Source organism: Aureimonas altamirensis, assembly GCF_023702225.1.
Taxonomy (GTDB): Bacteria; Pseudomonadota; Alphaproteobacteria; order Rhizobiales; family Rhizobiaceae; genus Aureimonas; species Aureimonas altamirensis_B.
Window position 1 is genome coordinate 504,718 of the sequence record NZ_JAMQCO010000001.1, and the last position, 45,557, is coordinate 550,274.

Genomic DNA, 45,557 nt, shown 5'->3' on the forward strand with positions numbered 1-45,557 from the left:
CATGGCCTGTCGGACGACGAGCGGCGCGCGGCCTATGCCTGCGACATCACCTACGCCACGAACAACGAGCTCGGCTTCGACTACCTGCGCGACAACATGAAATACGACCGCGCGCAGATGGTGCAGCGCGGCCATCACTTCGCGATCATCGACGAGGTCGATTCGATCCTCATCGACGAGGCGCGCACGCCGCTCATCATCTCCGGCCCGCTGGACGACCGGTCCGACCTCTACAAGACCATCGACGCCTTCATCCCGCTGCTGAATTCCGAGGATTACGAGCTCGACGAAAAGCAGCGCCAGGTCTCCTTCACCGAGGAAGGCACCGAAAAGCTGGAAGGCATGCTCCGCGATGCGGGGCACCTTCAGGGCGAGTCCCTCTATGATATCGAGAACGTGGCCATCGTCCACCACGTCAACAACGCGCTCAAGGCGCATACGCTGTTCCAGCGCGACAAGGACTACATCGTCCGCAACGACGAAATCGTCATCATCGACGAGTTCACCGGCCGCATGATGCCGGGCCGCCGCTTTTCCGAAGGGCTGCACCAGGCCCTGGAAGCGAAGGAAGGCGTGACCATCCAGCCGGAAAACCAGACGCTGGCCTCGATCACCTTCCAGAACTATTTCCGCATGTACAAGCGGCTGGCCGGCATGACGGGCACCGCCTCGACCGAGGCGAGCGAGTTTGCCGATATCTACGGGCTGGACGTCATCGAGATCCCGACGAACCTGCCGGTGCAGCGCATCGACGAGGATGACGAGGTCTACCGGACGGCGGAAGAGAAATACGCGGCCATCGTCGAGGAGATCAAGGCAGCGGCCGAGCGGCGCCAACCGATCCTGGTGGGGACCACCTCCATCGAGAAATCCGAATATCTCGCCGACCGCCTGCGCAAGAGCGGCCTCAAGGACTTCCAGGTCCTCAACGCCCGCTACCACGAGCAGGAGGCCTATATCGTGGCGCAGGCCGGCGTGCCGGGCGCCGTGACCATCGCCACCAACATGGCCGGGCGCGGAACGGACATCCAGCTTGGCGGCAACGCCGAGATGCGGATCGACGCCGAGTTGAAGGATGTGCCGGAAGGTCCGGAGCGGGAGGCCCGCGCCGCCGAGATCGTCGCCGACATCAAGAGGCTCAAGCAGCAGGCGCTGGAATCCGGTGGCCTCTACGTGCTGGCCACGGAGCGGCACGAAAGCCGGCGTATCGACAACCAGTTGCGCGGCCGCTCCGGCCGCCAGGGCGACCCGGGCCGTTCGAAGTTCTACCTGTCGCTGCAGGACGATCTGATGCGCATCTTCGGGTCCGAACGCATGGACACGATGCTGACGCGCCTGGGCCTCAAGGAGGGCGAGGCCATCGTCCACCCCTGGATCAACAAGGCGCTGGAGAAGGCTCAGAAAAAGGTCGAGGCGCGCAACTTCGACATCCGCAAGAACCTTCTGAAATACGACGATGTCATGAACGACCAGCGCCGGGTCATCTTCGACCAGCGGTTGGAACTGATGGACGCCGCCGGGCTGACCGAGACGGTCGACGACATGCGCGGCGAAACCATCGACATGCTGATCTCCAAGCATATTCCCGAGCGCGCCTATCCCGAGCAGTGGGAAAGCCGGCAACTTGCCGAGGATATCCGCGAGATCGTCAATCTCGACCTGCCCATCGAGGAATGGGCAGCCGAGGAAGGGATCGACGACAGCGACATCCGCAAGCGCGTGCACGAGGCGGCCGATGCGGCCGCGGCGGAAAAGACGGAGCGCTTCGGTCCGGAAGTCACGGCCTACGTGCAGCGCTCCATCGTGTTGCAGACCATCGACGGCCTGTGGCGCGAGCATCTTGTCAACCTCGATCATCTGCGCTCGGTCGTCGGCTTCCGCGGCTATGCGCAGCGCGACCCGCTGAACGAGTACAAATCCGAAGCATTCGAGCTCTTCCAGTCGATGCTGGACAATCTGCGCGAGCGCGTGACGCAGCAATTGTCGCGCGTGGAGATCCAGCAGCGCCCTCCGGAGCCCGAACCGCAGGATCTGCCGCCGATGCAGGCGCACCACGTCGACCCCACCACGGGCGAAGACGAGGTGGACAATTCGGGACGCGATCCGTCCAACCCGTCGACATGGGGGCATGTTGCACGGAACGAACCCTGCCCATGCGGATCGGGCAAGAAGTTCAAGCACTGCCACGGCGTCTTCGCCTGACCGCCGCCACCCGGGGAATGCGGCAATCCGCCGCATGCCGGCACAACTTCTGAATTCTTGAGCGCATAGCTGCGCGGCACTCATCCTCTATCCGGAAAGCCCGGGCTCTGCAGCCCGGCATCAGGGATGGAAAGTCGATCATGCCCGTGCGCCTGCCTGCGATCGTCTTAGCTGCGTGCACGCTCGCACCGACACTTGCGGCTGCGGCGCCCTTCGGCCTGCATGCGGGCGATCGGCCCCCATCGTTCACGATCATGCGGGACAACGGCGACGGTACGGTCGTGGTCGCCAACCCACCCGCGGCCTATCCCGGCCTCGTCCAGTTCTTTGCGCGGTACGACGAAGCGAACGGCCTTTGCTCGATTGCCGGCGTGACGGCGCCATTCGACGGCGATGTCGAAGGGGTAGCCGCGCGATCCTACTTCAGCACGCTGGTTTCCCACCTGTCCCGTCGATACGGTGATGCGCGGCTCTATTCCTTCGCCGTTCCGCCGGGCCTCGATGCGGGCGGCTGGTCTGCACAGATCGCGGCGGGCAGCCGCTATCATTATGCCTTCTGGCATGGCGGGCCGGACGAAGAGGCGCGCTCCATCGCACTCAGCGTAGGAGCGGATGGCGATGGCCGTCCATTCGTCTTGTTGACCTACGATTTCTCTAACTTCGATCGATGCACAGAAGTACGCGCCCACGCAGGCGCGCCGGCGCTCTGATCGCTACGGCAGCAGCGGGCGGTGTTGACGCAGCCTGGGCGGCTGTCGGCTGAGCCATGGCTGCGTGGCGGCGTCCGGCGAGGCGGGCTTGCGGGAGGCGGCGTACATCGTCACGGCCCAGTCGTCGTTGGACATGTCTACCGGTTGCCGAATGTTGTCCGCAACCGGCGCGATGAGATCGGCGGATAGATACGACATGACCAGTTTCCTCCCGAAGATGGCGGCTTTGAACAACCGCGCTCTTCCACCTCAATCATGGAAAGGGGGAGTCCGTTCCCGGGATATGGCGTGGAAACGGGCACGATGCCTTGAATGTGAACAGGAAAGAAAAAAGCCCGCACCGGGGGAGGACCGGGCGGGCTTTGAAAAAGGCGGGCTATTTGGGAGGAGGAAGCCCGCTAAGTATTTTTATATCGATTTAAGTGGCGGCATACCAGCGCTGTTGCCGCATGGCAGCCATGCGCTTCTGCATGGCTGCCTTACCTGTTGAGCAGAGAGCCGAACATCGAAGTGCGGGCCGGCGCGGTGCGGTTACCGAGGCGGTCGTACCCTTCGCGACGGTTCTGCTCCCGCGCATAGGCTTCCGCCGTGATGGGATCGCCCGTGCGATAGGTGAAGGTGGACTGGATCGCAAAATCGCTCGGGTTCATCTTGGCGACCAGCGAAGCGATTTCGGCATCGTCCGAAATGCGGCGCGCGGCGATCGCCGGATCCTCCTGGACGGTGGGGCACGCGCCGGCCGGGTCCAACTGCGCGCCCTCGGGAAGCGCGGCGTTGAACAAGTAGCGCCTTTCGCAGACATCGACCTTCACCGGCCGCTTCGTCACCTCGAAGCTGTCGAACCCATCCTTGAGCATGGACCAGAATGCATAGTGATCGGAATTCTTGTGGCGCGCCATATTCTTCGGCGTCATCCGGAACGGGAATGCCTGAAACTGGAAGTTGCGCTGCCCACCGTTGAAGGACTCCCGGGCGAGGGCGTAGATTTCCTCGATCTGCTCGTTATCCATCGCGTAGCAGCCCGACGAGTTGCACGAGCCGTGCACCATCAGGTGCTGTCCGGTAAAGCCGTTGGACGCATCGTACCGGTTGGGGTAGCCGATATTGATGGACAAGTGATGCTGCGAACGCGGATTCAGCGAGCCGCGCGTGATGTTGTAGAATCCTTCGGGGGCCTGCCGGTCGCCTTCCGCCCTCTTCGGCCCGAGTTTCCCGGACCAGGCGCAGATGGGATACGTCTTCAGGAGGGCGTAGGCGCCGCTGTCGGTCTGCTTCCAGACCTCGAGTTCGGATTCTTCCTTGAACAGGCGCACCAGCATGGGTGACTGCTGCCCCATGCCCTTGGTACGCATGTCCTTGACGAGCGCTGCCGGCAAAGGCGCTTCGGAGCCCATGAGGTCGTCGATGCTTCCCGGCTGGCAGGCCGCAAGCACCATCATTCCGGCTCCCATCAGGGCGGCAGTAGCAAGGCGTCTGGCGAACATTCCCCGTTCCCCTCTGCGGCCGGACGTCTCGCCACGTCCCTGGCCGTATCGATCCAACTTTCTCGCCGAATTATGACTCCGTCAACCTTGCAGGTGGGTTAACGAAACGAAAAGCATTCTAGCAAAGGGCTCAGACCTTGAGTTCACGCCCCATGGCCAGGAATTTCTGCCGGCGCTCGCGGCGCAGATCCTCTCCGTCGAGGCCCGCAAGAGAAGCGAAGGCCCTGCGTATGGCCTCCCCGGCGCGATGGATCGTGGCGTCCTTGTCGCGGTGGGCCCCGCCGACGGGTTCCTCGACGATCTCGTCGATGATGCCGAAGCCCTTGAGGTCCTGCGCGGTGATCTTCATCGCCTGTGCAACATCCTTGGCGCGGGTCGCATCGCGCCAGAGGATGGATGCCCCCGCCTCCGGAGAGATGACGCTGTAAATTGCATGCTCCAGCATCAGCACGCGGTTGGCCGCCGCGATGGCGATGGCTCCGCCGGAGCCCCCCTCGCCGATGACGAGCGACACGAGCGGCACTTTCAGGTTCAGGCAGGTTTCCGTCGATCGGGCGATCGCCTCGGCCTGTCCGCGCTCTTCCGCGCCGATGCCGGGATAGGCGCCGGCCGTATCCACCAGCGTCAGCACCGGCACGCCAAAGCGCTCCGCCAGGTTCATCAGCCGCACGGCCTTGCGGTAGCCCTCGGGACGCGCCATGCCGAAATTGTGCTTCAATCGCGTCTGGGTATCCGAACCCTTTTCTTGCCCGATGACGGCAACGGACTTGCCGTCGAAACGGCCGAAACCGGAAATGACCGCGAGATCCTCGGCGAAATAACGGTCGCCCGCAAGCGGCGTGAAATCGGTTATCAGCGCCTCGACATAGTCGAGGCAATGCGGCCTGTCGGGATGGCGCGCAACCTGCGTCTTCTGCCACGGCGACAGCTTGCGATACAGATCCAGGAGCGCATCCTGCGAACGCTTTTCAAGCCGCGCGATGTCGTCGCCGACATCGAGGCTGCCTTCGTCATTGCTGATCCGCTTCAACTCGAGGATCTGGCTGTCGAGATCGGCGACCGGTTTTTCGAAGTCGAGGTAGTTGTGCATCCGTCAGCGGCGGGGCCGTCCTTTTGCCAGCCGGACTTCCGAGAAACACGGAACAGGCCGGGAGGCCGGTGATTTTGCGCGCAAACTGACGACAAGCCCCTGCCTTGTCAAGGAAGCCTCCCGTTGTGTCCGGCCTTCGCGTTTCAACCGTCCTCAAAGGCCTCCGACAGGGGATGATGCGCGGCCACGAGATCCACCAGCCGGTTTTCCAGGACATGGGTATAGATTTCTGTGGTCGAGATATCGGCATGGCCGAGAAGCTCCTGGACGACGCGCAGATCCGCGCCGTTCTGCAGGAGGTGGCTGGCAAAGGCATGCCGCAGCACATGCGGCGACACGATGGACGGGGGCAGTCCGGCGCGCGCCGCCAGCCCCTTCAACTCGCGCGCCACGGCCTGCCGGGTCACGTGGCCGCTGGCGGACAGTGCGGGAAACAACCATTGGCCGCCACCCTTCGCCTCCACGGCCGACGACGAGAATGCGGCAAGCGCCCCGGCGGCCCGCTCGCCAAGCGGAACCAGCCTGTCCTTGCCGCCCTTGCCGCGCACCAGGATGGCCGCCCCGCCGGCACGCAGAACGGCGCGCGGCAGGCCGATCAACTCCGATATGCGCATGCCCGATGCATAGAGCGTTTCGGCAAAGGCATGGAGCCGCAAGGCCCGCAGCCGCCTGGCGGGGGACAGCGTCATGTCCGCAGCCTCGGCCTCGGCACGGTCCAGCAGGCGCCCGGCCTGGTCTTCCGACAGGGATTTCGGCAAGGCCCTCGCCTTGCGGGGCGCGTCGAGCGGCCCGGTCGGATCGTCCGGCCGCCGGCCCTCCGTATAGAGAAAGCGGAAGAACTGGCGCATCGCGGCCATGCGGCGCCGGCGCGTGGCCGGGGTAAGCCCGGCTTGCGCAAGTTCGTGCATCACGGCCGACAGGTCCTCGGTGCCTGCGGCTTCCAGCCGGACGGTCAGCCGCTCCGCAATGTCGGTCAGGTCGCGACGATAGGCGGCGAGGGTGTTGGTCGAGGCGCCGCGCTCGACCGCCAGCGCCTCGACGAAGTCTTCGACGGCGCGGCTCATGGCTGGGCGGGCGCGGGCCGTTCGACCTGTTCCGCCCCGGTCTGCGCGCCCTGTCCCAGGCTGCGAAGCGGCACCGTCTGCGTGACTTCGCGCTGGTTCGGCTCGACATACAGCACCAGGAGCGCCATGGAAGCGATGACCAGCGCGGCGATGACGATCAGGGCGGACAGGAGTCGAACGAGTGTAGGCATGTCGCTTTCGGGCTTCGGACCGTTCAGAGCCGCGATTGTCCTCGCCAAGGGTTAACACTTCCGTTGCCCCCGCGCCAAGCTTGACGCGGACGGTGCTTTCCTGTTTTCGAGGCGGATCGCAATGAAGGGCACAACCCCCGCATGACGTCCACCGCCGACAAGACACGGCCCAGGGCCGCGCCGCTGGAGCTGCATGGCCGCTCCATCGCGCTTGTCGGGCTGATGGGCGCCGGCAAGACGACCATCGGACGCAAGCTGGCACAGATTCTCGGCCTGCCCTTCGTCGATTCCGACGCGGAGATCGAGCGCGTGTCGCGCATGACGGTATCGGAACTCTTCGCCGCCTATGGCGAGCCCGAGTTCCGGGCGCTGGAGGCCCGCGTCGTCGCCCGCATCGCCGAAGAAGGGCCCCGCGTGATCGGCACGGGCGGTGGCGCCTACATGAACGAGGCGACACGGGCGCTGCTGCGAGAGCGCGCCTACACCGTCTGGCTGAAAGCCGACCTGGACCTTCTGATGGAGCGCGTCTCGAAGCGACCGACGCGTCCGTTGCTGCAGGCGGCGGACCCGCGCACCGTCATGCGCGAACTGATGGACCGACGCTATCCGGTGTACGCACAGGCCGACCTGACGGTGCAGAGCCGCAACGCGCGGCGCGAGACGATCGCGGCGGAGATCGTCTCGGCGCTGCGCCGCAAGATCGAAAAGGACGGGCAAGGGCGATGATCGGTTCCGATGCAGGCGCGGATACGCGCAAGGTGCATGTCGACCTCGGCGCGCGATCCTACGATATCCTTGTCGGCGGCGGGCTCGTGGCCCGCGCCGGACAGGAGATCGCGGCGCGGCTGCCGGGCATCCGCGCCGCCATCGTAACCGACGAACATGTCGCGGCCCTGCATCTCGACCGCCTGTCCGCGGCCCTGGACGAGGCGGGAATCGACCACGTGTCCATCGTTCTCCCGGCCGGCGAAACCACCAAGAGCTTCGACCATCTGATGCAGCTCGTCGACGCGCTTCTCGGCGCCCGGCTGGAGCGCGGCGATGCCGTCGTCGCGCTCGGCGGCGGCGTCATCGGCGATCTGTCCGGCTTTGCCGCCGGCATCGTGCGGCGCGGCATGCGCTTCGTCCAGGTGCCGACCAGCCTGCTGGCACAGGTGGACTCCTCCGTCGGCGGCAAGACGGGCATCAACTCCCCGCGCGGAAAGAACCTCATCGGCGTCTTCCACCAGCCTGCGCTGGTACTGGCCGATACGGACATCCTCTCTACCCTCCCGGTGCGGGAATTCGCGGCCGGCTATGCGGAGGTGGTCAAGTACGGCCTCATCGACCGGCCGGATTTCTTCGAATGGCTGGAGACCAATCATGCGGCGATCTTCGCGGGAGGGTCGGCGCGCATCGAGGCCGTGGCACGGTGCTGCGAAGCCAAGGCCGCCGTCGTCGCCGACGACGAGCGCGAGGACGGCAACCGCGCGCTGCTCAACCTCGGCCACACATTCGGGCACGCACTGGAATCGGCCGTCCGCTACGACCCGCAGCGCCTGGTGCACGGCGAGGGCGTAGCCATCGGCATGGCGCTGGCGCACCGGTTCTCGCACCGGCTGGGCCTGATCGGCGGGCAGGACGTCGTACGGGTGGAGCGCCACCTGCAGGCGGTCGGCCTGCCGACACGCATCGACGCCATACCGGGGCCCGCCCTGGACGTCGATACGCTGATCGACAGGATCGCCCAGGACAAGAAGGTCGTCCGGGGCCGGCTCACCTTCATCCTGACGCGCGGCATCGGCCAATCCTTCATCGCCAGGGACGTGCTGCCGGACGACGTCCGCGCCTTTCTCAACGCGGAGACGGCTGCGGCCGCCTGACGCGCTGCGGCGATACGTAGCTGCGCCGCCAGCGATCCGGGATAACCAATGTCGCCACGCCGAGAGCCAGGCTGAACGCGGCGGGCGCCGCAAGGCTCGTCTCCGGCATCGTCCGGTAGGCCAGCGCGCCGGCCGTCGCGCCGGCGAGCATGCCGACGAAGGGTACGATCTGCAGCGGCCATCCGCCGCCCGGCTCCCCCATGAGCCGCCGGCCGATCCCGCGTCCGAAGCGCGACAGCGCCCCCGTCACGAAGGTGATGCCGAAGGCCTGCCCTTCCACCTGCTCTATGCCGGAATTCAGCATGCCCATGGCAAGCACCACCGCCAGCAGGGGCCAGGTCGGGCCCGGAAGCGCCATCGGCATCGCGATCAGCGCCGCCGTCACGAACAGCAGCGGCACATGATTGCGCCGTGTCAGGCGGATGAACACCTCTCCCAGTGCGTTGCCCGCCACGAAGACGAGAAGGATCGCCGCCAGCATGGCCGCGTGCTGGAACTGCCCGCGCACCAGCGCGGCGGCGAACTCCGTCGTGTTGCCGCTCATGAACGAGACGTAGCTTCCGATCATCATCAGGCCGATCGCATCCGTCATGCCGGCAAGCGCCGACAGGCAGACCGTCAGGAACAGGCCGGCGCCCAGCCGTCCGCGCCGCAGCCTGCGATGCCGCCGCCTATGCGGCGTCGTCACCGGCGTGCGGCCTCTTGGGGTGCGCGCGCCTCGATGGCCAGGGCGTGGACGCCGCCTGCAAGCTCGCCCGCCAGCGCCGCGTTCACCGCACGGTGCCGCTCGAGCCGGCTCATCGGCGCGAAGGCGTCGGCCACGATGCGGACACGGAAATGGGTTTCCCCCGTTCCGTCGAAGGGCGCGTGATGGCTCGTATCGTGATGATGGCCTGCATGAAGGTGGCTTTCGTTCACGACCTCGAGGCTGTCCGGCCTGAAGGCGGCGGAGAGCTTTTCTTCGATGGCGGACTGGATGCTCATGGCGTGCCCCGGATTCGCTGCGGCGTAAAGTTTCCGTTTCGCGCGGCTTTTCGCGTCTGTCAATTCTTGTTAGCGCACCTGCTGGAACCCATAATTGATCCGTGATGAAGCTCGATTCCAAATATTTCGACCGTATCCGCGTCAGGGCGGGTGCCAAGCCGGAGCCGCTGACTCCGGAATGCGCCTGGGAAGGCTGCTGCGAACCCGGCACGCACCGGGCGCCGCGCGGCCGCGACCAGGAGGGCCAGTATTATTTCTTCTGCTTCGAGCATGTCCGCCAGTACAACAAGAGCTACAATTATTTTTCCGGCCTCGCCGACAACGACATCCAGGCCTTCCTGAAGGATTCCATGACCGGGCATCGGCCCACCTGGAAGATGGGCTCCAACTCCAGCGGCGGCGCCCAGGCCCAAGGCGAGGCCGCTTCCGGCAAGCGGTGGAGCCGCCATACCCACGCCTACAACCTGTTCCGCGACGGCGAATTGCCGCGGCGCGAGGGCCCTAGGCGGCGGGCCCGGCCGCTGGAGATCAAGGCGATGGCCACGCTGGGCGTGCGGCAGGATGCCGATGGCGAAACGATCCGCCTGCGCTACAAGGCACTGGTCAAGCAGTACCATCCGGACGCCAATGGCGGGGACCGCGGCAACGAGGACAGGCTGCGCGAGGTCATCCAGGCCTACAAGTTGCTCAAGCAGGCCGGTTTCTGCTGAACCGGCTTCAAAAGGCGGCTGAAAGGTTCTACAGCTTCGGGCGCAAGAAAACGATCGATCGGCGCGTCTGGCGATGCCGATCCATGGAGGTGTGATGAGTGCAGCGGAACTGGAAGTGGCCGGGTTGCCCGACGCCATCGTCTCCGTCCGCGAAACCTTCGGTTTCGACAGCGATCTGAAAGTCCCGGCCTATTCCGTGGCCGACCCGCATGTGCCGGAGATCGACCCGGATTACCTCTTCGACAGGCAGACCACGCTGGCCATCCTGGCCGGCTTCGCGAAAAATCGTCGCGTGATGGTCTCCGGTTTCCACGGCACCGGCAAGTCCACCCATATCGAGCAGGTGGCGGCTCGGCTGAACTGGCCTTGCGTGCGCGTCAATCTCGACAGCCATGTCAGCCGCATCGACCTCGTCGGCAAGGATGCGATCACCCTGCGCGAAGGCCAGCAGGTGACCGAATTCCGCGACGGCATCCTGCCCTGGGCCTACCAGAACAATGTCGCGCTCGTCTTCGACGAGTACGACGCCGGCCGTCCGGACGTGATGTTCGTCATCCAGCGCGTGCTGGAATCGAGCGGCCGCCTGACGCTTCTGGACCAGAGCCGCGTCATCCGCCCGCATCCGGCCTTCCGTTTGTTCGCCACCGCCAACACGGTCGGCCTCGGCGATACGACGGGCCTCTATCACGGTACGCAGCAGATCAACCAGGCGCAGATGGACCGCTGGTCCATCGTCACCGTGCTGAACTACCTGCCGCACGACAACGAGGTCGGCATCGTGATGGCCAAGGCGCGCCATTTCGACAACAAGGAAGGGCGCCAGACCGTATCGCGCATGGTACGCGTGGCCGACCTGACGCGCTCGGCCTTCGTCAACGGCGACCTGTCGACCGTGATGAGCCCGCGCACCGTCATCACCTGGGCCGAGAATGCCGAGATCTTCGGCGATGTCGGCTTCGCCTTCCGGCTGACCTTCCTCAACAAATGCGACGAGCTGGAGCGGCCACTGGTCGCCGAGTTCTACCAGCGCGCCTTCGGCGAGGAACTGCCGGAATCCGCATCCAACCTCGTTCTCGACTGAGCGGCCCATGGCGCGTCCGGGCGACAATTCCAGGCCGGGCAAACTGCCCGCATTCGACCGGGAGCCGTTCCGGCGCGCGATCACGGGCTGCATGCGCGCCATCGCCGGCGAAGGAGAGCTGGACGTCACCTTCGGCAACGAGCGGCCCGGACTTTCCGGCTCCAAGGCGCGGCTGCCCGACCTGCCGAAGCGGCCCGCCGCCTCCGACATCGCGGTCACGCGCGGGCTGGCCGATGCCATGGCGCTGCGCCGCGCCCGGCACGATACGAAGGTCCATGCCAACCTGTCGCCCGAAGGGCGCAACGCCCGCGCCGTCTTCGACGCGGCCGAGCAGGCCCGGTGCGAAGCCATCGGCGCAAACGCCATGCAGGGGGTGGGCGACAACCTGACGGCCATGCTGGAGGACAAGTACCAGCGCTCCAACCTGTCCGCCGTGACCGACAAGGCGGAGGCGCCGCTGGAAGACGCCGTGGCCCTGATGATCCGCGAGCAGCTGACGGGCCGGCCGGCGCCCGACAGCGCCCGGGCCGTCGTCGACGTCTGGCGCGACTGGATCACCGAGCGGACCGGGGAACGGTTCGGCCGCCTGAACGAGCTGATCGAGGATCAGCGCGCCTTTTCGCGCGCCATGCGGGACGTTCTCGTGGCCATGGAGATGGCGGAGGAACTGGCCAACGAAGAGCCGGAGGAAAGCGGCGACGACGATGAGGCCGGCGACAACCAGGCGCGCGACTCCGAGGAATCCGGTGCCGAAAAGGAGGCCGGGCAGGACGATGCCCAGCCACAGGAAACCGATGTCGAGGGAGAGACCGACGAGGCCGCCGAGGCCGAGGCCTCCGACGCTTCCGCCGACGACCCTTCGGAGGATGACTCGGCCGATACCGAGACGCCGGGCGATACGCGCCGCCCCAACCAGCCCCTGACGCTGCAGGCGGGCGACAGCGACTACAGGATCTTCTCCACGCAGTTCGACGAAATCGTCGGCGCCGAGGAGCTGTGCGACGAAGAGGAGCTGGACCGCCTGCGTTCCTTCCTCGACAAGCAGCTCGCAGCCCTGCAGGGAGTCGTCGGGCGGCTTGCCAACAGGCTGCAACGCCGGCTGATGGCGCAGCAGAACCGATCCTGGGACTTCGATCTCGAAGAGGGCTATCTCGACACGGCGCGGCTGATCCGCCTGGTGACCGATCCCATGCAGCCGCTATCCTACAAGATGGAGCGGGATACCGAATTCCGCGATACGATCGTAACGCTGCTCATCGACAATTCCGGCTCCATGCGCGGGCGCCCCATCACCGTCGCGGCCACCTGCGCCGATATCCTGGCCCGAACGCTCGAGCGTTGCGGCGTGAAGGTGGAAGTCCTCGGGTTCACCACCCGCGCATGGAAGGGCGGCCAGTCCCAGGAGCAATGGCGCAAGGAAGGCAAGCCGCCCCGCCCCGGCCGGCTGAACGACATCCGCCACATCGTCTACAAGTCGGCCGACGCGCCGTGGCGACGCGCCAAGCGCAATCTCGGCCTGATGATGCGCGAAGGCCTGTTGAAGGAGAATATCGACGGAGAGGCGCTGATCTGGGCGCATAATCGCCTTCTGGCGCGCTCGGAGCAGCGGCGCATCCTGATGGTCATCTCCGACGGGGCGCCGGTGGACGACTCCACCTCGTCCGCAAACCCCGGCAATTACCTCGAGCGACACCTGCGGTCCGTCATCGACGAGATCGAGCAGCGCTCGCCCGTGGAGTTGCTGGCCATCGGCATCGGCCACGACGTGACACGCTATTACCGGCGGGCCGTCACCATCGTCGATGCCGAAGAGCTGGCCGGCGCCATGACGGAACAGTTGGCCGCCCTGTTCGACCTGGAAGGCGAAGGCGGAGGAAGCCGACGTCGGACGGCCGCCCGTCGTTGAAGCTCGCAAGGCGAATTTATTGCCGGCTTGTCTGTTGCTGGCTCGTGCTAGCCTTTGCCACGGCCGCGCAGGCGCAAACGCCCGTCACTCTGACCCCCATCGCCATCGAATCCTTCCAGCCCGGCAAGGCGACGACGCGCTTCGGTGCGCTTAAGTATCGCGGCGGCTTCAGCTTCCGCCCTTCCGAGCGGCGCCTGCAGGGTATTTCGGGCTGGCGGTTCACCGACGCTGCCGGCGGACGCTTCCTTGCCGTGACCGATACGGGCCTGTGGTTTTCCGGAACCATCCTTCGGGACCGGTCGGGCGCGCCCATCGGCATCGCCGACGGGCGGATCGCCCCCATCCTCGACGGCAGCGGCAGGCCGCAGCCACGCAAGGGCGATGCCGATGCCGAAGGGTTGACGATCACAGAGGGCCGGGTGCTCATATCCTTCGAGCGGGATCATCGCGTCGTCGCCTACGACGCCGCCGGCCCGTTGCGGGGCGCGGCACTGGCCGAGCTCGATTTCCATATCCCCCGGCGCGAGCTTCGTCGCAACCAGGGGCTGGAGGCCATCGCCACGGCGCCGGACGGCCGAACCATCGTCGTCAGCGAGCAATCCATCGATGCACGCGGCAATCTCTACGCCGCGGTGCTCGGCCCCGCCGGCGGTGTCTTCACGGTCGCAAGAAACCCGCCATGGCATGTCACCGATGCGGCTTTCCTGCCAGGGGGCGATCTCGTGCTGCTGGAACGCCGCTATGAAGGCTTCGGACGCATCGGCATGCGGCTCCGCTGGATCGATGGCGGCTCCATCGCCCCCGGCGCCCTGGTGGACGGCGACATCCTGATGGAGGCCGACGGCAGCTTCGAAATCGACAACATGGAAGCCCTGGACATCTTCCGCGACCCGCAGGGCGATATCGTCTTCGCCATCGCGTCCGACGACAACGGCTCGTTCTTCCAGCGAAATCTCTACCTTGAGTTTCGCCTTCTCGGCGACGGTCAGATGCGCGCGCCCGGGGCTTCCCGGTAGGGCAGAACCATGTTGATCACCACCCGGTAGGGCACCAGGCCGAACACCGCCACCGCCAGCTTGACCGCGAAATCCCCCAATGCCCAGGACATCCATCGCGGCGCCTCGGTGCCGTTGAATATCCCCAAAAGCGGCGCTCCTTCCAGCGCAAAGGCGTCGTTCGGGCCGAGGGCCACGAAGACCGGCGCGAAGGCGATGGAAAAGAAAAGCAGCGTATCGATGATGGTGCCGGCGATGCCGGAGGCCATGGGCGCCTTCCACCAGCTCTTGCGGCGCAGGCGATTGAACACGAGGATATCCACCAGCTGCGCCGCCAGGAAGGCAAGGCCGCTGGCAAGCGCGATCCGCACCAGGCGTCCCGCTTCCAGCCCGAAGGGGACAAGCCCAAGTTGGAACAGCAGCGGCGGCAGCACGATCGACGCGGCGATGGCCGTCGCGAACCCGCCATAGACGACCCGGCGCGCCATCATCGGCCCGTAGAGACGATTGTTGATGTCGGTGACGATGAAGGCGAAGGGGTAGACGAAGGCACCCCAGGTCAGGATGTCGCCCAGCGACAACGCTCCGACCGTGCCCTGCACCGGGAACTGGACCGCGATGTTGGAGGCCAGGACGATCAGCGTCATGGCCAGTACGGGAAGGACGTAATGACGGGGCAGCGACATGCGCGTGTTCCATTTTTTTAGGCTGGGGTATGGCACCAGCGTTTCAGGGAATATCCGCACGCGAAAAGGCCCCGCCGCCGGCGAGGCCCATTGGTTCAGAACGTCGGCAGGCCCGACGTGAGGCCGATTCAGGCGGTGGCTTGCGCCGACGCGACCTTCTTGGCGACCTGACGCTTCAGCAGCCGGGCGCGCTGCGACAGATCGTCCTCGGAAGCCTTGAGCAGGAAGGCATCGAGGCCGCCGCGATGCTCGACCGAACGCAGCGCGTTGGCGCTGATGCGGAGGCGGTAACGCTGGCCGAGCGAGTCGGAAATCAGCGTGACGCTGCACAGGTTCGGCAGGAAGCGGCGACGCGTCTTGTTGTTCGCGTGGCTGACATTGTTGCCGGACTGGACGGCCTTGCCAGTCAGTTCGCAAGCGCGCGACATAGGATCACCTTTCAAAAGTCCAAGAGCCCCGGCCGGTCGCGCCACCGCGACAGGCGCGGCGCGATCATCAGCCGTTGGGCATGATCGGGATTGGCGGTTCCTATAGTCGGCTTGGCGGGCAAGGTCAAGAACCGGAGGACGATAGCGCCCACGGCGCAAAATCCGCCTCTCCGCCAAGATTGATCCCGTATGCGCGAGCGGTCTGGTATACAGGCTCTCGTACCGCACTCCGTCCAGGTCTTCCGTTCCGATGCCGTTCAAGCGAATCGCCGCCACACTTCTTCTCTGCCTCCTTGCGCTGGCGGGCGGGCCGGCCCGCGCCGAGACGCTGCAGACACGCTACAGCATTTCGATTCTCGGCGTCACGGTCGGCCGGGCCGACTTCACGACCGAATTCGCCGGCAGCCGCTATTCGGTTTCCGGCAATCTCAGATCCGCCGGCCTCGGCGCCCTCGTCTCCAGCACGCAGGGAACCAGCTCGTCCGATGGACAGGTGCGCGCCGACAGGGTGCAGTCCAACCGCTACGCGCTGAACTACACCAGCGACGGCAAGAGCTGGTCGAGCACGGTGCGGATGCGCGGCGGCCGCGTCGTCGGTACCGAGGTATCGCCGCCGCAGCGCAAGACGCATCCGTCCGACTACGTCCCCGTGACGCCCGGCCAGCTCGCCAACGTCGTGGACCCGCTCGCCAGCATGATGATCAAGGCGCGGGCCGACCGCGTCTGCAACCGGACCTTGCCCATCTTCGACGGCTGGTCGCGTCTCGACCTGAAGCTGTCGCCCGGCGGCACCGCCGAATTCGAGGCCGACGGTTTTTCCGGCAAGGCCATGGTATGCAACGCGCGCATCGAGCCCGTCGGCGGATTTCGCCGCAGCTCGTCCGGCCTGCAGTACCTAATGGGCCAGACGATCAGAATCTGGTTCGCGCCCATCGGCGACAGCGGCATCCACGCGCCGGTCTATGTTCGCATCCCCACCAAGATCGGTCCCCTGACGCTGAACGCGTCCACCTTCGCCCGGTCCTGACGCGGAAGGGCGTCAGAACGCATCCTTGCGGCTGCGCAGCGCCGCGAAGACGCTTTCAGGCGGCTGGCCCGAAAGGCCGAGCTCGTCGGCAAGGGCCGCATCGTCGGCGCGCAGGAACGGATTGGTCTTCTTCTCGCGTCCGAGCGGCACGGGCAAGGTGGGCTCTCCGGCGACCCGAAGATGCTCGACCTGCGTTGCGCGCTCGTGCAGCAGAAGGTTCTGCGGATCGACCGACAGGGCAAAGCGCGCGTTGGCGCCCGTATATTCGTGGCCGCAATACAGCATCGTTTCGTCCGGCAAGGCGCGTAGCCGCTTGAGCGACTCCCACAGCATTGGGGCCGTACCCTCCAGCAGCCGGCCACAGCCGAGGGAAAATAACGCGTCTCCGGCGAAGACGGCCGATATTCCGGGCATATGGTAGGAGACGCTCCCCAGCGTATGTCCCGGCGTGTCCAGCACCTCCACAGCGATTGCCCCGATGGCGAAAGTCTCGCCGCCCTCGACCTGCCGGTCGATGCCCGGAATGCGTTCGGCCTCTGCCGCCGGGCCGACGATGGTCGCGCCGAAGCGCGCCTTCAGCGCATCGTTGGCGGCGACATGATCGCCGTGATGGTGCGTCGTCAGGATGTGCGTCAGCGTCCAGCCTTCTTCATCCAGCACCTTCAGGATCGGCGCCTCCTCCGGAGCATCGATGGAAATGGTGGCCCCGCTGTCGGCATCATGCAGCAGCACGCCGAAATTATCGGTGCGGCAGATGAACTGCCTGATTTCAACCGTGCCCATAAAGATTTCCTTCTTGCATGTCGTCCCTGCCAAGCTGAGATAGAATGGAACGACGCCTTGCAAGAGGCGAACGTCCTTTCGGAGGGATGCGCCATCAGCATCACGCAGCAGATGAACGCCGATATCGTGGACCTGCGCGATTTCTATGCCAGCCGGCTGGGCCAGGCGACGGCCCGGGCGATCGGCATGGCAATGGCTCCGCTATGGCAGTCCATTTCGCAGGAGCGCCTGCTCGGCCTCGGCTATACCCTGCCCTATCTCGACCGGCTCTCGGCCGACGCCGACCGCACGCTTGCCTTCATGCCGGCCGCACAGGGCGCCATACGCTGGCCGGCGGCCGGCTCGTCCACCAGCGCCATGGTGGACGAATCCTGCCTGCCGCTGGGCGACGCCTCGGTGGACCGCGTCCTGATGGTGCATGCCCTGGAATTTGCCGAGAACCCGTCGCAACTGCTGTGCGAGGTATGGCGCACCCTGGCGCCCGGCGGGCGGCTGGTGATCGTCATCCCCAATCGCGCCGGGGTCTGGGCCCGTTTCGACCGTACGCCCTTCGGCTCGGGACGCCCCTGGTCGCGGGGGCAGGCACAGCGCCTGCTGCACGGCGCCATGTTCTCGCCCTCCGGCGTCAACCAGGCGCTCTTCTTCCCGCCCTTTCGCCGCGCCGGCTTCGTCAACCTCGCCAATCCGCTCGAGCGGGCCGGCCGCAGGGCATGGCCGCTGTTTGCCGGCGTCTTCATCATCGAGGCGACGAAGCTCGTCTATCGCGGCATCCCCGTAACCCGCAACGAGCGGGCGCGGCTGCGCCTCGTCAAGCCCGTACTGGTGCCCCAGGGCGCCTCGGCACGCCAGGACGGCGCACCGAAAAGCGCGGGCGCCCTGCCCCGCGCATCTTAAACTCGAGCCTGCCGCTCCCCACATTGCGGCTCCCGACGCTGCAACTGGACTTGGGGGACAAGACGATGCAACAGCGCAAACTGGGACCGGACCTTGCCGTTTCGGCCATGGGCCTCGGATGCATGGGCATGTCGGAGTTCTACGGAACGTCCGACGATGCGCAGTCCGTCTCGACCATCCATCGCGCACTCGACCTCGGCGTCACCTTTCTCGACACGGCCGACATGTACGGCGTAGGCCGCAACGAGGAGCTGGTCGGCCGAGCGCTCCGCGGCCGGCGGCACGAGGTGGTGCTGGCGACGAAGTTCGGCAATGTGCGCGGCCCGGCCGGCGAGCGGCTCGGCATCGACGGCCAGCCCGACTATGTCATGGCCGCCTGCGACGCAAGCCTGAAGCGGCTGGGCGTCGAGGTGATCGACCTTTATTACCAGCACCGCGTGGACCCGACCGTTCCCATAGAGGAAACGGTGGGCGCTATGGGCCGGCTGGTGGAGCAAGGCAAGGTCCGCTACCTCGGCCTGTCCGAAGCCGCGCCGCAGACCATCCGCCGCGCCCACGCCGAGCACCCGATCGCCGCCCTGCAGACCGAATACTCCCTCTGGAGCCGCGAGCCGGAACAGGAGATCCTGCCGCTGCTGCGCGAGCTCGGCATCGGTTTCGTGCCCTACTCGCCGCTCGGACGCGGTTTTCTGACAGGCCGTTTCCGCAGCGCGGCCGACCTGCCCGAGGACGACTACCGGCGCAACGCGCCGCGCTTCTCGCCCGAGAATTTCGACCGCAATCTCAAGCTGGTGGATGCGGTGGAGGGCATCGCGCGCCGCAAGGGGGTCAAGGCCTCGCAGATCGCACTGGCATGGGTCATGGCGCAGGGCGAGGACGTCGTGCCGATACCCGGCACGCGCCGCATCCCCTATCTGGAAGAGAATGTCGATGCGGCATCCATCGTGCTCACGCGCGAGGAGATGGAGGAGATCGACGACATCTTCCCCGCCGACGCCGCTTCCGGAGCGCGCTATGCCGACGCCGGCATGAAGACGGTCAACCTCTGAAGGCGGAAGACCCTGCGGCCTACTTGCCCCGGCGCTTCAGCAGGAACACCGCCTGCTGGCCGAACAGGTTCCAGAAGGCCCATGGCAGGCGCATGCCCATGCGCTGCCCGGTGGAGTCGAGGGCTATGGCCGACTCCACCTCCGCATCCACCTCGCGCGTCAGATCGACGAAGTCGCGGATGGTGCAGAAATGAATGTTCGGGGTGTCGTACCAGCTATAGGCGAGGTTGCGCGTCACCGGCATGCGCCCCTTGGTCAACAGCGACATGCGCACCGACCAATGGCCGAAATTGGGAAAGGACACGATGGCGCGCCGACCGACCCTGAGAAGTTCGGTCAGCACCGCCTTCGGGTTCTGCGTCGCCTGGATCGTCTGCGACAGGATCACGTAGTCGAAGGCATCGTCCGGATAGTGGACGAGGTCGCGGTCGGCGTCACCCTGGATGACCGAAAGCCCCCGCGCCACCGCCTCGTTGACGCCCTGCTGGCTGATCTCCATGCCGCGCGCGTCCACGCCGCGCTGGCGCTCCAGCAACGCCAGCAGGCTGCCGTCGCCGCAGCCGACATCCAGCACGCGGCCGCCGCGCTGCACGAGGTCCGCGATCAGCGCGAGGTCGACGCGGACATTGGCGTCGGCCGCAACGATCTGGCTCGTCGCCTGGGGTGCTTCCGGCCCGCTCATGACTTTTCCCCGCGCAGGCCCCTGGCCCGCGCGGCGGACGACAGGAACCCGTCGACCGCGGCGTAGAACACGGGCTCGTCCAGAAGGAAGGCGTCGTGGCCCTTGTCCGTCTCCACCTCGACGAAGGAGACCGAGGCGGCGGCGGCGTTCAGGGCGTGCACGACGGCCCGGCTTTCCTCGGTCGGGAAGAGCCAGTCGGACGAGAAGGAAACGAGGCAGAAGCGGGTGCGCGTACGGGCGAAGGCATCGGCCAGCCGGCCGCCATAATCTGCTGCGATGTCGAAATAATCCATGGCGCGGGTCAGGTAGAGATAGGCATTGGCATCGAACCGGTCGACGAAGCTGGTGCCCTGATGGCGCAGATAGCTTTCGATCTGGAAGTCCGCCTCGAAGCCGAAGCCGAGCGACTCCCTGTCCTGCAGGTTGCGACCGAACTTGCGCTGCAGCGCCGCTTCGGAAAGGTAGGTCACATGCGCAGCCATGCGCGCCACGGCCAGCCCCTTGTGCGGCCGTACGCCCCCCTCGATATAGCGCCCGCTTTGCCAGTCCGGATCGGCCATCACGGCCTGCCGCCCGACCTCGTGGAAGGCGATGTTCTGCGAAGAATGGCGTGCGCCCGTGGCGATGGGCAGCGCACAGAAGACCCGCTCCGGGTAGGCCACCGTCCATTGCAGGCATTGCATGCCGCCCATGGAGCCGCCGATGACGGCGAAAAGCTGGTCGATGCCCAGCCGGTCGATCAGCATCGCCTGGGCGCGCACCATGTCGGCGATGGTCAGCACGGGCAGGTCGAGCGCATAGGGCAGGCCCGTGGCCGGGTCGATGCTGGCAGGCCCGGTGGAGCCCATGCAGGAGCCGATGACGTTGGAACAGACGACGAAGTAGCGGTCCGTGTCGATGGGCTTGCCGGGCCCGATCAGCGAAGACCACCATCCCGGCTTTCCGGTCACCGGGTTGCGGCTCGCGGCGTACTGGTCGCCCGTCAGCGCGTGGCAGACATAGATGGCGTTCGACTTGTCGGCGTTGAGCTGCCCCCACGTCTCGTAGGCGACGTCGAAGGGCGACAGCACCTGCCCGGCATCGAGCGCCAGCGGCTGGTCGGCCCCGAAATGCGCGATCTTGCTGGAGGGCTGGCGCGCTTCCCGCAGGCTGAGGCCGGCCACCTCTGTCGTGGAGGGAGCGTTCATTGCATGTCGTACCCGACTGATTCAGGCCTCTCTGCTACCGACATGGCCCCGATAGATCAACGCTTCTTTGCAACCGCTGCGGCAGCTGTGTAGGACTTTCGCGACACCAAAGGCGACTGGCGGGGGTACGGCAGACATGACGAACGGGCAGGCCGGCGACGCGACGAGGCTTTCGGAACTGAGGGCCAAGATCGACGCCATAGACGAATCGATCCACCATCTCCTGATGCAGCGGGCAACCGTGATCGACGAGCTGATCGCCGCCAAGGGCACGCAGCGAAACGGCGCGGCCTTCCGCCCCGGCCGCGAGGCGGACATGATGCGCCGCCTGGTGGCCCGGCATCGCGGCCATTTGCCGATCACCGCAGTCGAGCATCTCTGGCGCGAGATCATCTCCACCTTCACGGCGCTGCAGGCGCCCTTCGAGGTTGCCGTATCGACGGCCGGCGACGTCGCCGCCGCCGTCGATACGGCACGCTTCACCTGCGGGTTCTCGGTGCCCATGCATCTCGTGGACGATGCGGACGCCGTCATAGACCGCGTCGAGAAGGGCGACGACTGGCTCGGCATCGTCATGCTCAAGGAGGCTTCCGGCCCTTGGTGGCGCCGGCTCGGCCGCGCATCCATCGTCGCGCGCCTTCCCTTCATCGGGCAGGACGGCCGGCCCGCCGGCGAACCCGCCCTCGTGCTGGCGCCGCCGCTGGCCGACCCGGTCCCCTTCGAGGTCGAGTGTCATGTGATCGACGGCGAGGACATCGAACTGGCGGAGGGTTTCACCGTTCTGGCCCGTGCCGAAGGCAGTCGCCTTGTGGCCGGTCCGCGCGGAGTGCCGCCGGTTTCCGGCGAGCGCCCGGAAACGCTCGACATTCGGCCGGTCGGGGGCTATGCCGCTCCCTTGCGGGCGTAGCGTACGCGGCGATGTGAGGATAAGACGATGCAGGGCCTGACGAAGGCGCCGGCGCCACGGCCGGGAGTGTTGGACATCGAAGCCTATGTGCCCGGCAAGAGCCACGCGCCGGCCGGTGTCCGCCTGCACAAGCTGTCGTCCAACGAAACGCCGCTCGGCCCCTCCCCCGACGTCGCCGCCGCGATCGCCGAGGCAAGCCGCCACCTGGAATTGTACCCGGATCCGCAGGCCGGCGCATTGAAGGCGGCGCTCGCCGAGCGCTATGGCCTGAACCCGCAGCGCATCGTCTGCGGCAACGGCTCGGACGAGGTGCTGAGCCTTCTCGCGCAGACCTATCTGCACGATGGGGACGAAGGCATATACACCGAGCATGGCTTCCTTCTGCACCGGACGGCCATCATGGCCACCGGGGCAACGGCCGTCATGGCCCCCGAGCGCGATGCCCATGTCGACGTGGATGCGATCCTCGAACGCGTCACGTCCAGGACGCGCATGGTCTACATCGCCAATCCCGGCAACCCGACGGGCACCTATGTGCCCTTCGACGAGATTCGCCGCCTGCATGCCGGCCTGCCGGCCGACTGCGTGCTGGTGCTGGACGCGGCCTATGCCGAGTATGTCCGCCGCAACGACTACGAGGCCGGGATCGAGCTGGTGTCGAGCGCCGACAATGTGGTGATGACGCGCACCTTCTCGAAGATCCATGGCCTCGCCTCGCTGCGCGTCGGCTGGATGTACGTGCCCGAGGGCATTGCCGATGCCGTCGAGCGCATTCGCGGCCCCTTCAACCTCAACGCGCTCGGCATCGCCGCCGCCGCCGCGGCCATCCGCGACCGCGCCCATGTCGAGCGTACGGTTGCGCACAATAACGGCTGGATCGTGCGGCTGACGGAAGCCTTGGAAGCGCTCGGCCTTCGCGTCAGCCCCAGCGTGACCAACTTCGTGCTGATCCACTTTCCGCAAGCGCCGGGAAAGGGCGCGGCGGAGGCGGACGCCTTCCTGACCCAGCGCGGCTATATCCTGCGCCGTGTCGGGGGATACGGGTTTCCCAATGCGCTTCGCATGACGATCGGCAGTGATGAGGCCAATGATGGCGTCGTGGCGGCGTTGAGCGAGTTTCTGGGACGATGAGCGAACCTCTGTTCGAGCGCGTCGCGCTGATCGGCATCGGGCTGATCGGCTCTTCCATCGCCATCAACGCCCGGAAGCGCGGGCTGGCGCGGCATGTGGCCATCGCCACGCGCCGTCCGGAAACGCTGGCGCGCGCCGAGCAGCTCGCCCTCGGCGACAGCTACCATGCCGACTTCGCCGAAGCGGTGTCGGGTGCGGACCTGGTCATTCTCTGCGTACCGGTCGGCGCTTGCGGAGCGGTGTCCGCGCTCATCGCGCCGAGCCTTGCCAAGGGCGCCATCGTCAGCGATGTCGGCTCCGTGAAGGGCTCGGTCGTGGAAGCGATGCGCCCCAACCTGCCGTCGCATGTGCATTTCGTACCGGGGCATCCGATCGCGGGGACGGAGCAGTCCGGCCCGGATGCCGGCTTCCTCGAACTGTTCGAGAATCGCTGGACGATCCTGACCCCGGTCGATGGCGCGGACGATGCGGCGGTGCAGCGGCTGCGCGCCTTCTGGGAAGGCATGGGCTCCATGGTGGAGACCATGACGCCCGAGCATCACGACCTGGTGCTCGCCATCGTCAGTCACGTACCCCACCTGATCGCGTTCAACATCGTCGGCACGGCGGCGGACCTGGAAACGGTGACGCAATCCGAAGTCATCAAGTTCTCGGCCTCCGGCTTCCGCGATTTCACCCGCATCGCGGCTTCGGACCCGACGATGTGGCGCGACGTCTTCCTGACCAACCGCGACGCGGTGCTGGAGATGCTGGCGCGGTTTTCAGAAGATCTCGCAACCCTGCAGCGCGCCATCCGCTGGGGAGACGGCGACGCCCTCTTCGATCTCTTCACCCGCACGCGCGCCATCCGGCGATCGATCATCGCGGCCGGACAGGATACGGCCGACGCCGATTTCGGCCGCCAGCCGCACCGGCGCGACAGCTGGAACGAGGCTGCGGAGGCGGATAAGAAGATTCGCTGACCGGCGTGCGGTCGGCGGGGAGGAAGCAATGACGACGACAGCCGGAATCAAGGGCACTACGCAGACATTACCCATCATCGTGGCGGTCAGCCTCTGCCACATGCTCAACGACATCATGCAATCGCTGCTCCCGGCGATCTATCCGCTGCTGAAGGTCGAGTTCGACCTGACCTTCGCGCAGATCGGCTTTTTGACGCTCGCCTTCCAGATCACCGCCTCGCTGCTGCAGCCGGCCGTCGGCATCATCACCGACAAGCGCCCGATGCCATACTCCCTGCCCTTCGGCATGGCATCGACGCTGATCGGCCTGATCCTGCTGTCGCAGGCGCACAGCTATCCGATGCTGGTGTTCGGCGCCTGCCTGATCGGCTTCGGCTCGGCCATCTTCCATCCCGAGGCTTCGCGCGTCGCGCGCCTGGCCTCGGGCGGGCGGTTCGGCTTTGCGCAGTCCTTCTTCCAGGTCGGCGGCAATGCCGGCTCTGCGGCCGGCCCGCTGCTTGCCGCCTTCATCGTGGTGCCGAACGGCCAGAAGAGCGTCGCGCTGTTCGCCATCGTGGCGCTGCTGGGCATGCTGATCCTGTCATGGACGGCGCGCTGGTACGCCGCGCAGCAAAGGGCCATGCGCGGCCGCCCTGCCGTATCCCAGGCGCTGCCGCTGCCGCGCGGCACGGTGGTGATGGCCATCGTCATCCTGGTCGCGCTGACGCTGGTCAAGAATGTCTACATGGCAAGCTTCTCCAGCTATTTCACCTTCTACGTCATCGACCGCTTCGGCCTCGGTATCCAGAGCGCGCAGTTGATGCTGTTCCTGTTCCTGGCTTCGGCGGCGGTGGGCACGCTGGTCGGCGGTCCCTTCGGCGACCGGTTCGGCGCGCGCTTCGTGATCTGGTTCTCGATCCTCGGCGTCATCCCCTTCGCGCTGCTGCTGCCCTATGCCAACCTGTTCTTCACGGGGGTCCTGGCCGCCATCATCGGCCTCGTGCTGGCCTCGGCGTTCCCGGCCATCGTGGTCTTTGCGCAGGAGTTGTTGCCCGGCCGCATCGGCTTCGTGGCCGGGCTGTTCTTCGGCTTCGCCTTCGGCGCAGGCGGGCTGGGTGCGGCCCTGCTCGGCGGGCTGGCGGACAGCCGGGGCATCGACACGGTCTATGCCCTGACGTCCTACCTGCCGCTGCTGGGCCTCATCACCATCCTGCTGCCGAATGTGGATCGGCCGGCGGACTGACCGTCAATAGCCGGTTCGCGCCAGGGCCTCCAGCCGGTCGCGATCCAGCGCCGCGAAGTCCAGCGCCGGCAGCAGGTCGTTGTCGGCGGTCAGGTCGCGCCCGGCCGCTGCCGAAAAGATGGCGATCCCGGCTTCATGCAGCGTCGCCGGCCGTCCGACCACGCGGCCGAGGAGTGCGGTCGGATACAGGCCGAAAGGCACATCTTCATAGATGTAGCGGCTATCCATAGTGGAGGGGCCGGGCGTCACATGGCCGTTGCGGAACATCTCCTGATTCATGGTCGAAACGTCGTTTTCCGGCACATGGAACGACAGGGAGAAATGCTGCCGCACGGTGCGCACCGACAGGCCGAAGCTTTCGGCGATGGCCAGCCGCTCCGCATCGAGCGCCTCGATGAAGCGGCCGACCGCCGGCGTGACATGCTCTGCCTGCCCCCAGGTTTCGCCCTTTTCCATGCGCGTCAGGTTGAGCAGCGCGATGCCCAGGTGATTCTGCGGGTTCAGGTTGGACAGTGCGATGGCCATCAACCCGTCACGCGGCACGAAGCGGTCGCCGAACAACGCCGTCAGGAACCGGATCGCCGAATCACCATTCCAGGCGCCGAGCGTCGCGTAGTCGATCTTCTTGCGCAGCGTCGAGACATTCACCGCCTCGTCGCCTGCCATCCGGCCGGTCGTCAATGTCGTGCCCCAGACGATCATCGGCGCCGATGCGCCACGCGCGGCAAGGAGCCGCGACAGATACAGCGCGCCGAACGAGGCATGCGAACTGAAGATGATGGGTTGGCCGTGGTCGAGATGGGGCGCCACGGCATCCAGAACCATGCGATGGCCATTGGCCGGCAACGCAACCAGTACAGCGTCCTTTCCGGATACGGCCTCTGCGACATCCGACGCCACGGATACCGAAAATGTGCCCTCCACGCCGCCCTTCGCGGTCAACGGGGCGCCTTCGCCCAATCGGCCCAGGCGCCGGCCCGAGGGCGACCAGATGGTGGGCTCGTGGCCGTTCTGCGCAAGATAGGCCGCCGTCCCGCTGGCGATCGCGCCCGCACCCAGAATTCCGATCTTCATGATTAACCCTTAATGGCGTTTTTGACATGGCTGCCCATTGCTGGGTGCACATTGTGCAACTAAAGGTTTGTGCATAATCTGAGCAACAGGATTTCGATCAGGAGAGATATTGAGATGATTTTCGAGCGGCCGAGCAGGCGCACCACGCTGAAGCTTCTGGGCGGCGCCGCAGGCGTGCTGGCCGCCCCCTACGTGATCCGCCCCCGTCCGTCCTGGGCCCAGTCGAACACGCTGAACATCACCACCTACGACAAGTTCATCCCGCAGGATTTCCTGGACCGGTTCCAGAGCGAAACCGGAATCAACGTGCAGATCCGCCTGACCGACGACCAAGGCAAGCAGTACAATCTGCTGGCGGCAGAGGGCGCCAACCCGACGACCGACATCGTCACCGTTGTCGGCCATCGCTATTCGCAATTCCTGAACAGCAACCTCCTGGCGCCCATCGACACGGGCCGCATCGCGAGCTGGCAGAACCTGATCCCGTCCTATCAGGACGCACCGTGGCTGCGCATCGACGGCTCGATCTGGGGCCTGCCGATCCTCGCCGGCTTCGAGTGCCTTGCGCGCAATACCGACTATGTCGAGGACGTCGACAGCTGGAGCGTGATGTTCGACGAGGAGAACAAGCAGGCGACCTCCTACATCGTCAGCGACTTCCTCTCCATCACCATGAAATATCTGGGCGACGACGGCGATTACGTCACCTATGTCGACAAGCCCGAAGAGGCCCTGGCGGCCACGAACAAGGCGCGCGACTTCCTGATCCAGAACAAGGACAAGGTGCGCCGCTACTACGACGCCGGCTCCGAAGTGCAGCAGATGTTCATCAACGAGGACATCTATGTCGCGCAGGCGTGGTCCGGCCCGATCTCCAAGCTGATCATGGACGGCCATCCGATCGCCCAGTCCGTGCCCAAGGAAGGCACCTACGGCTTCGTCTACACCTTCAACGTGGTGAACAACGCCGCCAATGCCGACAACGCCTACAAATTCCTGGAGGCGATCGCCGCCTCGCCGGAGGTGGGCGCCGCGATGACCCGCCAGTCGGGCTTCACGTCCACTTTCGCCGGCGTCGACACGATCCTCGACGAAAGGGAGCGGGCCGCTTCCGTGCTGCCGCCCGAGCAGGTCGAGCGGATCACCTTCTTCTCGACCGTCAATCGCGACATGAAGAACCAGATGCTCGACCGCGCCGTGGCCGAGATCAAGGCGGCCTGACATCGTGAGCTTGCAGGACAAAGCGCAGGCGGCCCCGCCTTCCGGGGTCGCGGCACCGGCTAAGCCGCGCTATGCAACGGGCTGGGGCCGGCTGATCGCCTCTCCCCTCTATCGCGCCACCCTCGGCGGCTTGAGCGACAGCCGCGCGGGGCGGTTGCTGCTTCTCTGTGCCGTGCCGCTGGTGTGGCTGGTCGTCTTCGACCTAGGACCCGTGTTCCAGCTCGTGCGCATCAGCCTCATGAGCCAGTACCCGATCGTGCACGACGGCGGCTCGGCCTTTACGCTGGACAATTTCCGCGTCTTCTTCGCGGAGCCGCTCTATTTCACGCCGCTGATCCGGTCCGTGATCTTCGCATTCGCGGTGACCGCCGTGACGTTGGTGGTGGTCTATCCGGTCGCCTACTATATCGCCAAGATCGTGAAGCCGGAGAACAGGACGCGCGCCCTGCTCCTGCTGCTGATCCCCTTCTGGGCGGGCGAGATCATCCGCACCTACGCGGTGATCATGCTGCTCGCCAATCGCGGCGCGATCAACTTCGCGCTGCGCGAGATGGACCTGATCACGCGTCCCATCCCGATGCTCTACAACTACTATTCGCTGTCCTTCGGCGTGATCTACCTGGTCTGCCTCTACATGCTGCTGCCGCTCTACTCGGCGCTCGAGAAGATCCCGACGCCGCTGCTGCACGCCGCGGCGGATCTCGGGGCCGGGCCCTTCACGCGGTTTCGGCGCATCATCCTGCCGCTGTCGAAGGACGGTATCGTCTCCGGGTGCTCTCTGGTCTTCCTGACGACGATCGGCGTCTTCGCGACGCCCATCCTGCTGGGCGGCCCTTCCACCGGCCTGTTCCCCGAAACGATCGCCGCCTTCTTCCACGGCGCCAGCGACCGCTGGCCGGTGGGCGCGGCGATGTCGGTGGTGATGCTGGTCCTGTCTCTCGGCATCGCGGGCCTGTTCATGCGCATCGTCGGGCGCCGCACGGTGAGGTTCAGCTGATGGGACGCCTTGCAGACGGGCCCCGCCTGGCCCTTTCCGCCGCCTACTGGCTGTTCGTGCTCTATCTTCTCGGCCCGCTGCTGATCATGACGGCGCTGAGCTTCAAGGATGCGAACTTCATCGCCTTTCCCATCGGCGACATGACGCTGGGCTGGTATATGCAGGTGGTGCAGGACCAGCAATTCCTGTCGGCGCTCTGGTACTCCATCCTCATCGCGGTCGCGGTGACGCTGTTGTCCACGGTCGTCGGCGTCTGGATCGCCATGCTGATAACCGCCGAAGGCATCTGGTTCCGCACGCTCATCTTCGCGCTGGCCTGCCTGCCCGCCGTGGTGCCCGGGATGATCTCGGCCATCTCGATCCGCATCTTCGTCGCGACCCTGGACATTCCCACCGGCACGGGCGCCATCATCCTCGGCCACAGCATCCACGCCGTGCCCTTCGTGATGATCATGGCGCTGACCCGTCTGCGCACCATGCCGCCCAACCTGGTGGACGCGGCGCGCGACCTGGGGGCCGACAGTTTCGTCGCCTTCTGGCGCATCACGCTGCCCTACCTCAAACCCGCGATCTACGGCGGCATGATCTTCGCCGCGCTGCTGTCGATCGACGATTTCGTGCGCACCTTCTTCCTGGGAGGGTATCGCACCACCATCCCGATGCTCATGTTCGCCAAGCTCCAGAGCGGCCTGAGCCCGGATATCAACGCCATGGCGACGCTTATCCTGATCGCGACCGCGGTCGTCGGCCTCTATGCCGAATATGCGACACGCCGGGCAAGGAGCCGCTGAATGAGCAAGGTCGCCGAATTCGTCGACGTCACCAAACTGTATGGCGGCGTCAAGGCCGTCGACGGGTTGAACCTGTCGATCGGGGAAGCCCAGTTCGTCACGCTGCTCGGCCCGTCCGGCTGCGGCAAATCCACCACGCTGCGCATGCTGGGCGGTTTCGAGACGCCGGAGCAGGGACGCATCCTCCTTTCGGGCAAGGACGTGACCCGCGTGCCGCCCAATCGGCGCAACGTCAACATCGTCTTCCAGGACTACGCGCTGTTCCCGCACATGAACGTGCGGCAGAACATCGCCTTCGGGCTGGAGCTGAAGGGCGTCGAGTCGGCCGCCATAGACCGCCGCGTGCGCGAATTGCTCGACATGGTGGAACTCGGCCCCTTCGCCGAGCGCATGCCGACGGAATTGTCCGGCGGCCAGCGCCAGCGCGTGGCGCTGATCCGCGCCCTTGCCCCGGATCCCGACGTGCTGCTGCTGGACGAGCCCCTGTCGGCCCTGGACGCGAAGCTGCGCCACCAGATGCAGGTGGAGTTGAAGAGCATCCAGAAGCGGACCGGAAAGTCCTTCCTGTTCGTCACCCACGACCAGGAAGAGGCGCTGACCATGTCGGACCTCGTCGTGGTGATGAACAAGGGCCGTATCGAGCAGATGGGCGGTCCGGAAGACCTGTATCGCAACCCGCAATCGCGCTTCGTGGCCAATTTCATCGGCGACACCAACCTGATCTCCGGCCGGGTCGGCAGCCGGGCCGATGGCAGGATATCGCTGGATTGGGGCCCCCGCCGCCTTCTGGCGCGGGCCGGCGCCAGGCCGCCGGCCGAGGGCGCCGAGGCCGAGGTGGCGGTGCGGCCGGAAGCGATCAGCCTGTCGACGACCGCGCCGGCCCTCGACAACTCGTTCCGTGCCAGCGTTCGCGAGCGCATCTTCAAGGGCAGTCATCTTTTGGTGTCCGTGGCGCTGGATGACGGCGCCACGCTGGAGGTGATGGCAGACCCGGCCAGCGCCGGAAGGCTGGACGACGGCCCCATATGGGTCGGCTGGGCCGCAGAGGATGCCGTCGTGTTGCCCGGGGCAGCGGAGGCATGATGCCGGCGCCGGACGAAGAAGACCTCCTCCCCGATGCGGCGGCCCGGCTGCAGCGGTTGCAGGAGCGCATCGCGGAAGACCTGTCGCTGCTGAACTATCCGATCGCCAATTGGGTGCCGCCACGACCATCCCCCGATGGCCGCCCGGTTTGCGACGTGGTGGTGATCGGCGCGGGCATGTGCGGCCTCGTGGCCGGCTTCGGCCTCCTGCGCGCGGGCATCACCAACATCCGGATCGTCGATCGCGCGCCCGCCGGGCGCGAAGGCCCATGGGTCACCTATGCGCGGATGGAGACGCTGCGCTCTCCCAAGCAGCTTCTGGGGCCGGCCTACGGCATGGCGTCGCTGACCTTCCAGGCCTGGTACAGGGCAACCCGAGGCGATGCCGCGTGGGACGCCCTCTTCCGCATCCCCCGCCCGATGTGGATGGACTACCTGGCATGGTATCGCAAGGTCCTGGCCCTGCCGGTGGAAAGCGGCATCGACGTGACGCGCATCGCACCGCGTGCGGACGGGCTGTTCGAGCTGGAGGTCGCCGGGGGCGCGGGCGAGCCCATCCTGACTCGCCGCGTGGTCATGGCCGGCGGCCGCGAGGGCCTCGGCCGGCCAACCGTTCCGGGATTCGTCGACGGCCTGCCGCGCGACCGTTGGGCCCATTCGTCCGAGACGATCGATTTCGCCGCCCTTGCCGGCAAGCGCGTCGTCGTCATCGGCGTCGGCGCTTCGGCGGTGGACAATGCCGCGACGGCGCTCGAGGCCGGCGCGCAGGAGGTGCGCCTTCTGGCACGCCGGCCGGCAATGCCCACAGTGAACAAGCTGATGGGCGTCGGCTCCTATGGGCTGACCGCGGGCTTCCCGACGCTGTCGCCGGAATGGCGCTGGCGCATCATGGCCTATTCCAACCGCCAGCAGACACCCGCTCCCAGCAATTCGACGCGCCGCGTCAGCCGGCACGCCAACGCCTTCTTCCACTTTTCCGCCGGCATCGCCGGCGCGGAAGAGGTGGATGGACAGGTCGTGCTGACGACGGTCACGGGCCGACGCTTCGCCACCGATTTCGTCATCCTCGGCACGGGCTTCACCGTGGATGTACGGTCCCGGCCGGAGATCGCGCAGTTCGCCGATGCCATCGCCACCTGGGAAGACAGGTTCACCCCGCCGCCCGAGGATGCCGACGCATCGCTGGCCGCGTTTCCCTGGCTTGCCGAGGATTTCTCCTTCACCGAGAAGTCGCCCGGCACGGCCCCTTTCCTCAAGCGGCTGCACTGCTTCAATTTCAGCGCATCCCTTAGCCTCGGCAAGGTTTCGGGCGACATACCCGCCATCAGCGAAGGGGCGCAATGGCTGGCGCGCGGCATTTCCGCAGCGCTGTTCGACGACGATATCGACGTCCATTGGCAGGCGCTTCTGGCCTACGAGAAGCCGGAGCTCGTCGGCGACGAATGGAGCGATGCGGACGCCGAGCCGGCGCCGGCGGCGCGCTCGGCCTGAGGCCGGGTCGCGGAAACAGGGACAAGGAAGAACGACAATGGAAGACGCCATCGACAGGATCGCCTCCATCGCGGAGGGGTCGGACCTGTTCGACCTGCGTGGCGAGCGGGAGACGATCCTGCGCCTCAGCCAGACGAGTTTCGTCGCCAGCCTGACGCCGGAGGACGAGGGCGACCTGCCCAAGGCCGTGCGTGCGGCGCTTGCGGCACGCATGGCGCGGATGCTGCGGGACGACGCGGCGGCCGCGCTCTATGACGCGATGATCGGCGATGCCGACGCGGAGATACGCGCGCTGGCCGACCCTGCCCATAGGCCGCAGGACGCCCGGTTCGCCGTCATGGCCGCGCGCACCGACACGCTGACGCTGAAGCCCGAAACCGCGACGCGCAGCGACGTGACGGCGCTCGAGGACGCCGGCCTGTCGACACGGACGATCGTCTCGCTGACGGGGTTGATCGCCTTCGTCAACTACCAGCTGCGCGTGGCCGCCGGCCTGCGCGCCTTCAGGGGACACTGACATGAGCCGGAGCCTTGACGATTTTACGCTGGACCCGGTCGGCTGGCGGCCCTACGTGCAGCCCGTCTCTCTGGATGCGGCCACCGACGCGCAGAAGGATGCGCTCAAGGTCACGCCGTCCAACCGCAAGGTTTCGGACTACGTGCTGGTGCTGGCCCACGATCCCGAGATGCTCGCCGAGCGCACCCCGCTCTTCAACGACATCATGTATGCTCCGGGCGGCCTGTCGCGCGGCGAGCGGGAGCTGGGCTCGCTTGCGGCCTCCGTTCTGAACCACTGCATCTACTGCGCTTATGTGCACGCCACGCGCTATATCGGCGAGACCGGCAAGCGCGATGTGGTCGAGGCCATCTATGCCGACAAGGATAAGGCCGCGCTTCCCGCGCGCGAGCAGGCGATCCTGGATTATTCCGTCAAGCTGACGCGCGCGCCGCACGATCTTTCGGAGGCCGACACGCAATCGCTGCGCGACGTCGGCCTTTCGGAGCTCGAGATCCTGGACCTGATCCATGCCGTGGCGATCTTCGGATGGGCCAACCGGCTGATGCACACCCTGGGCGAAGCGATCGAGGGGTGACCGCCGACCTGCCCGACCGCAGCGGCGAGGGCGTGGCGGGCATGGCCGCGCCGCGCCCGTTCGCCGTCACGCACCGCTCCGTCCTGGCGATCGCCCTGCCGATGATGCTGACGCATCTGTCGACGCCGCTCGTCGGGCTCGTGTCGACCGGCGTCATCGGGCAACTCGGCAATGCGGCGCTGGTGGGCGGCGTCGCCCTGGCCGCCGTGGTCTTCGACGTCGTCTTCGTCTCGTGCAACTTCCTGCGCGGAGCCACGACGGGGTTCACCGCGCAGGCCGTCGGCGCCGGCGACAGGACCGAAGAGCAGACGATGCTGGCGGGCGGCATCCTGATCGCACTCGCCATCGGCCTCGCCCTGCTGGTGCTGCATGCGCCCATCGGGCGGTTGGGCCTGTCTCTGCTCGGCGCGCAAGGCGCCGTTGCGGACGCGGCGCAAACCTATTTTGCCATCCGCATCTGGTCCGCCCCTTTCGTTCTGTTCAACTACGTCGTCTTCGGGTGGATTCTCGGGCGCGGAGAAGCCTTCCTTGCCCTGGCCCTGCAGACGCTGCTCAACGGCCTGGGCATCGGCCTCGCACTCTGGCTGGTGCTGGCCCAGGGGCATGGCGTGGCCGGTGCGGCGTGGGCGACACTGGTGGCCGAGGCGGTTACCGCGCTGGCCGGCGCCGTGATCGTCTTCTTCAGGACCGACCGGCGGCACTGGCATCTGGCTTTGCTCCGCGACGGTTTCCGGGTTCGCAGGCTGTTCGGCGTCAATGCCGACATGATGGTGCGCTCCATCGCTCTGCTTCTCGGCATCTCCTTCTTCACGCGGGAAAGCGGACAGTTCGGCACGGACGTCCTCGCCGCCAACACGATCCTGCTGCGCTACTACTTCCTGGCGGTTTCGTTTCTGGACGGCGTCGCGGCGGCGGCCGAGCAGCTGGCCGGCCGTTCCGTCGGCGCGCGTTACCGACCCGCCTTCGAGCGTACTGTGCGGCTGACGACGCTCTGGGGCGTCGGGTTCGCCGTCGCCATGGCGGCGGCCATCCTTCTCACCGGGCCCTCGGTCATCGCATTGATGGCGCCGACACCGGCGGTCGAGGCGGCTGCACTCACCTTCCTGCCCTGGGCGGTGGCGTTGCCGCTGTCGGGGGTGATCGCCTTCCAGATGGACGGCATCTTCATCGGGGCGACATGGTCGCGCGAGATGCGCAACATGATGCTGGCGTCCCTCGCCATCTACATCGCGGCGGAATCCGTGCTGACGCCCCATTGGGGCAATCACGGCCTGTGGTTGTCCCTGCTCATCTTCCAGGGCGCGCGCAGTGTTTTCTTCCGGCTGTGGATGATACGCCTCGTGCCGCGCACCTTCGGCTGATCCGCGATCAGGCGGGCGGCACGGGGCAACTCGTATCGCCCTCCTCGCAGGACAGCAGGCGCTGCAGATCCTCCACCCGCGTGTCGGTCAACGATGTCAGGCAGAGGGAAAGGATCATCGGCTGGAGACTGCCGCCGTCCACCCCGGACGCCTCGAAGGCGCATTCGGCATCGCGGAAGGCGATCCAGCGGCGCTGGGCCTGCACGAGCAGGTCACGGGCATGGGCGTTGTCGGCGAGCCGGCCCTCGACCATGCGGTACAATTCGTTGAGCTTGCCGTCCGACACGCCGAAAGCCTTCGCATGACATTCGTTCATGGCGAGCTGAGTTGCGGCGGCTTCGCAGGACGGGGCCTCCTGCGCCTGCCCCGGTCCGGCGGCTCCCACGAGGATCGCGAACAGTCCAAAAACGAGACGCATCGTCTTTCCCCTTGATGTTCGTGGCGCCCGGTCGCGCTTCAATGCAAGGCTGCAGCTCCGGCAGTGCATGGCCGACGCATTGTCAAGCCATAGCGCCTTTTAATAAGCAGTAAGAACGAAAATCAATTGGAAGGCATTTCCCATGGAGCAGGGTTCAGGCAACAGCCGAGGCGGCCGGTCGGGCCTCCTGACCATCAGCCGCCGTCAGCTTCTGGGGGGCGCGATGGCCGGCGCGGCGGTTGCCACGCTGCCCGCCTGCGCGGCCGCGACGGTCGAGGCAGACCGCACCGTGGATGTGGCGCTGATCGGCGGCGGCGTCATGAGCGCAACCCTGGGTGCCTTGCTGCGGCAGCTCGAACCCGGCTGGACGATGGAGATGTTCGAGCGCCTCGACGGCGTCGGGCTGGAAAGCTCCAACGCCTGGCACAATGCCGGAACGGGCCATTCGGCCCTGTGCGAACTCAACTACACGCCGGAAGACGAAGACGGAAACATCGACGTCACGCGTGCCGTCCGGATCAACGAGTCCTTCCAGATTTCCCGGCAATTCTGGTCATCGATGATTGCGCGCGGAGTTCTCGACGATCCCCGTGGCTTCATCAACGCCACGCCGCACATGAGCTTCGTCTGGGGTGCGGAAGATGTGGATTTCCTGCGCCGCCGCCATGCGGCCCTTGTGGAACAGCCATTGTTCGCCGGCATGCGCTTCTCCACGGATCCGGCGGAAATACACCAATGGGCGCCCTTGCTGATCGAAGGGCGCGATACGGCCCAGCCGATCGCGGCGACATGGTCGGGCCTCGGCACCGACGTCGATTTCGGTGCACTGACACGCCAGTATGTGGCGCATCTCCAGTCGACGGAAAACTTCGCCCTGCAGCTGTCCTGCGAAGTCGAAGGCCTGGAACGCAATCCGGACGGCACCTGGAAGGTCATCTATGCGCCTGCGAACGGGTCCGGCCGCAAGGCGGTGAATGCCCGGTCCGTCTTCATCGGCGCCGGCGGCGCTGCGATCCTGCTGCTGCAGGAAAGCGCCATTCCGGAATCCCGCTCCTATGGCGGGTTCCCGGTGGGCGGCTCCTTCCTCGTCAACCGCAACCCGGCGCTTGCCGATCGCTATCTTGCGAAGGCCTATGGCAAGGCGGCGTCCGGTGCGCCGCCCATGTCGGTGCCCCATCTCGACACGCGGGTGATCGACGGCGAGCGGGCATTGCTGTTCGGCCCGTTCGCGACCTTCTCGACCAATTTCCTGATGGAAGGTTCGCGGCTCGATCTGCTGTCGTCCATCCAGACCACCAATATCGGGCCGATGGTTCATGTGGGGCTGGATGAGTTCGGCCTGGTCCGGTATCTGGTCGGCGAAGTGCTTCAGTCGCAGGAAGACCGGATCGAGGCGCTTCGGGCCTATTTCCCGGATGCGATTGCGGACGAGTGGACGCTCGTCCAGGCCGGCCAGCGGGTACAGATCATCGATCGCGACGAGTCCGGGCGCGGGGATCTGGAGTTCGGCACGCGGATGGTCGTGGCCGAAGACGGCAGCATCGCTGCCCTGCTCGGCGCATCTCCCGGCGGCTCCACCGCGCCGTCGATCATGCTGGACGCCCTGCAGGAAATGTTCCCGGACAGGTTCGCCACGCCCGAATGGCAGGCCACGATCCGGGAGATCGTGCCCAGCTTCGGCACTCAGTTGAACACGCAGCCGGATCTTTTCCGCACGCTGCTGTCGCAGACGAACGAGGCGCTGCGCCTCGAGCTTCCGGACGGCCTGCCCGAGCCGGCCTGAACGACGACGACCTGCCGGCGCGGATCAGCCGCGCCGCGCCGCCTCGATGGCGGCGACATCGATCCTGCCCATGGTCATCATGGCCTCGAAGGCGCGCCTGGCCTCTTCGCCCCCGGCCGCCATGGCCTCTGTCAGCGCGCGCGGCGTGATTTGCCACGAAACGCCCCATCTGTCCTTGCACCAGCCGCACTGGCTCTCCTGCCCGCCATTTTTGACGATGGCATTCCAGTAACGGTCCGTCTCTTCCTGATCGTCGGTCGCGATCTGGAAGGAAAAGGCTTCGCTGTGCCGGAACGCCGTCCCGCCGTTGAGGCCGATGCACGGGATTCCGGCAACGGTGAACTCCACGGTCAGGACATCGCCCGCCTTGCCGGACGGGTAGTCGCTCGGCGCGCGATGGACGCCAGTCACGCGGCTATCCGGAAAGGTCGCAGCGTAGAACCGCGCCGCCTCTTCGGCATCCTTGTCGTACCAGATGCAGATCGTGTTCTTCGCGATTGCCATTCCTGCCTCCAAAGGCTGACCGTGGAATCAGTATTGATATCAACCTATTTTGGTCCTAGCTAGGTCGGTCTTGTTCATCCCCGCGCGTGCGGGGAACAGCGCGCCGCCAGCCGTGCGCCAGCCCTGCACGACGGTTCATCCCCGCGCGTGCGGGGAACAGCACGTGCCCTCGACCGGCCCTGACGGTCTGCCCGGTTCATCCCCGCGCGTGCGGGAAACAGGCTGACCCTGCACGCGGGCAACAGCAGGCCAACGGTTCATTCCCGCGCGTGCGGGGAACAGTGCCCGGCACGACCGACCGTTGGTCGCGGCGCCGGTTCATCCCCGCGCGTGCGGGGAACAGGGGCTGGACCGGATCATCGAGCCGAGTTTCTCCGGTTCATCCCCGCGCGTGCGGGGAACAGGCGTACAGAGCGGAGCGCGGTTCGCCGCCGCCCGGTTCATCCCCGCGCGTGCGGGGAACAGCGGGAGTTTCTGGCGGATCTGCGGAGCGAGGACGGTTCATCCCCGCGCGTGCGGGGAACAGCGAGACAATTCGGCAAGCGGATATCCACTCGCCGGTTCATCCCCGCGCGTGCGGGGAACAGTCTTCATGGAAGCTGTTGTTCCATAACGATATTCACGATGTCAGTCGAGCTACCGATTTTTTCGCAGCCCGTCCCTGGGCGCTTCCATTAATCGCGGGGGAAAAACGACACGAGTTTCAGCCCGTCGAAATCGACCGGCATTCGTCTGTTACGGCCAACGGTCAGAAAGTCGAATCCCTGGTCCGTCGGTGCCTTCCAGATCATCACCGCATCTCCGCCTTCCAGATATGCCTCGACCTGCTCCCATATACGGGTTCGGGTTCGGGCCGAATAATCACCGACGAAAACATTTGCCATGACTTCAAGAAGCCATGCAGCAAGTCGGCCCCGTAATCTCGGCGGCGCGTTGTTGAGGACGATGACCATCATCCTCGATGACCTTCGTCGCCTGATGCCCTACCGTCATCGAAGGCTGGGCCAATTGCGTCCGCAGGCGGCTCAGGCCGCGGCAATTCTCCTGCCGACAAGACTTCCTCGATACCGGGAATTATTCTGGCGAGAAGACCTGTACGACGAAACGAGTCGCGGCAGGCCAGTCGCACGGCCCTGTCGGGCGCCATGTCCAGCTTGCCACGCGCATGCTGGCCTGCGATCCGAAATGCCTCCGGAACGACCGTCTCCAGCTTCCACAGATCGGCGATATCGTAGACGAAGGACAGCGGCTTTCCGGAATGCATCAAGCCGATGGCCGGCGCGTAACCGGCCGCCAGAACCGCGGCCTCCGCCAGCCCATGCAGGCAGGCGGTGGCCGCCGACAGGCAACGGTTGGGGACATCGCCGGCCTCCCAATCCGAAACATCGTATTGCCGTCGCCTCCATGTGACGCCGTGCGTCTGTGCCAGAAGCTCATAGGTTTTGCGGACACGCGCTCCTTCGATACCGCGTAGCTGATCGATAGACCGGCGCTCCGGCGCTGGTTCATGGAAGCGCATCTGGTACATCTTTCGCACGACCCGAAGCCGGGCCGCCGGATCGAGAGCGATGGCCGCCTGCCAAAGAAGCCGATCCGACCGGGCGCCGCCGGGTTGGCCGGCCGAATACAGCCTGACGCCGGCTTCCCCGACCCAGGTGACGAGGGTTCCGACGCGCGCCGCAAGCGCCACGGCGGCATGGCTGATGCGGGCGCCCGGCTCGAGCATGATCCCGGCAAGGCCTCCTACCGGAATATGTGTCCGCGTGCCATCGGCATTGACCGCAACGAAAGCGCCATCCTGTACGTCCAGTTGCGCGCGCTCGACGAATACCAGCGAGGCACGATCCTTGAACGGGATCGGCCGGGGCGGCGGCAACCCTGGAATGGTCATGTCAGCCGCGCCGGATCAACATCAGGCCGCAGCCGAAAGCCTTTGCCCGGCCGAAGCCCTGGCCGATCTGGGCGATGAGGGCTTCCCCGTCCTTTACCGTCAGTTGTCCGGACATCTCGATGACCCCAAACTGCGGTTGCCCTTCCCGCGAACCACGGTGGGCCGGTAGCGGAACGACCGAATAATCGGCAGCGGTGAATCGGGTGACGACAAACCCGGCTCGCTCGCCCTGCCGTGCCAGCCATTCCAGTCCTGCCGTCTGCGCCGCCTCCATTCGGGCCTGGCGCCGGTCATCGCTCTCACGCCCCGATGGCAATGCATGCAAGGCATCCATGACCACGTCCACGCGCGTGCCGCTGGCATTCGCAACGAGCTTGCGCGTTCGCGTGGCGTTGGCGCGCAGGGCGAAATGCAGCGCATCGCCGGCGCGCAGCATCGGCGCGAAGAGTTTGGTCTCCGGTTTCAGAAACAGGCCTGCACCATCCGTAGCGGGCGGGCGGTGCGAAAGCACCAGAAAGCGCCCCTCCCCTTCGGCTCGCCAGAGGTAGTCGCGACGCCGATCCGGGTCGTCGGCAAACAACGCCCAGATCAATCGATGATGAGCATCCATGATCCGGCCGCGCTGCCGGTCGTACAGCCTTTCGCGGGCAGGCCCCGCGACAGGGTCGATCAGGGCCTTCAACGCCGTGGTCGCCGGGGTGCGCGCCAGCGTGACACGCGAAAGATAGAGACTCATTTTGCCTCCTGCACCGACGGCCGGTGCATGTACACCCGGCGATCGGCGAAGTGCCACTTTGCCCGATCGACTGGACGGTCGTTGCGGCTGTCCTGCCCATCGTCAGGGCCCAGCGGCACGTCCGATGCGATCAAACGAAGCGGCCCCTCATGTCCGAAGGGCGGACGTTGCGCAGCGTTGAGGGCGCTGATCGCGTCGACGGTATCCACCACGATCGGCGCAGGCGGCGCCGCCAGCGGGCAAGACTTGCGCCCGAGATACAAGGTGAAAACCGGTCGACGCAGAGCTTCGGCCAGACGGTGCAGGCTGCCTGCCCAGCCCGGCTCGGCCCACACGGCAACCGCATAGGCGATGCCCACGCGATAATCGCGCAGAGTGATGATGGTATTCGTGCCGCGTCCGGCCTTCTTCAGCGCCAGGGGCCGGCTATCCGGCCTGCGTGCGGCCGCTGTCGGGACGGTTTCGACCGTATGATAGTCGCGCAGGGGAACGCCGTCATCGATTACGCCGACGGCCATGCGCAACATGTCGAGCCGGGCATAGCCGGCATCGTCCCCTCGCCGAATGCCCAAGGCGGCCGCGACGAGGCCGATGACCGCCGAGCGGCCGGGCCAGGTCAAGGTACCGCGACGCTCATAGCCGGCCAGGTCGCCCATGGCCCCCAGGGCGCCACACAGGGTGAAGACCAGATGCTCAGCCATCGACCGCCACCGCCGAGGCCGCGAAGGCGGCGATATCGTCGATAGTTCGGGCGATGTCGGCATCGCAAAGTTTCGGCTCTACAGCTGCGATATTGAGAACCTTGCGGCGTTCGCACGGTGCGCCGTAAGCCGCTGCCAGCCGCGCATCCATATCCACCAGTGCGGCAATCGAAGCGCCCAGCAGATCGTCGCCCCTGACCGCCTTGAAGAATGCCCCTGTCAGGTCTCGTGGCGCCGCCGAGCCGACTTCGGCTTGCACATAGGCCGCGCGCGGATGATGCGCATGGCTGTTCTGCTTGCCTTTGGGCGTGGCCGTCGCCAGCGCGCGTGCCAACGCGTCGAGCGCCCGTGCCGCGAGCGCCGTGTCGCCGCCAAGATTTTCAACCAGCAGATCGGCGTTGACGCAGGCATAAAGGTAGTAGACGCCAGACCCGAATTCATGCGTGCCGAGATGTGCCCCGCCAGCATCGTCCTCGCGCGGCTTCAGGTCGTCGACGGCGGTGAAGTAGTCCTCTTCCGATTGCGCGCGGTGGGTCGTGATGGCGTGCCCTACCTGCACGGCGGCTTCACGGTTGAAATCCGGGTTATCGGCCAGCATGCGGCCGAACATGGCGATATCGACGGCCCCCCCGGCGCTGCGCAGCACGGTTTTCGCCAATTCCTTCTCGGTCGGAAGCGCGCCACCGGCATAGGCCCGCCGGGCCAGCTCGAGCGCATAGGATTTCTCTTCCGGCGAGACGAAGGCAAGCGTCTTGCTGCGAACGACGTTGGGCTTCTTCTTGTCGGCCGGTTCCAGGGCACCGAATACCTTTGCGACGGCCTCGGCGATCTCCTGCGCCTTCGCGTCACCGGCACCATCGGCGATCAAGGATTTGCGAATCTCGTCCCCGATCCGCTTGGTGCGTTCACCGAGTTTGCCGGCCAGGGCCTGCTGAAAGACATCCGACATGCGCACTGCACGCTTGATCGACTGGCTGGAAAGCCGAAGCCGATAGTCGCCGCCATAACAGGCCTCCTTCGGGCGGCCCATATCGTCGCGGTTCGGGTTGGACGGCGGATAGGCCGTCAGCAGATGGAGTTGCAGAAAGGTCGTCATTTACTCTCCCCCTCGGCGTGACGCACATCGGGACGCTCACCGCCGAAATAATCGAAACACCAGTTCGCCCGGGTCTTTTCGCCCCAGTACGCTATGTCTTCCGCCAAGGTCGCGACGTTGCAGGCATGCCCGATCTTCGGCAGCGCGCGTCGCAAGTTCGTCACCAGTTCCTCCCGATTTTTCGAGCGGATGAGCTTCTGGAAGCGACCGGACGATAGTGCCACCGCGTCACCGCCACCCAGGGCACGGGCGAAGCTCAGCTTGTCGTGCCGCTCGACATGCGCAATGGCCTGAGCCACGGCAGCCACCGTCCAAAGGGACCGATTACCAGGCCACATGTTGTAGAGTTCGACGACCTGCCGCTGCGCCAGCACCTGCGAAATCCCGTCTGCCCGTCGCAACTTCGCCCGCAATGCGCGCGCCGATCCGGTATCGTCGGGTGGCCGGAGGTTTCGTCCCCACCAATCCAAAACGACCTGCCCAATCGTCCTGGCCGTTTCCTCGCTCATGCCGCCTCCTTGCCGCGCGAGCGCGGCGTCAAGCCAAGTTTCAGGTAAGCGTCTTTCCCGGGTTTGCCCCAACCAGCGAAGGCGGCTCCCAACCGCCCGCGCGCGTGGACAATGTCCTTCATCGGCGATCGCTGTTTATCCCGGCTGCCCCCCCGCGGGACCGGAAGCCGAAAAACGCCTTGCAGCGCCTCCCGATCGAAGATCTCCAGCGCAACCCGCTCCATGACCTTGATCCAGCGGCTGGCCACCTCGGCGGGCGCGGAACCGGATTGCAGGGCGTGCAACCCCGCCTCGAACCCTGCCTGCGTCCTGGTGAAAAAGTCTTCGCGCAGCATTTCGAGCGCCTTGCCATCGCCTACAGCGACCTTCAACGACCCTCGAAGTTCGCCGCCATAGGCTTCCGCAGCCTCGATCATCCCGACAAGGAACAACTGGAGATCGTAATCCATCGCCACCATAGGTTGGCGCGACCACGTAAAATCCTGCGGCTTCATCTTGTCCAACGCCCAGCCGGCGACGATGACGCTCGCCTTAGCCCTGTCGCGCGGCAGAAGACGCCGTTGATAGGTGTCGATGGCGGACGCCCGCCGCCTCAGATCGCGGTTGTCGCCCGGCACCTCCATCACCACACCCAGCCAGTTGCGATAGCCGAACGCACCGGCCCGCGGGTGAACCGGCAGTAGCTCCGCCCCCTCCTGCTGCCGGTAATACGGGGTCAAGGCGTGGAGCCAGGCTGCGTAATTGGCGCCGTATGGCTTCTGGATGACGCCCGTCACGGTCTCGTCGCCGACCAATCGCAGCCGCCGCGGCATGCCGAAGAACGCCTCCGCCGGATGGGCCAGGTCGGGATAGGTTTGCGAACCGTTCTCTTTGGAAATCCTGGATGGACGCATCCATGGCAGCACCCCCACCCCGGCCGGCATGCCATCCGGTACATTTGCCCATATCAAGTCCCAGAGGCTGCCCGTACCGGGATCGGCCAGGGTAATCATCGGGCCGCCACCGCGCATCGAGGTCCGGTTGCCCGCGCCGCCTGCAGGCGCGTGAGCCTGAAGGGTGTAGAGAGCCATTGCAGCCAAGGGCGCATCGAGCACGGGATAGCGGTTCCGCTTCACGACGAGATCGCCGTTCTGCTTGGCGGTAACGCTTCCGGCAGAATCGATGAACAGCATTTCGACGCGCGTAACCTTCCCATCGCGCAGATCGAGATCCTGCAGAAAGCGCGGACCATCACCAAGGAGGTCGAAAGCGGGAGTAAGCGGATCTAATCGCTCCCGAAGCCTCTGCGCATCCGGCTTGCGTGCCCGCCAATCCGATGCGTTGGCAGGCGGGTCCGCCAGGAAGAGAAGGCCGATCAAAAACTCAAGGCAGGCGATATTCAGGTCAGGTCGCGGCCAGGCGGGAAAAACGATTTCCGGCTCGGCAATCTGATCGGGGCGGATGACCCGGCAACGCCCATCGGAGCACTGCACCGGAATCCACGCGTCGCGCAGAAGGTTTATCGACATACCGAAACACTCTAACGTTTATATGAATTATTGGTATGGCAAAATAATTGATTCGTCAACTATCTATGCCGATCTCAAATAATTTTTTACAATATCGCGTCCGACTTAAATCGGCTTGATAGATTGCGCGCTATCCATCGGAGATTGGAAGGATTCGTCCCCGCGCATGCGGGGAACACTGTTACAAGATCGCGTCCGACGGGACATCACCGCTCGTGCGGCGATCACACCCAAGCCAAGCCCGAATCCGGTGAATAACGCAAGCCTTCGCAGATGGCCCCGTCATCGGCGACCGGACACAACGTCACTTCGCGTCGACGCCAGGCGGGCCAGTCTCGGGTCGCTTCCACGATCGGGGCGATCTCCTGGTCCGGCAGGCTCAATCGATCGAGGCGAAGCTTGTCGGCAGCCACTTCCGACAATTGCCACGTTTCGGCCGATGTCGCGTCACCTTGGGCCCAGGGCTTCACGACACCGTCCACCATGCGCGCCAGAGCGAGCGTTCGTGTCGGCCGCCCGAGCCGCGTCGGGTAAATCGTATCCTCCGCGCCTCGTGCGCCATCGCGATAGCCTTGCCCGAAATCGACGATGTTGCCATAGGCCCGCGAGCGGCGCGCATAGATCTCGCCGATCCTTTCCCGTTCGGCGCTTTCGAGAACGTGCGGAACGGGAGCTCCTTCGCTTCCATGCACCGCTTCGATCAGGCTGCGAAGATCGGAAGACGCGTCGATCCGACCGCGCCTGAAGAGAAGATCCGCGGTGCGCCATTGCTCGCTGAGGCCATAGACCCACGCGCCGCCGCCCAGAACGTCTCGAAGCCAGCGGGCATCCAGCACGGCGGCTGGATCCGGAGAGAGCACGAACAGGACAGGACCGGGAACCGGCCGGGATCGCGACGGCCCCTCCGTCATGTGACGCCACAGACGCCCGGCGCGCTGGATGAGCGCGGCCATGGGCGCAAGGTCGGAGACCATCACGTCGAAATCGAGATCGAGGCTCGATTCGACCACCTGGGCTGCGACAAGCACCTTGCCCGCGCGCCCGGCGCCGTAGCGCCCGAATGTCACCAGGACGCCTGCCTCGATCCGCTTGCGGTCGCAGAGCGCAAAACGCGCATGCAGGAGAGAGGCGTCGATGCCACGCGCCTGCAGGCTGCCGACCGCCGCGATCGCGTCATCGACCGAATTTCTGACCCAGACACAGGCAGCTCCGGCCCGGGAAGACTCTGCAAGGAGATCGGCAGCCATTTCGGTGGTGGCGAGCCTTTCGACGGTGACGGCCCCTTTCGGGCTGGGCGTCGCGGGCACCGTACGCGGCGGACCCGAGCCTGCGATCGTCAGAGCGGGATATGAGGCGTCGCTTTCAGCACCCCAGTTCCTGCCCGCGCCATCGGAAAAGGCGCGTGTCAATCGGGCGCGGGCTTCCAGCGGCAACGTAGCGGTCAGTAGGATCGCCGACCCCCCTTGTGCGGCATGGGCGTGCAAGAGCCGTTCCAGCAGAACGGACATGTAGCCATCGCCGGACACCTCGTGCGCCTCATCCACGACAAGGATCTTGGAGGACAAGCCCCAAAGGCGAAGCGCCGAGAACCTGGCCCGCAAAACTGCCAAGGACGCCTGGTCGATCGTTCCGACACCGACATCCGCCAGCAAGGCGCGCCGGCGGCTGTCGGCAAGCCAATCCGTACAGGTGGCGTCATCGCTGTCGGTCACCCCGTTTTGAAGGTCGCGGAACGGTACCGACAGCCCGGCCCGACCATGCGCCAGCGTCAGTGTCGGCCTATCCAGCATCCGACCGATGACCCTGGACGCCCGCACGAACATCGCGTCGGCGGTAGCCATGGTGGGCAGTGCGAAGAACACGCCCCGGCCCTTTCCGGCCAGCAACATGCGCTGCGCGAGGATCAGCGCCGCCTCGGTTTTCCCGGCGCCGGCCTCATCTTCGATGAAGGCCAGCACCGGACCTTCGGGCAGAGATACCGTTGCCACCGCACGCTGCATCGGACGCAAGGGAAAATCGGGGCTTGTCGCAAACTTTCGGGCTTAACCGTATGTTGACCATAG

The 45,557-nt window shown here is 65.9% G+C and carries 48 protein-coding genes (1 of these 48 running past the window's edge); 25 read left to right on the top strand and 23 right to left on the bottom strand.

What is annotated here, in order from left to right; genetic code table 11:
* Both secA and NDN16_RS02475 read left to right on the top strand, forming a co-directional pair.
* Positions 1-2,202, top strand: the 3' portion of a protein-coding gene (secA, locus tag NDN16_RS02470; RefSeq protein WP_251112015.1) for a preprotein translocase subunit SecA. 480 nt of this gene lie to the left of the window's left edge; the window shows 2,202 of its 2,682 coding nt (coding positions 481-2,682); its start codon lies off the left edge, out of view; its stop codon occupies positions 2,200-2,202.
* Positions 2,203-2,342: 140 nt separating this feature from the next.
* A complete protein-coding gene (locus NDN16_RS02475; RefSeq protein WP_251112016.1) occupies positions 2,343-2,912 on the top strand; it encodes a hypothetical protein in 570 nt (189 codons plus the stop codon).
* A 3-nt stretch (positions 2,913-2,915) separates the two neighbouring features.
* Here the strand turns inward: NDN16_RS02475 and NDN16_RS02480 are convergent, their stop codons facing one another.
* Positions 2,916-3,110, bottom strand: coding sequence for a hypothetical protein (locus NDN16_RS02480; RefSeq protein WP_251112017.1), 195 nt, complete (start codon positions 3,108-3,110; stop codon positions 2,916-2,918).
* On the opposite strand from NDN16_RS02480, the gene NDN16_RS02485 reads away from it, so the two are divergent.
* The gene (locus NDN16_RS02485) at positions 3,109-3,402 is read left to right on the top strand and encodes a hypothetical protein (protein ID WP_251112018.1); all 294 of its coding nucleotides are present in this window, start codon (positions 3,109-3,111) and stop codon (positions 3,400-3,402) included. The two genes, NDN16_RS02480 and NDN16_RS02485, sit on opposite strands and share 2 nt — an antisense overlap.
* On the opposite strand, the gene NDN16_RS02490 is transcribed toward NDN16_RS02485, so the two are convergent.
* The 4 genes from NDN16_RS02490 to NDN16_RS02505 all read right to left on the bottom strand — a co-directional run bounded on the left by NDN16_RS02490 (position 3,392) and on the right by NDN16_RS02505 (position 6,741).
* The gene (locus tag NDN16_RS02490) at positions 3,392-4,396 is read right to left on the bottom strand and encodes a L,D-transpeptidase family protein (protein ID WP_251112019.1); all 1,005 of its coding nucleotides are present in this window, start codon (positions 4,394-4,396) and stop codon (positions 3,392-3,394) included. The two genes, NDN16_RS02485 and NDN16_RS02490, sit on opposite strands and share 11 nt — an antisense overlap.
* A 130-nt stretch (positions 4,397-4,526) precedes the next feature.
* The gene (locus NDN16_RS02495) at positions 4,527-5,486 is read right to left on the bottom strand and encodes an acetyl-CoA carboxylase carboxyltransferase subunit alpha (RefSeq protein WP_251112020.1); all 960 of its coding nucleotides are present in this window, start codon (positions 5,484-5,486) and stop codon (positions 4,527-4,529) included.
* A 143-nt stretch (positions 5,487-5,629) separates the two neighbouring features.
* A complete protein-coding gene (locus NDN16_RS02500) occupies positions 5,630-6,550 on the bottom strand; it encodes a tyrosine recombinase (RefSeq protein ID WP_251112021.1) in 921 nt (306 codons plus the stop codon).
* A complete protein-coding gene (locus tag NDN16_RS02505) occupies positions 6,547-6,741 on the bottom strand; it encodes a histidine kinase (RefSeq protein WP_251112022.1) in 195 nt (64 codons plus the stop codon). The genes NDN16_RS02500 and NDN16_RS02505 overlap by 4 nt, the downstream gene beginning before the upstream one ends.
* Before the next feature lie 141 nt (positions 6,742-6,882).
* On the opposite strand from NDN16_RS02505, the gene NDN16_RS02510 reads away from it, so the two are divergent.
* Complete coding sequence (locus tag NDN16_RS02510; RefSeq protein ID WP_251112023.1) at positions 6,883-7,467, top strand: shikimate kinase; 585 nt, start codon at positions 6,883-6,885, stop codon at positions 7,465-7,467.
* Positions 7,464-8,603: a 3-dehydroquinate synthase gene (gene aroB / locus NDN16_RS02515; protein WP_251112024.1), complete on the top strand. Its 1,140-nt coding sequence runs from the start codon at positions 7,464-7,466 to the stop codon at positions 8,601-8,603. Before NDN16_RS02510 ends, aroB begins: the two co-directional genes overlap by 4 nt.
* Here the strand turns inward: aroB and NDN16_RS02520 are convergent.
* Complete coding sequence (locus tag NDN16_RS02520) at positions 8,575-9,291, bottom strand: YoaK family protein (protein WP_251112025.1); 717 nt, start codon at positions 9,289-9,291, stop codon at positions 8,575-8,577. The two genes, aroB and NDN16_RS02520, sit on opposite strands and share 29 nt — an antisense overlap.
* Entirely contained in the window at positions 9,288-9,587 is a 300-nt protein-coding gene (locus NDN16_RS02525) for a BolA family protein (protein ID WP_251112026.1), read from the bottom strand. The genes NDN16_RS02520 and NDN16_RS02525 overlap by 4 nt, the downstream gene beginning before the upstream one ends.
* Positions 9,588-9,691: 104 nt before the next feature.
* Here NDN16_RS02525 and NDN16_RS02530 point away from each other — a divergent pair, with 104 nt between their 5' ends.
* The 4 genes from NDN16_RS02530 to NDN16_RS02545 all read left to right on the top strand — a co-directional run bounded on the left by NDN16_RS02530 (position 9,692) and on the right by NDN16_RS02545 (position 14,300).
* A complete protein-coding gene (locus tag NDN16_RS02530; protein WP_251112027.1) occupies positions 9,692-10,297 on the top strand; it encodes a J domain-containing protein in 606 nt (201 codons plus the stop codon).
* A gap of 94 nt (positions 10,298-10,391) precedes the next feature.
* Positions 10,392-11,378, top strand: a complete 987-nt coding sequence (cobS, locus tag NDN16_RS02535; RefSeq protein WP_251112028.1) for a cobaltochelatase subunit CobS — start codon at positions 10,392-10,394, stop codon at positions 11,376-11,378.
* 7 nt (positions 11,379-11,385) lie between these two features.
* Entirely contained in the window at positions 11,386-13,284 is a 1,899-nt protein-coding gene (gene cobT / locus NDN16_RS02540; RefSeq protein WP_251112029.1) for a cobaltochelatase subunit CobT, read from the top strand.
* Between the two features lie 44 nt (positions 13,285-13,328).
* Complete coding sequence (locus NDN16_RS02545) at positions 13,329-14,300, top strand: esterase-like activity of phytase family protein (RefSeq protein ID WP_251112030.1); 972 nt, start codon at positions 13,329-13,331, stop codon at positions 14,298-14,300.
* Here the strand turns inward: NDN16_RS02545 and NDN16_RS02550 are convergent.
* Positions 14,270-14,965 (bottom strand): queuosine precursor transporter, encoded by a 696-nt coding sequence (locus NDN16_RS02550; RefSeq protein WP_251112031.1) that lies wholly within the window; start codon positions 14,963-14,965, stop codon positions 14,270-14,272. The two genes, NDN16_RS02545 and NDN16_RS02550, sit on opposite strands and share 31 nt — an antisense overlap.
* A gap of 128 nt (positions 14,966-15,093) precedes the next feature.
* Entirely contained in the window at positions 15,094-15,393 is a 300-nt protein-coding gene (gene rpmB / locus NDN16_RS02555; RefSeq protein WP_251112032.1) for a 50S ribosomal protein L28, read from the bottom strand.
* 250 nt (positions 15,394-15,643) lie between these two features.
* Here rpmB and NDN16_RS02560 point away from each other — a divergent pair, with 250 nt between their 5' ends.
* Complete coding sequence (locus tag NDN16_RS02560; RefSeq protein WP_251112033.1) at positions 15,644-16,420, top strand: DUF3108 domain-containing protein; 777 nt, start codon at positions 15,644-15,646, stop codon at positions 16,418-16,420.
* A 12-nt stretch (positions 16,421-16,432) separates the two neighbouring features.
* Here NDN16_RS02560 and gloB read toward each other — a convergent pair whose 3' ends face one another.
* Positions 16,433-17,203 (bottom strand): hydroxyacylglutathione hydrolase, encoded by a 771-nt coding sequence (gloB, locus tag NDN16_RS02565; RefSeq protein ID WP_251112034.1) that lies wholly within the window; start codon positions 17,201-17,203, stop codon positions 16,433-16,435.
* Between the two features lie 57 nt (positions 17,204-17,260).
* Here gloB and NDN16_RS02570 point away from each other — a divergent pair, with 57 nt between their 5' ends.
* Positions 17,261-18,097, top strand: a complete 837-nt coding sequence (locus NDN16_RS02570) for a class I SAM-dependent methyltransferase (RefSeq protein ID WP_353050184.1) — start codon at positions 17,261-17,263, stop codon at positions 18,095-18,097.
* 65 nt (positions 18,098-18,162) lie between these two features.
* Complete coding sequence (locus tag NDN16_RS02575; protein WP_251112035.1) at positions 18,163-19,146, top strand: aldo/keto reductase; 984 nt, start codon at positions 18,163-18,165, stop codon at positions 19,144-19,146.
* Between the two features lie 19 nt (positions 19,147-19,165).
* Here the strand turns inward: NDN16_RS02575 and metW are convergent, their stop codons facing one another.
* Both metW and metX read right to left on the bottom strand, forming a co-directional pair.
* Complete coding sequence (gene metW / locus NDN16_RS02580) at positions 19,166-19,828, bottom strand: methionine biosynthesis protein MetW (protein ID WP_251112036.1); 663 nt, start codon at positions 19,826-19,828, stop codon at positions 19,166-19,168.
* A complete protein-coding gene (metX, locus tag NDN16_RS02585) occupies positions 19,825-21,015 on the bottom strand; it encodes a homoserine O-acetyltransferase MetX (protein ID WP_251112037.1) in 1,191 nt (396 codons plus the stop codon). Before metX ends, metW begins: the two co-directional genes overlap by 4 nt.
* Before the next feature lie 136 nt (positions 21,016-21,151).
* On the opposite strand from metX, the gene pheA reads away from it, so the two are divergent.
* The 4 genes from pheA to NDN16_RS02605 are packed head-to-tail and all read left to right on the top strand — an operon-like array spanning position 21,152 to position 25,237.
* Positions 21,152-21,922: a chorismate mutase gene (gene pheA / locus NDN16_RS02590; RefSeq protein ID WP_251112038.1), complete on the top strand. Its 771-nt coding sequence runs from the start codon at positions 21,152-21,154 to the stop codon at positions 21,920-21,922.
* A 27-nt stretch (positions 21,923-21,949) separates the two neighbouring features.
* Positions 21,950-23,053 (top strand): histidinol-phosphate transaminase, encoded by a 1,104-nt coding sequence (gene hisC, locus NDN16_RS02595; protein WP_251112039.1) that lies wholly within the window; start codon positions 21,950-21,952, stop codon positions 23,051-23,053.
* On the top strand, positions 23,050-24,015 hold the full coding sequence (locus NDN16_RS02600) for a prephenate/arogenate dehydrogenase family protein (RefSeq protein ID WP_251112040.1): 966 nt from the start codon (positions 23,050-23,052) through the stop codon (positions 24,013-24,015). Before hisC ends, NDN16_RS02600 begins: the two co-directional genes overlap by 4 nt.
* A gap of 28 nt (positions 24,016-24,043) precedes the next feature.
* Complete coding sequence (locus NDN16_RS02605; protein WP_251112041.1) at positions 24,044-25,237, top strand: MFS transporter; 1,194 nt, start codon at positions 24,044-24,046, stop codon at positions 25,235-25,237.
* Between the two features lie 3 nt (positions 25,238-25,240).
* Here the strand turns inward: NDN16_RS02605 and NDN16_RS02610 are convergent, their stop codons facing one another.
* Complete coding sequence (locus tag NDN16_RS02610; RefSeq protein WP_251112042.1) at positions 25,241-26,311, bottom strand: NAD/NADP-dependent octopine/nopaline dehydrogenase family protein; 1,071 nt, start codon at positions 26,309-26,311, stop codon at positions 25,241-25,243.
* Between the two features lie 114 nt (positions 26,312-26,425).
* Between NDN16_RS02610 and NDN16_RS02615 the strand changes: the two genes are divergently transcribed.
* The 8 genes from NDN16_RS02615 to NDN16_RS02650 are packed head-to-tail and all read left to right on the top strand — an operon-like array spanning position 26,426 to position 34,348.
* The gene (locus NDN16_RS02615; RefSeq protein ID WP_251112043.1) at positions 26,426-27,532 is read left to right on the top strand and encodes an extracellular solute-binding protein; all 1,107 of its coding nucleotides are present in this window, start codon (positions 26,426-26,428) and stop codon (positions 27,530-27,532) included.
* Positions 27,533-27,536: 4 nt separating this feature from the next.
* The gene (locus tag NDN16_RS02620) at positions 27,537-28,529 is read left to right on the top strand and encodes an ABC transporter permease (protein WP_251112044.1); all 993 of its coding nucleotides are present in this window, start codon (positions 27,537-27,539) and stop codon (positions 28,527-28,529) included.
* Positions 28,529-29,320, top strand: coding sequence for an ABC transporter permease (locus NDN16_RS02625; RefSeq protein ID WP_251112045.1), 792 nt, complete (start codon positions 28,529-28,531; stop codon positions 29,318-29,320). The genes NDN16_RS02620 and NDN16_RS02625 overlap by 1 nt, the downstream gene beginning before the upstream one ends.
* A complete protein-coding gene (locus NDN16_RS02630; RefSeq protein ID WP_251112046.1) occupies positions 29,321-30,403 on the top strand; it encodes an ABC transporter ATP-binding protein in 1,083 nt (360 codons plus the stop codon).
* Positions 30,400-31,893 (top strand): NAD(P)-binding domain-containing protein, encoded by a 1,494-nt coding sequence (locus NDN16_RS02635; RefSeq protein ID WP_285292330.1) that lies wholly within the window; start codon positions 30,400-30,402, stop codon positions 31,891-31,893. Before NDN16_RS02630 ends, NDN16_RS02635 begins: the two co-directional genes overlap by 4 nt.
* 37 nt (positions 31,894-31,930) lie before the next feature.
* Entirely contained in the window at positions 31,931-32,410 is a 480-nt protein-coding gene (locus tag NDN16_RS02640; RefSeq protein WP_251112048.1) for a hypothetical protein, read from the top strand.
* A gap of 1 nt (position 32,411) precedes the next feature.
* Complete coding sequence (locus tag NDN16_RS02645; RefSeq protein ID WP_251112049.1) at positions 32,412-32,987, top strand: peroxidase-related enzyme; 576 nt, start codon at positions 32,412-32,414, stop codon at positions 32,985-32,987.
* Positions 32,984-34,348 (top strand): MATE family efflux transporter, encoded by a 1,365-nt coding sequence (locus NDN16_RS02650; protein WP_251112050.1) that lies wholly within the window; start codon positions 32,984-32,986, stop codon positions 34,346-34,348. The genes NDN16_RS02645 and NDN16_RS02650 overlap by 4 nt, the downstream gene beginning before the upstream one ends.
* Positions 34,349-34,355: 7 nt before the next feature.
* On the opposite strand, the gene NDN16_RS02655 is transcribed toward NDN16_RS02650, so the two are convergent.
* Positions 34,356-34,766, bottom strand: a complete 411-nt coding sequence (locus tag NDN16_RS02655; protein WP_251112051.1) for a lysozyme inhibitor LprI family protein — start codon at positions 34,764-34,766, stop codon at positions 34,356-34,358.
* Positions 34,767-34,908: 142 nt separating this feature from the next.
* Between NDN16_RS02655 and mqo the strand changes: the two genes are divergently transcribed.
* Complete coding sequence (mqo, locus tag NDN16_RS02660; protein ID WP_251112052.1) at positions 34,909-36,549, top strand: malate dehydrogenase (quinone); 1,641 nt, start codon at positions 34,909-34,911, stop codon at positions 36,547-36,549.
* 24 nt (positions 36,550-36,573) lie between these two features.
* Here mqo and NDN16_RS02665 read toward each other — a convergent pair whose 3' ends face one another.
* The 9 genes from NDN16_RS02665 to cas3 all read right to left on the bottom strand — a co-directional run bounded on the left by NDN16_RS02665 (position 36,574) and on the right by cas3 (position 45,494).
* A complete protein-coding gene (locus NDN16_RS02665; RefSeq protein ID WP_251112098.1) occupies positions 36,574-37,047 on the bottom strand; it encodes a VOC family protein in 474 nt (157 codons plus the stop codon).
* Positions 37,048-37,727: 680 nt separating this feature from the next.
* Complete coding sequence (gene cas2e / locus NDN16_RS02670; protein WP_251112053.1) at positions 37,728-38,009, bottom strand: type I-E CRISPR-associated endoribonuclease Cas2e; 282 nt, start codon at positions 38,007-38,009, stop codon at positions 37,728-37,730.
* On the bottom strand, positions 38,006-38,944 hold the full coding sequence (cas1e, locus tag NDN16_RS02675) for a type I-E CRISPR-associated endonuclease Cas1e (protein WP_251112054.1): 939 nt from the start codon (positions 38,942-38,944) through the stop codon (positions 38,006-38,008). The genes cas2e and cas1e overlap by 4 nt, the downstream gene beginning before the upstream one ends.
* Before the next feature lies 1 nt (position 38,945).
* Entirely contained in the window at positions 38,946-39,680 is a 735-nt protein-coding gene (gene cas6e / locus NDN16_RS02680; RefSeq protein ID WP_251112055.1) for a type I-E CRISPR-associated protein Cas6/Cse3/CasE, read from the bottom strand.
* Positions 39,677-40,381: a type I-E CRISPR-associated protein Cas5/CasD gene (cas5e, locus tag NDN16_RS02685; RefSeq protein WP_251112056.1), complete on the bottom strand. Its 705-nt coding sequence runs from the start codon at positions 40,379-40,381 to the stop codon at positions 39,677-39,679. Before cas5e ends, cas6e begins: the two co-directional genes overlap by 4 nt.
* On the bottom strand, positions 40,374-41,477 hold the full coding sequence (cas7e, locus tag NDN16_RS02690) for a type I-E CRISPR-associated protein Cas7/Cse4/CasC (protein WP_251112057.1): 1,104 nt from the start codon (positions 41,475-41,477) through the stop codon (positions 40,374-40,376). Before cas7e ends, cas5e begins: the two co-directional genes overlap by 8 nt.
* Positions 41,474-41,986 carry a type I-E CRISPR-associated protein Cse2/CasB gene (casB, locus tag NDN16_RS02695; protein ID WP_251112058.1) on the bottom strand — a complete coding sequence of 171 codons (513 nt, stop codon included), beginning with the start codon at positions 41,984-41,986 and terminating at the stop codon, positions 41,474-41,476. Before casB ends, cas7e begins: the two co-directional genes overlap by 4 nt.
* Entirely contained in the window at positions 41,983-43,494 is a 1,512-nt protein-coding gene (casA, locus tag NDN16_RS02700; protein WP_251112059.1) for a type I-E CRISPR-associated protein Cse1/CasA, read from the bottom strand. The genes casB and casA overlap by 4 nt, the downstream gene beginning before the upstream one ends.
* A gap of 224 nt (positions 43,495-43,718) precedes the next feature.
* Positions 43,719-45,494: a CRISPR-associated helicase Cas3' gene (cas3, locus tag NDN16_RS02705; RefSeq protein WP_285292336.1), complete on the bottom strand. Its 1,776-nt coding sequence runs from the start codon at positions 45,492-45,494 to the stop codon at positions 43,719-43,721.
* Between the last annotated feature and the right edge of the window lie 63 nt (positions 45,495-45,557).

Excerpts from the sequence above, each read along its gene's own strand:
- NDN16_RS02475 (WP_251112016.1), top strand. The coding sequence starts at position 2,343 with ATGCCCGTGCGCCTGCCTGCGATCGTCTTAGCTGCGTGCACGCTCGCA.
- NDN16_RS02485 (WP_251112018.1), top strand. The coding sequence starts at position 3,109 with ATGACCAGTTTCCTCCCGAAGATGGCGGCTTTGAACAACCGCGCTCTT.
- NDN16_RS02480 (WP_251112017.1), bottom strand. The coding sequence starts at position 3,110 with ATGTCGTATCTATCCGCCGATCTCATCGCGCCGGTTGCGGACAACATT.
- NDN16_RS02490 (WP_251112019.1), bottom strand. The coding sequence starts at position 4,396 with ATGTTCGCCAGACGCCTTGCTACTGCCGCCCTGATGGGAGCCGGAATG.
- NDN16_RS02495 (WP_251112020.1), bottom strand. The coding sequence starts at position 5,486 with ATGCACAACTACCTCGACTTCGAAAAACCGGTCGCCGATCTCGACAGC.
- NDN16_RS02500 (WP_251112021.1), bottom strand. The coding sequence starts at position 6,550 with ATGAGCCGCGCCGTCGAAGACTTCGTCGAGGCGCTGGCGGTCGAGCGC.
- NDN16_RS02505 (WP_251112022.1), bottom strand. The coding sequence starts at position 6,741 with ATGCCTACACTCGTTCGACTCCTGTCCGCCCTGATCGTCATCGCCGCG.
- NDN16_RS02510 (WP_251112023.1), top strand. The coding sequence starts at position 6,883 with ATGACGTCCACCGCCGACAAGACACGGCCCAGGGCCGCGCCGCTGGAG.
- aroB (WP_251112024.1), top strand. The coding sequence starts at position 7,464 with ATGATCGGTTCCGATGCAGGCGCGGATACGCGCAAGGTGCATGTCGAC.
- NDN16_RS02525 (WP_251112026.1), bottom strand. The coding sequence starts at position 9,587 with ATGAGCATCCAGTCCGCCATCGAAGAAAAGCTCTCCGCCGCCTTCAGG.
- NDN16_RS02530 (WP_251112027.1), top strand. The coding sequence starts at position 9,692 with ATGAAGCTCGATTCCAAATATTTCGACCGTATCCGCGTCAGGGCGGGT.
- cobS (WP_251112028.1), top strand. The coding sequence starts at position 10,392 with ATGAGTGCAGCGGAACTGGAAGTGGCCGGGTTGCCCGACGCCATCGTC.
- cobT (WP_251112029.1), top strand. The coding sequence starts at position 11,386 with ATGGCGCGTCCGGGCGACAATTCCAGGCCGGGCAAACTGCCCGCATTC.
- NDN16_RS02550 (WP_251112031.1), bottom strand. The coding sequence starts at position 14,965 with ATGTCGCTGCCCCGTCATTACGTCCTTCCCGTACTGGCCATGACGCTG.
- rpmB (WP_251112032.1), bottom strand. The coding sequence starts at position 15,393 with ATGTCGCGCGCTTGCGAACTGACTGGCAAGGCCGTCCAGTCCGGCAAC.
- NDN16_RS02560 (WP_251112033.1), top strand. The coding sequence starts at position 15,644 with ATGCCGTTCAAGCGAATCGCCGCCACACTTCTTCTCTGCCTCCTTGCG.
- gloB (WP_251112034.1), bottom strand. The coding sequence starts at position 17,203 with ATGGGCACGGTTGAAATCAGGCAGTTCATCTGCCGCACCGATAATTTC.
- NDN16_RS02575 (WP_251112035.1), top strand. The coding sequence starts at position 18,163 with ATGCAACAGCGCAAACTGGGACCGGACCTTGCCGTTTCGGCCATGGGC.
- metW (WP_251112036.1), bottom strand. The coding sequence starts at position 19,828 with ATGAGCGGGCCGGAAGCACCCCAGGCGACGAGCCAGATCGTTGCGGCC.
- metX (WP_251112037.1), bottom strand. The coding sequence starts at position 21,015 with ATGAACGCTCCCTCCACGACAGAGGTGGCCGGCCTCAGCCTGCGGGAA.
- pheA (WP_251112038.1), top strand. The coding sequence starts at position 21,152 with ATGACGAACGGGCAGGCCGGCGACGCGACGAGGCTTTCGGAACTGAGG.
- hisC (WP_251112039.1), top strand. The coding sequence starts at position 21,950 with ATGCAGGGCCTGACGAAGGCGCCGGCGCCACGGCCGGGAGTGTTGGAC.
- NDN16_RS02600 (WP_251112040.1), top strand. The coding sequence starts at position 23,050 with ATGAGCGAACCTCTGTTCGAGCGCGTCGCGCTGATCGGCATCGGGCTG.
- NDN16_RS02605 (WP_251112041.1), top strand. The coding sequence starts at position 24,044 with ATGACGACGACAGCCGGAATCAAGGGCACTACGCAGACATTACCCATC.
- NDN16_RS02610 (WP_251112042.1), bottom strand. The coding sequence starts at position 26,311 with ATGAAGATCGGAATTCTGGGTGCGGGCGCGATCGCCAGCGGGACGGCG.
- NDN16_RS02615 (WP_251112043.1), top strand. The coding sequence starts at position 26,426 with ATGATTTTCGAGCGGCCGAGCAGGCGCACCACGCTGAAGCTTCTGGGC.
- NDN16_RS02625 (WP_251112045.1), top strand. The coding sequence starts at position 28,529 with ATGGGACGCCTTGCAGACGGGCCCCGCCTGGCCCTTTCCGCCGCCTAC.
- NDN16_RS02630 (WP_251112046.1), top strand. The coding sequence starts at position 29,321 with ATGAGCAAGGTCGCCGAATTCGTCGACGTCACCAAACTGTATGGCGGC.
- NDN16_RS02635 (WP_285292330.1), top strand. The coding sequence starts at position 30,400 with ATGATGCCGGCGCCGGACGAAGAAGACCTCCTCCCCGATGCGGCGGCC.
- NDN16_RS02640 (WP_251112048.1), top strand. The coding sequence starts at position 31,931 with ATGGAAGACGCCATCGACAGGATCGCCTCCATCGCGGAGGGGTCGGAC.
- NDN16_RS02645 (WP_251112049.1), top strand. The coding sequence starts at position 32,412 with ATGAGCCGGAGCCTTGACGATTTTACGCTGGACCCGGTCGGCTGGCGG.
- NDN16_RS02655 (WP_251112051.1), bottom strand. The coding sequence starts at position 34,766 with ATGCGTCTCGTTTTTGGACTGTTCGCGATCCTCGTGGGAGCCGCCGGA.
- mqo (WP_251112052.1), top strand. The coding sequence starts at position 34,909 with ATGGAGCAGGGTTCAGGCAACAGCCGAGGCGGCCGGTCGGGCCTCCTG.
- cas2e (WP_251112053.1), bottom strand. The coding sequence starts at position 38,009 with ATGATGGTCATCGTCCTCAACAACGCGCCGCCGAGATTACGGGGCCGA.
- cas1e (WP_251112054.1), bottom strand. The coding sequence starts at position 38,944 with ATGACCATTCCAGGGTTGCCGCCGCCCCGGCCGATCCCGTTCAAGGAT.
- cas6e (WP_251112055.1), bottom strand. The coding sequence starts at position 39,680 with ATGAGTCTCTATCTTTCGCGTGTCACGCTGGCGCGCACCCCGGCGACC.
- cas5e (WP_251112056.1), bottom strand. The coding sequence starts at position 40,381 with ATGGCTGAGCATCTGGTCTTCACCCTGTGTGGCGCCCTGGGGGCCATG.
- cas7e (WP_251112057.1), bottom strand. The coding sequence starts at position 41,477 with ATGACGACCTTTCTGCAACTCCATCTGCTGACGGCCTATCCGCCGTCC.
- casB (WP_251112058.1), bottom strand. The coding sequence starts at position 41,986 with ATGAGCGAGGAAACGGCCAGGACGATTGGGCAGGTCGTTTTGGATTGG.
- casA (WP_251112059.1), bottom strand. The coding sequence starts at position 43,494 with ATGTCGATAAACCTTCTGCGCGACGCGTGGATTCCGGTGCAGTGCTCC.
- cas3 (WP_285292336.1), bottom strand. The coding sequence starts at position 45,494 with ATGCAGCGTGCGGTGGCAACGGTATCTCTGCCCGAAGGTCCGGTGCTG.